Annotated in this window: 47 protein-coding genes (2 of these 47 running past the window's edge); 15 read left to right on the plus strand and 32 right to left on the minus strand. The window is 73.4% G+C overall.

What is annotated here, in order from left to right; all coding sequences use genetic code 11:
• From ACFOW4_RS26010 to ACFOW4_RS26020, 3 genes are all read right to left on the minus strand, one after another.
• Positions 1 to 411 carry the beginning of a DUF58 domain-containing protein gene (locus tag ACFOW4_RS26010; protein WP_377532421.1) on the minus strand. Its footprint begins 585 nt before the window's first position, so 411 of the gene's 996 nt are visible here — the first part of the coding sequence; it begins with the start codon at positions 409 to 411; its stop codon lies beyond the left edge, outside the window.
• A complete protein-coding gene (locus ACFOW4_RS26015) occupies positions 408 to 1454 on the minus strand; it encodes an AAA family ATPase (protein ID WP_377532424.1) in 1047 nt (348 codons plus the stop codon). Before ACFOW4_RS26015 ends, ACFOW4_RS26010 begins: the two co-directional genes overlap by 4 nt.
• Positions 1455 to 1689: 235 nt before the next feature.
• Positions 1690 to 2196 (minus strand): hypothetical protein, encoded by a 507-nt coding sequence (locus ACFOW4_RS26020; protein ID WP_377532427.1) that lies wholly within the window; start codon positions 2194 to 2196, stop codon positions 1690 to 1692.
• Between the two features lie 340 nt (positions 2197 to 2536).
• Here ACFOW4_RS26020 and ACFOW4_RS26025 point away from each other — a divergent pair, with 340 nt between their 5' ends.
• Positions 2537 to 3532 (plus strand): endonuclease/exonuclease/phosphatase family protein, encoded by a 996-nt coding sequence (locus tag ACFOW4_RS26025; RefSeq protein WP_377532430.1) that lies wholly within the window; start codon positions 2537 to 2539, stop codon positions 3530 to 3532.
• A 3-nt stretch (positions 3533 to 3535) separates the two neighbouring features.
• Here ACFOW4_RS26025 and cimA read toward each other — a convergent pair whose 3' ends face one another.
• Positions 3536 to 5119 carry a citramalate synthase gene (cimA, locus tag ACFOW4_RS26030; RefSeq protein ID WP_377532433.1) on the minus strand — a complete coding sequence of 528 codons (1584 nt, stop codon included), beginning with the start codon at positions 5117 to 5119 and terminating at the stop codon, positions 3536 to 3538.
• A 343-nt stretch (positions 5120 to 5462) separates the two neighbouring features.
• Between cimA and ACFOW4_RS26035 the strand changes: the two genes are divergently transcribed.
• From ACFOW4_RS26035 to ACFOW4_RS26050, 4 genes are all read left to right on the plus strand, one after another.
• Positions 5463 to 6023 carry a peroxiredoxin gene (locus ACFOW4_RS26035; RefSeq protein WP_377532435.1) on the plus strand — a complete coding sequence of 187 codons (561 nt, stop codon included), beginning with the start codon at positions 5463 to 5465 and terminating at the stop codon, positions 6021 to 6023.
• 1 nt (position 6024) lies between these two features.
• Positions 6025 to 6555, plus strand: a complete 531-nt coding sequence (locus tag ACFOW4_RS26040) for a carboxymuconolactone decarboxylase family protein (RefSeq protein WP_377532438.1) — start codon at positions 6025 to 6027, stop codon at positions 6553 to 6555.
• Between the two features lie 141 nt (positions 6556 to 6696).
• The gene (locus ACFOW4_RS26045) at positions 6697 to 7155 is read left to right on the plus strand and encodes a PRC-barrel domain-containing protein (protein ID WP_377532441.1); all 459 of its coding nucleotides are present in this window, start codon (positions 6697 to 6699) and stop codon (positions 7153 to 7155) included.
• Between the two features lie 73 nt (positions 7156 to 7228).
• Positions 7229 to 7954, plus strand: coding sequence for a tyrosine-protein phosphatase (locus ACFOW4_RS26050; protein WP_377532741.1), 726 nt, complete (start codon positions 7229 to 7231; stop codon positions 7952 to 7954).
• Between the two features lie 51 nt (positions 7955 to 8005).
• On the opposite strand, the gene ACFOW4_RS26055 is transcribed toward ACFOW4_RS26050, so the two are convergent.
• Entirely contained in the window at positions 8006 to 9103 is a 1098-nt protein-coding gene (locus tag ACFOW4_RS26055) for a branched-chain amino acid aminotransferase (protein WP_377532444.1), read from the minus strand.
• A gap of 166 nt (positions 9104 to 9269) precedes the next feature.
• Positions 9270 to 10301 carry a 3-isopropylmalate dehydrogenase gene (locus tag ACFOW4_RS26060; RefSeq protein WP_377532446.1) on the minus strand — a complete coding sequence of 344 codons (1032 nt, stop codon included), beginning with the start codon at positions 10299 to 10301 and terminating at the stop codon, positions 9270 to 9272.
• A gap of 222 nt (positions 10302 to 10523) precedes the next feature.
• Here ACFOW4_RS26060 and ACFOW4_RS26065 point away from each other — a divergent pair, with 222 nt between their 5' ends.
• On the plus strand, positions 10524 to 11369 hold the full coding sequence (locus ACFOW4_RS26065) for an FAD:protein FMN transferase (protein WP_377532449.1): 846 nt from the start codon (positions 10524 to 10526) through the stop codon (positions 11367 to 11369).
• A 377-nt stretch (positions 11370 to 11746) separates the two neighbouring features.
• The gene (locus tag ACFOW4_RS26070; protein WP_377532452.1) at positions 11747 to 12103 is read left to right on the plus strand and encodes a hypothetical protein; all 357 of its coding nucleotides are present in this window, start codon (positions 11747 to 11749) and stop codon (positions 12101 to 12103) included.
• An 86-nt stretch (positions 12104 to 12189) separates the two neighbouring features.
• Here the strand turns inward: ACFOW4_RS26070 and serA are convergent, their stop codons facing one another.
• The 5 genes from serA to ACFOW4_RS26095 all read right to left on the minus strand — a co-directional run bounded on the left by serA (position 12190) and on the right by ACFOW4_RS26095 (position 20295).
• The gene (gene serA, locus ACFOW4_RS26075; RefSeq protein ID WP_377532454.1) at positions 12190 to 13788 is read right to left on the minus strand and encodes a phosphoglycerate dehydrogenase; all 1599 of its coding nucleotides are present in this window, start codon (positions 13786 to 13788) and stop codon (positions 12190 to 12192) included.
• 363 nt (positions 13789 to 14151) lie between these two features.
• The gene (ilvC, locus tag ACFOW4_RS26080) at positions 14152 to 15210 is read right to left on the minus strand and encodes a ketol-acid reductoisomerase (protein ID WP_377532743.1); all 1059 of its coding nucleotides are present in this window, start codon (positions 15208 to 15210) and stop codon (positions 14152 to 14154) included.
• 47 nt (positions 15211 to 15257) lie between these two features.
• Positions 15258 to 15773 carry an acetolactate synthase small subunit gene (ilvN, locus tag ACFOW4_RS26085; RefSeq protein ID WP_377532457.1) on the minus strand — a complete coding sequence of 172 codons (516 nt, stop codon included), beginning with the start codon at positions 15771 to 15773 and terminating at the stop codon, positions 15258 to 15260.
• 58 nt (positions 15774 to 15831) lie between these two features.
• Positions 15832 to 17715, minus strand: a complete 1884-nt coding sequence (locus ACFOW4_RS26090; protein WP_377532460.1) for an acetolactate synthase large subunit — start codon at positions 17713 to 17715, stop codon at positions 15832 to 15834.
• Positions 17716 to 17898: 183 nt separating this feature from the next.
• Positions 17899 to 20295 carry a putative bifunctional diguanylate cyclase/phosphodiesterase gene (locus ACFOW4_RS26095; RefSeq protein ID WP_377532462.1) on the minus strand — a complete coding sequence of 799 codons (2397 nt, stop codon included), beginning with the start codon at positions 20293 to 20295 and terminating at the stop codon, positions 17899 to 17901.
• A 111-nt stretch (positions 20296 to 20406) separates the two neighbouring features.
• Between ACFOW4_RS26095 and ilvD the strand changes: the two genes are divergently transcribed.
• Complete coding sequence (gene ilvD / locus ACFOW4_RS26100) at positions 20407 to 22254, plus strand: dihydroxy-acid dehydratase (protein WP_377532465.1); 1848 nt, start codon at positions 20407 to 20409, stop codon at positions 22252 to 22254.
• A 140-nt stretch (positions 22255 to 22394) separates the two neighbouring features.
• Here the strand turns inward: ilvD and ACFOW4_RS26105 are convergent, their stop codons facing one another.
• The 5 genes from ACFOW4_RS26105 to ACFOW4_RS26125 all read right to left on the minus strand — a co-directional run bounded on the left by ACFOW4_RS26105 (position 22395) and on the right by ACFOW4_RS26125 (position 29535).
• The gene (locus tag ACFOW4_RS26105; protein WP_377532468.1) at positions 22395 to 24053 is read right to left on the minus strand and encodes a SulP family inorganic anion transporter; all 1659 of its coding nucleotides are present in this window, start codon (positions 24051 to 24053) and stop codon (positions 22395 to 22397) included.
• Positions 24050 to 24388: an ArsR/SmtB family transcription factor gene (locus ACFOW4_RS26110; RefSeq protein ID WP_377532745.1), complete on the minus strand. Its 339-nt coding sequence runs from the start codon at positions 24386 to 24388 to the stop codon at positions 24050 to 24052. The genes ACFOW4_RS26105 and ACFOW4_RS26110 overlap by 4 nt, the downstream gene beginning before the upstream one ends.
• 119 nt (positions 24389 to 24507) lie before the next feature.
• A complete protein-coding gene (locus ACFOW4_RS26115; RefSeq protein ID WP_377532470.1) occupies positions 24508 to 26979 on the minus strand; it encodes a glycoside hydrolase family 2 protein in 2472 nt (823 codons plus the stop codon).
• Complete coding sequence (locus tag ACFOW4_RS26120; protein WP_377532472.1) at positions 26976 to 27161, minus strand: hypothetical protein; 186 nt, start codon at positions 27159 to 27161, stop codon at positions 26976 to 26978. Before ACFOW4_RS26120 ends, ACFOW4_RS26115 begins: the two co-directional genes overlap by 4 nt.
• 1 nt (position 27162) lies before the next feature.
• Positions 27163 to 29535, minus strand: a complete 2373-nt coding sequence (locus ACFOW4_RS26125) for an EAL domain-containing protein (protein WP_377532474.1) — start codon at positions 29533 to 29535, stop codon at positions 27163 to 27165.
• A gap of 217 nt (positions 29536 to 29752) precedes the next feature.
• Here ACFOW4_RS26125 and ACFOW4_RS26130 point away from each other — a divergent pair, with 217 nt between their 5' ends.
• Entirely contained in the window at positions 29753 to 30130 is a 378-nt protein-coding gene (locus ACFOW4_RS26130) for a PH domain-containing protein (RefSeq protein WP_377532476.1), read from the plus strand.
• A gap of 9 nt (positions 30131 to 30139) precedes the next feature.
• Here the strand turns inward: ACFOW4_RS26130 and ACFOW4_RS26135 are convergent, their stop codons facing one another.
• Positions 30140 to 31066, minus strand: a complete 927-nt coding sequence (locus ACFOW4_RS26135; protein ID WP_377532479.1) for a 2-hydroxyacid dehydrogenase — start codon at positions 31064 to 31066, stop codon at positions 30140 to 30142.
• A 175-nt stretch (positions 31067 to 31241) separates the two neighbouring features.
• Between ACFOW4_RS26135 and ACFOW4_RS26140 the strand changes: the two genes are divergently transcribed.
• The 3 genes from ACFOW4_RS26140 to ACFOW4_RS26150 all read left to right on the plus strand — a co-directional run bounded on the left by ACFOW4_RS26140 (position 31242) and on the right by ACFOW4_RS26150 (position 35989).
• On the plus strand, positions 31242 to 33062 hold the full coding sequence (locus ACFOW4_RS26140; RefSeq protein ID WP_377532481.1) for a SpoIIE family protein phosphatase: 1821 nt from the start codon (positions 31242 to 31244) through the stop codon (positions 33060 to 33062).
• 68 nt (positions 33063 to 33130) lie between these two features.
• Positions 33131 to 34306 carry a PQQ-dependent sugar dehydrogenase gene (locus ACFOW4_RS26145; RefSeq protein WP_377532484.1) on the plus strand — a complete coding sequence of 392 codons (1176 nt, stop codon included), beginning with the start codon at positions 33131 to 33133 and terminating at the stop codon, positions 34304 to 34306.
• Positions 34307 to 34369: 63 nt separating this feature from the next.
• On the plus strand, positions 34370 to 35989 hold the full coding sequence (locus ACFOW4_RS26150; RefSeq protein ID WP_377532486.1) for a metallophosphoesterase: 1620 nt from the start codon (positions 34370 to 34372) through the stop codon (positions 35987 to 35989).
• Positions 35990 to 35993: 4 nt separating this feature from the next.
• Here the strand turns inward: ACFOW4_RS26150 and ACFOW4_RS26155 are convergent, their stop codons facing one another.
• The 6 genes from ACFOW4_RS26155 to ligA all read right to left on the minus strand — a co-directional run bounded on the left by ACFOW4_RS26155 (position 35994) and on the right by ligA (position 46881).
• Positions 35994 to 38351: a pyruvate dehydrogenase gene (locus ACFOW4_RS26155; RefSeq protein WP_377532489.1), complete on the minus strand. Its 2358-nt coding sequence runs from the start codon at positions 38349 to 38351 to the stop codon at positions 35994 to 35996.
• Positions 38352 to 38512: 161 nt separating this feature from the next.
• The gene (gene gatB / locus ACFOW4_RS26160; protein ID WP_377532492.1) at positions 38513 to 40012 is read right to left on the minus strand and encodes an Asp-tRNA(Asn)/Glu-tRNA(Gln) amidotransferase subunit GatB; all 1500 of its coding nucleotides are present in this window, start codon (positions 40010 to 40012) and stop codon (positions 38513 to 38515) included.
• A gap of 13 nt (positions 40013 to 40025) precedes the next feature.
• A complete protein-coding gene (gatA, locus tag ACFOW4_RS26165; protein WP_377532495.1) occupies positions 40026 to 41501 on the minus strand; it encodes an Asp-tRNA(Asn)/Glu-tRNA(Gln) amidotransferase subunit GatA in 1476 nt (491 codons plus the stop codon).
• Positions 41498 to 41803: an Asp-tRNA(Asn)/Glu-tRNA(Gln) amidotransferase subunit GatC gene (gatC, locus tag ACFOW4_RS26170; protein WP_377532498.1), complete on the minus strand. Its 306-nt coding sequence runs from the start codon at positions 41801 to 41803 to the stop codon at positions 41498 to 41500. Before gatC ends, gatA begins: the two co-directional genes overlap by 4 nt.
• 145 nt (positions 41804 to 41948) lie before the next feature.
• Complete coding sequence (locus ACFOW4_RS26175) at positions 41949 to 44597, minus strand: putative bifunctional diguanylate cyclase/phosphodiesterase (protein WP_377532501.1); 2649 nt, start codon at positions 44595 to 44597, stop codon at positions 41949 to 41951.
• Positions 44598 to 44745: 148 nt separating this feature from the next.
• Entirely contained in the window at positions 44746 to 46881 is a 2136-nt protein-coding gene (ligA, locus tag ACFOW4_RS26180; RefSeq protein WP_377532504.1) for an NAD-dependent DNA ligase LigA, read from the minus strand.
• A 461-nt stretch (positions 46882 to 47342) separates the two neighbouring features.
• Between ligA and ACFOW4_RS26185 the strand changes: the two genes are divergently transcribed.
• The gene (locus ACFOW4_RS26185) at positions 47343 to 47882 is read left to right on the plus strand and encodes a type II toxin-antitoxin system PemK/MazF family toxin (protein WP_377532506.1); all 540 of its coding nucleotides are present in this window, start codon (positions 47343 to 47345) and stop codon (positions 47880 to 47882) included.
• A 284-nt stretch (positions 47883 to 48166) separates the two neighbouring features.
• Here the strand turns inward: ACFOW4_RS26185 and ACFOW4_RS26190 are convergent, their stop codons facing one another.
• The 7 genes from ACFOW4_RS26190 to ACFOW4_RS26220 all read right to left on the minus strand — a co-directional run bounded on the left by ACFOW4_RS26190 (position 48167) and on the right by ACFOW4_RS26220 (position 54717).
• Entirely contained in the window at positions 48167 to 49177 is a 1011-nt protein-coding gene (locus tag ACFOW4_RS26190; RefSeq protein WP_377532509.1) for an ADP-ribosylglycohydrolase family protein, read from the minus strand.
• A 30-nt stretch (positions 49178 to 49207) separates the two neighbouring features.
• A complete protein-coding gene (locus ACFOW4_RS26195; RefSeq protein WP_377532512.1) occupies positions 49208 to 49573 on the minus strand; it encodes a VOC family protein in 366 nt (121 codons plus the stop codon).
• 36 nt (positions 49574 to 49609) lie between these two features.
• Positions 49610 to 50614, minus strand: coding sequence for a methionine synthase (locus tag ACFOW4_RS26200; RefSeq protein ID WP_377532515.1), 1005 nt, complete (start codon positions 50612 to 50614; stop codon positions 49610 to 49612).
• A gap of 71 nt (positions 50615 to 50685) precedes the next feature.
• The gene (mnmA, locus tag ACFOW4_RS26205) at positions 50686 to 51759 is read right to left on the minus strand and encodes a tRNA 2-thiouridine(34) synthase MnmA (protein WP_377532518.1); all 1074 of its coding nucleotides are present in this window, start codon (positions 51757 to 51759) and stop codon (positions 50686 to 50688) included.
• A 117-nt stretch (positions 51760 to 51876) separates the two neighbouring features.
• Positions 51877 to 53052 (minus strand): cysteine desulfurase family protein, encoded by a 1176-nt coding sequence (locus ACFOW4_RS26210; RefSeq protein ID WP_377532521.1) that lies wholly within the window; start codon positions 53050 to 53052, stop codon positions 51877 to 51879.
• 172 nt (positions 53053 to 53224) lie between these two features.
• On the minus strand, positions 53225 to 53890 hold the full coding sequence (locus ACFOW4_RS26215) for a class F sortase (RefSeq protein ID WP_377532524.1): 666 nt from the start codon (positions 53888 to 53890) through the stop codon (positions 53225 to 53227).
• Positions 53887 to 54717 carry a DUF4397 domain-containing protein gene (locus ACFOW4_RS26220; RefSeq protein WP_377532526.1) on the minus strand — a complete coding sequence of 277 codons (831 nt, stop codon included), beginning with the start codon at positions 54715 to 54717 and terminating at the stop codon, positions 53887 to 53889. Before ACFOW4_RS26220 ends, ACFOW4_RS26215 begins: the two co-directional genes overlap by 4 nt.
• Before the next feature lie 228 nt (positions 54718 to 54945).
• On the opposite strand from ACFOW4_RS26220, the gene ACFOW4_RS26225 reads away from it, so the two are divergent.
• The gene (locus tag ACFOW4_RS26225; RefSeq protein WP_377532529.1) at positions 54946 to 55548 is read left to right on the plus strand and encodes an RNA polymerase sigma factor; all 603 of its coding nucleotides are present in this window, start codon (positions 54946 to 54948) and stop codon (positions 55546 to 55548) included.
• Positions 55502 to 56302 carry an anti-sigma factor gene (locus tag ACFOW4_RS26230; RefSeq protein ID WP_377532747.1) on the plus strand — a complete coding sequence of 267 codons (801 nt, stop codon included), beginning with the start codon at positions 55502 to 55504 and terminating at the stop codon, positions 56300 to 56302. Before ACFOW4_RS26225 ends, ACFOW4_RS26230 begins: the two co-directional genes overlap by 47 nt.
• 106 nt (positions 56303 to 56408) lie before the next feature.
• On the opposite strand, the gene ACFOW4_RS26235 is transcribed toward ACFOW4_RS26230, so the two are convergent.
• Both ACFOW4_RS26235 and ACFOW4_RS26240 read right to left on the minus strand, forming a co-directional pair.
• The gene (locus ACFOW4_RS26235) at positions 56409 to 57368 is read right to left on the minus strand and encodes an electron transfer flavoprotein subunit alpha/FixB family protein (protein ID WP_377532532.1); all 960 of its coding nucleotides are present in this window, start codon (positions 57366 to 57368) and stop codon (positions 56409 to 56411) included.
• Between the two features lie 15 nt (positions 57369 to 57383).
• Positions 57384 to 57671 carry the 3' portion of an electron transfer flavoprotein subunit beta/FixA family protein gene (locus tag ACFOW4_RS26240; RefSeq protein ID WP_377532534.1) on the minus strand. 492 nt of this gene lie beyond the right edge of the window, so the window shows 288 of its 780 coding nt (coding positions 493–780); the start codon falls outside the window, past its right edge — the gene reads right to left on this strand; the stop codon is at positions 57384 to 57386.

The following is a 57671-nucleotide window of genomic DNA, read 5'->3' on the forward strand; positions in this document are numbered from 1 at the left end:
CACCTGGGCACCGAGGCGGTTGCCGACTCCCGCGGTCAGGAAGCCGACCGCCGCGACCGCGGCCACCGCCAGCTCCCGCTTGTCCAGTTCGGCGGTGCCGAACTCCATGCTGGGGGTGGCGTCGATGAGCAACCAGGTGGTCAGCTCCCGGTCGGCGTCGACCTGCCGGACGTGCGGCACGGTGGTGCGGGCGGTCACGGCCCAGTCCATGCGACGCACCTCGTCCTCGCCCGGCCGGTACTCGCGGCTGCCGGCCGGCTCGCTGCCCGGCCCGGGCAGCAGTCCGCGGTACTGGCCGTGCAGCAGCCCGTCCAGGCGCCGGGTGACGGTCAGCTCGAGGCGGCGCAGTCGCTGGTTCGGGGCCAGCTCGGTGAGGCCGGGGTCGGCCGTCGCGGCGCTCGGGCGCCTCATGCCGCCGCCAGGTCGGCGTGCTGCGCCTGACCGGTGGCGAGCCGGGGCGGTGGCACGGCGTCGACCAGTCGGCGGACCACGGCCTCGGCCGAGACGCCGTCGGCGACCGCGTCGAAGGAGAGCACCAGCCGGTGGGCGAGGACGTCCACGGCCAGTTCGCGGACATCCTCGGGCAGCACGTACTCGCGTCCCCGCAGCAACGCCTGGGCTCGGGCCGCCGCGACCAGGCCGAGGGTGGCTCGTGGGCTGGCTCCGTACGCGAGCAACGGCGCGATGTCCGGCAGGCCGAAGCGGCCCGGGTCCCGGGTGGCGAGGATGAGCCGCACCACGTACTCGGCGAGCGCGTGGTGCACGAAGACGCGTTCGGCGCGGGCCTGGAGGTCCAGCAGCCGCTGGGCGTCGAGCACCTGGCGGGCCCGCGGCCGGTCGCTGCTCATCCGGTAGAGGATGGTCAGCTCGTCGGCGTCGCTGGGGTAGTCCACGACGACCTTCATGAGGAACCGGTCGCGCTGCGCCTCCGGGAGCTGGTAGACCCCCTCGGACTCGATCGGGTTCTGGGTGGCCAGCACCAGGAACGGCGCCGGGACCGGCCAGCTGCGCCCGCCGATGGAGACCTGCCGCTCGGCCATCGCCTCCAGCAGCGCCGACTGGACCTTGGCCGGGGCCCGGTTGATCTCGTCGGCGAGCACCAGGTTGGCCATGATCGGGCCGAGTTCGATGTCGAAGGTCTCCTTCGACGCCCGGTAGATGCGGGTACCCACGATGTCCGAGGGGACCAGGTCCGGGGTGAACTGGATCCGGGAGAAGGTGCCACCGACCACGGTGGCGAGGGTCTGCGCGGCCAGCGTCTTGGCCACGCCGGGCACCCCCTCCAGGAGGCAGTGCCCGTTGGCGATCAGAGCGGTGAGCAGGCGTTCGACGAGCCGATCCTGCCCGACGATCACGCGTTTGACCTCGAAGAGGGTCTGTTCCAGCTCGACGCCGGTCGGTTCGGGATCGACCGGGCTGGGCATGCTGGCCAGGGTGTCCGAGATGTCCGTCACGGTGCTTGCTTCCCGTGGCGACGGCCCGGCAAACGTCGGATTATCGGCGCCGAAGCGTCCCTTGTGCCCCCTGATCGGGAGGAACTGCCCTGCCGGGGGACAACGGCCCCGGGACCGGTACGACCCTCGCGGCGGGCGGCAGACCGGGTACGGAGAAGGCCACCGCGGGGTGGCCTTTCCCGTCGAGACGGGCACCGGCCCCCACGGTCCGCGTGAGGGCCGGCGACCGCGCGCGTCAGGAGGTGTGGACGACCAGGTGGAAGCCCAGGTCGGCCGGGGCGCCGGCCGAGTTGCGGGTCTGCACGAACACCGCGTTGGGCGTGCTGAGTCGGCGCGCGACCGAGATCTCGCCGGGCGCCGGGATGCAGCAGGCGTCGGCGCGCCCGATGGTGGCCACGTAGACACCCCCGGTCACGTTGTACGCGTACTGCACCTCGTACTGACCCACGCCGTACTTGATGACCGTGCCGACACCACGCGACCTGGTGCCGTTGGCGTTGACGACGGTGATCGCGGTGCTGGCGGCGAGGGTGGTGGCGTTCGCCTTCAGCGCGGCCCGCGCCTTGCGCGCCGATTCCGCCGTCACCGGCGGCTGGCTGTCGGTACGCCGGGCCGCGGGCTGGACGGTTTCCTGCGGCGCCTTCGCCGACGGCTGGGCGACGGCGATGCCGCCCCCGGCCAGGGTGAGCGCCAGAGCAGCGAACGTGGCCGCTGCCGCCTTACGTCGGAAAGATGTGGTCATGACAGGTCCCCCTTGTGTGACCGTACGAATTCGGCCGACCCGCAAGGGCGGGACGGACGACTGCCGTTGGCTGTTCCGCGACGAGACTCGGGCCGGAGGAAACAATCTCACGCGAACCGTGATCGTTGATTTACCAACCGATCTACATCCGGCTTGAGCTGGGATTACTACTCAGAGTTGCGTCGCTTGAACCAGGTGGAACGTAGCACCATAAAAAGCCGAGCGTCAATAGTCGATCACGTTTTAATGGGCTGCCAATCAGCCGTCAGGCAATTGTGAGAAGTGAGTCCACAACCATTCACGAAATTGCGCGACGCCGGCTTCCGCTACCCTGACCGCCATGATCGTCGACAGGTCGCCGTTCCCCGCCACGCACCGCGCGCGCCGGATCGGCACCGGGCTCTGCTGGCTGGCCGTCGCACCGGCGGCCGCCTGGGCTGTCGTCCGGCTGGCCGGCCTGGACCGGGGGCCACTGGTGCAGGCGCTCGCCTTCACCCCGTACGTCGCGGGTGGGAGTCTGCTGGCCCTGGTGCTCGCCCTCGCCCTGCGGCGCTGGCGCCCGGCGGCGGTCGCGGCGGTGGCCGCCGTGGCGCTGCTCGGCGCGGTCGCGCCCCGGGCCCTGCCCGCCGCGCAGCCGGCCACCACCGGGCCGACCGTGCGGCTGCTCACCGCCAACCTGCTGGCCGGCGGCGCCGACGCCGGGACGCTTGTCGAGCTGGTCCGGCGGCACCGGGTGGACGTGCTCACCGTGCAGGAGTTCACCCCCGCCGCGCAGGCCGACCTCGACCGGCTGGGACTGGACCGGCTGCTGCCGCACCGGCAGCTCAACGCGCAGGACGGCACGCCCGGCTCCGGGCTCTACTCGCGGTGGCCGATCAGCGACGCCGGTATCCGGCACAACCTGGGTGGCTGGGGATTCAGCCAGGCCTACGGCACGGTGAGCGTGCCCGGCGCGCCACCGGTACGCGTCGAGTCGGCCCATCCGTCGGCGCCGTACGCGCTGGACCAGGTCGGCTTCTGGCGCACCGACCTGGCCGCGCAGCCGCCGGCCACCCCGCACGACGGCCTGCGCATCCTCGCCGGCGACTTCAACGCGACCCTCGACCACGGCCCGCTGCGGGCCCTGGTGCGCACCGGCTACGTGGACGCCGCCGACGCCACCGGGCGGGGGCTGGTCGGCACGTGGGGGCCCTACGACGGCGACCTGATCCCCCCGGTCACCATCGACCACGTCCTGGTCGACCGCCGCATCGCGGTTCGGGAGCTGACCGTGCACGGCCTCCCCCGCACCGACCACCGTCCCGTCCTGGCCACCCTGCGTCTCCCGGCCGGCTGACCGTCAGACGTGCGCGCGGTCGAGCCCGTAGGTGAGGGCGTCCACGAGCGCGTGCCAGCTCGCCTCGACCACGTTGGGGTGCACGCCCACCGTGGTCCAGTCCCGGCCGGCGGTGTCGGTGGTCTCCAGCAGCACCCGGGTGATCGCGCCGGTGCCGTGGCTGCCCTCCAGGATGCGGACCTTGTAGTCGGCCAGCTCGAAGTCGCGCAGCTCCGGGTAGTGCCGGGCCAGCCCGACCCGCAGCGCCTCGTCGAGGGCGTTGACCGGGCCGTTGCCCTCGGCGGTGGCGATCACCCGCTCGCCGCGTACCCGGATCTTGACGGTCGCCTCGGAGACCACCGCGCCGTCCTCGCGGTGCTCGACCAGCACGCGGTACGACTCCAGCGCGAACGGCCGGGCCGGCCCGCCCTCGGGCAACTCGGATCGGACCAGCAGCTCGAAGGAGGCGTCCGCGGCCTCGAAGGACCAGCCGCCGGCCTCCAACTCCTTGACCCGGTTGGTGACCCGGCTCAGCGTCTCCGGCTGGCCGGCCAGGTCCAGCCCGAGCTCGCGGCTCTTGAGCTCGATGCTGGCCCGGCCGGCCATCTCGGTCACCAGGATCCGCATGTCGTTGCCCACCACCGACGGGTCCACGTGGTTGTAGAGCAACGGGTCGACCTTGATCGCACTCGCGTGCAGCCCCGCCTTGTGGGCGAAGGCGGCGGCCCCGGCGTACGCCTGGTGGGTGTCGGGGGCGATGTTGGCGATCTCGGCGATGGCGTGCGAGACCCGCACCATCTGCGCCAGGCAGCCCTCCGGTAGGACGGGCATGCCGAGCTTGAGCTGGAGGTTGGCGACGACCGCGAAGAGGTCGGCGTTGCCGGGGCGCTCGCCGTACCCGTTGGCGGTGCCCTGCACGTGCCGGACGCCCGCCTCGACGGCGGCGATCGTGTTGGCCACCGCGCAGGCGGTGTCGTTCTGCGCGTGCATGCCGAGCAGGTCGGCACCGATCCCGAGCCGCTCGGTCAGGTCGGTGATCACGGCGGTCACCCGCGACGGCAGCATGCCGCCGTTGGTGTCGCAGAGCACCATCCGCTCGGCACCGGCGGCCAGCGCGGTCCGCACCACGGCCGCCGCGTACGCGGGGTCGTGCCGGTAGCCGTCGAAGAAGTGTTCGCCGTCGACGAAGACCCGGCGCCCCTCGCGGACCAGGTGCGCGACCGTGTCGTGGATCATCGCGAGGTTCTCCGCGCCGGTGGTCCGCAGGGCCCGCTCGACGTGCCGCAGGTCGGCCTTGGCAACCAGCGCCACTGCCGGGGTCTGCGCGTCCAGCAGGCCGCGCACCTGCGGGTCGTCGGCGACCGCGACACCGGCCTTGCGGGTGGCGCCGAAGGCGACCAGCAGTGCGTGGCGCAGGGTCAGCTCGGTGCGGGCGCGACGGAAGAACTCGGTGTCCTTGGGCACCGCGCCCGGCCAGCCGCCCTCGATGAAGCCGACCCCGAACTCGTCGAGCAGCCGGGCCACCGCCAGCTTGTCGACCACCGAGTAGGTGAGCCCCTCGCGCTGGGCGCCGTCGCGCAGGGTCGTGTCGAAGACCTGGAACGTCATCAGGATCCTTTCTCGGAGCAGCAACAAAAAGACCCCCCGCGGTATGCGGGAGGTCTGCGCGCTCGGCGGAGGGGAGGGCCGGCGCGCTAGGTCGCGATAATCAGGGCGGTGCTGGTCACGGTCGCCACTCTGCCACCCCGCACCGGTTTTGGGAGGAACAATCCACATGCCGAGACAGTGACGGAGTGTCGCCGTACCTCAGCCGCCGTCCGAACCGGACCACGACCCACCGTTGGTGATCGACTTCACAAGACAGCGTGCCGCTGAGCGGCGAAAACAGCCCTGCGGGCAGTATCTGGAACCGATCCAGTTTCCGGCCTCGTGCCGCTCCCAAGGAGGACCCGTGCTCACTGTCGGTGACCGCTTCCCCGAGTACGAACTCACCGCCTGCGTGTCCCTCGACGCCGACAAGGCGTTCGAGACGATCAACCACAAGTCCCACGAGGGCAAGTGGCGGGTGGTCTTCTTCTGGCCGAAGGACTTCACCTTCATCTGCCCCACGGAGATCGCCGAGTTCGGCCGGCTCAACGGCGAGTTCGCCGACCGGGACGCCCAGGTCCTCGGCGCGTCGGTGGACAACGAGTTCGTCCACTACGCGTGGCGCAAGGACCACCCCGACCTGCGCGAGCTGCCGTTCCCGATGCTCAGCGACATCAAGCGTGAGCTGGCCGCCGCCTGCGGCGTGCTCGGCGAGGACGGCGTGGCGCAGCGGGCGACGTTCATCGTCGACCCGAACAACGAGATCCAGTTCGCCATGGTCACCGCCGGCTCCGTGGGCCGCAACGTCTCCGAGGTCCTGCGGGTGCTCGACGCGCTGCAGACCGACGAGCTGTGCCCGTGCAACTGGAACAAGGGCGGCGAGACCCTGGACGCCAACGCGCTCCTCGCCGGTGCCGGGGCCTGACATGGGTCTCGACGCGATCAAGGCGGCCCTGCCCGAGTACGCCAAGGACATCAAGCTCAACCTCGGCTCCACCGTCGGCACCTCGACGCTGACCCCGGTGCAGGCCTGGGGCACCGCGCTGGCCTGCGCGGTGTCGGCCCGCAACCCGATGGTCCTGCGCGAGATCGCCGCCGACGCCGCCGAGCAGCTCACGCCGGAGGCGGTCGAGGCCGCCAAGGGCGCGGCGGCCATCATGGCGATGAACAACGTCTACTACCGGGCCAAGCACCTCATCGGCGACGAGCAGTACGCCTCGATGCCGGCCCGGCTGCGGATGCAGATCATCGCCCGGCCCGGCGTGGACAAGGGCGACTTCGAGCTGTGGTGCCTCGCCGTCTCGGCCATCACCGGCTGCGGGGTGTGCCTTGAGTCGCACGAGAAGACGCTGCGCGGCAGCGGCTTCACCCGGGAGCAGGTGCACGAGGCGCTGCGGATCGCCGCCGTGGTGCACGCCGCGGCGGTCACCCTCGACGCCGAGGCCGCACTGGCCTGAGCGGTGCCGTCAAGGGCCGGCCGGTCGCACCGGCCGGCCCTTTCCGTGGGTACGGACAGGTGTAGCGATCTCGACACCGGGTAGGACATGGGGCTGACAGGGCACCAACCCCCGATCAGTCGAGTAGAGGAGTGAAACGCCATGGAGCGGCTCGACCCTCGAACGACCCACGGGACGCCGGACCCGTTCGTGCACGGTGGACAGGGCGCCTTCCCGGGTGACACGCCCGGCGGCACCTTCGACCCGTGGCGCTACCGGGACGAGGCCGGGGTTACCGGCGTCGACCTGGTGGGCTACAAGGTGGAGGCGAACGACGGCGGCATCGGCAAGGTGGACCAGGCCAGCCATGAGGTGAACTCCAGTTACCTCGTGGTCGACACCGGTCCGTGGATCTTCGGCAAGAAGGTCATGATCCCTGCCGGGACCGTCAACCACGTCGACCACGACGAGCGGAAGGTCTACGTCGACCGGAGCAAGGACCAGATCAAGGCCGCGCCCGAGTACGACGAGACCGCCGACACCGACCCGGCCTACCGGGACAAGCTCGGTGGCTACTACGGCGAGACGTACTCGGCCATTCCCCCGGGTACCGCCAGGTAACGGTGGATCCTGTTGACGGCCGGTGGGGCTTTGCCCCACCGGCCGTTACCGTGTGAGCGTGGACGCCACCGAGATGAAGCGCAGGATCCCCTTCTCCGCGATGTTCAACTTCCGTGATGTCGGGGGCTACCAGGGCCACGGTGGGCGCACCGTGCGTTGGGGCCGCCTCTACCGCTCCGACTCGTTGCACCGCATCGACGAGACCGACCGGGAGGCGTTCGCCGCCCTCGGCGTCCGGACCGTCATCGACCTGCGCCGACCGTACGAGGTGGACCGGGACGGTCGGGTGCCGCCGTACGAGGGGCTGACCTACCGGCACATCCACCCGGAGCACGCGGAGTGGGGCGAGCGGCCGTACCAGGCGGGTGACAGCCTTCCCCGCTACCTCGCCGACCGGTACGCCGACCTGGCCCAGACCGGCACCGCAGGCCTGGCCGAGGCGGTCGGGCTGATCGCCGACTCGGCCAACGCCCCGGTCGTGGTGCACTGCGTGGCCGGCAAGGACCGCACCGGCATCGTGTGCGCGCTGACCCTGGCGGTGCTCGGCGTGGACGACGACGACATCGCCGCCGACTACGCGCTGAGCACCGAGGCGTCGGCGCGGTTCAGCGCCTGGCTGGCGGCCGCCATGCCGGACGTCGAGGAGCCACCGAGTCCGTTCCTGTCCTCGCCGGCCGAGGCGATGTCGCTGTTCCTCGCCGAGTTGCGTGCGGGCTACGGCTCGGTCGAGGGCTACCTGCGGCACGCCGGCGTCACCGACGCGCAGCTCGCCGCACTCCCCGAGCACCTGCTCGACTGACCGGCCGGCGTCGCGCCCGTCCGGCGACGGGCGCGACGGTCGTGCGGACGGTCAGAGGACCTGGCGCACCCAGCCGTGCGGGTCGGCGGCCCTGCCGCGCTGGATGTCCACCAGTTGCTGGCGCAGCGCCATGGTGACCCGGCCGGGCTCGCCTCCGCCGATCAGGAACTCGCCGTCGGGGAAGCGGACCCCGCCGATCGGCGTGATCACCGCGGCGGTGCCGCAGGCGAAGACCTCGCGCAGGCGGCCGCTGGCGGCGTCGGCCTGCCAGTCGGCGAAGGTGACCGGCCGCTCCTCGACCCCGTGCCCCGCCTCGGCGGCCAGCGTGAGGACCGCGTCGCGGGTGATGCCGGGCAGGATGGTGCCGGTCAGCGGCGGGGTGACCACGGTGTCGTCGTCGTAGACGAAGAAGACGTTCATGCCACCGAGCTCGTCGACGAAGCGGCGCTCCACCGCGTCCAGGAAGACCACCTGGTCGCAGCCGGCCTCGATCGCCTCGGCCTGCGCCGCCAGCGAGGCGGCGTAGTTGCCGCCGCACTTGGCCGCGCCGGTGCCGCCCGGCGCCGCGCGGGTGTAGTCCGGGGAGACCCAGACGGTGACCGGCTTGACGCCGCCGCTGAAGTACGCCCCGACCGGCGAGGCGATCACCATGTAGAGGTACTCGTTGGCCGGCCGGACGCCGAGGAAGACCTCGCTGGCGAACATGAACGGCCGCAGGTAGAGGCTGCCGTCGGGACCCGTGGGGATCCACTCCCGGTCCACCTCGATGAGCTTGTGCAGCGAGTCGACGAACACCTCCGGCGGCAGCGCCGGCATCGCCATCCGCTGGGCCGAGGCGACGAAACGGGACGCGTTGGCGTCCGGGCGGAACATGGTCACGCCCCCGTCGGCGGTCCGGTACGCCTTGAGCCCCTCGAAGATCTCCTGCGCGTAGTGCAGCACCGCGCTGGCCGGATCCATCGGGATCGGTGCGCGCGCCTCGACCCGGGCGTCGTACCAGCCCTTGCCCTCGGCGTAGCGGATGGTGACCATGTGGTCGGTGAAGACCCGACCGAAGCCGGGGTTGGCCAGCAGGGCGGCCCGGTCGGCGGCGGATACCGGCGCGGGATTCGGACGGATCTCGAAGTCGAGCTTGTCACCACCGCTCATCGCGCTGACCTCCCTGCGGGACAACGGCATGCGGGACCGCACACCGACATGGCTGGTGCCAGAAACTTACCCCGAACGGTCGTTCAGCGGGTAGCTCCGCCTGGACGGATCGAGGACGCCGGATGGCACGCGCCGGACCGGCGCGTCGCCGGTGGACCGGGGGCGGTCAGGCTACGGCGTGCGCGGCGAGCCGGTCGCCGACCTCGGCGGTACGCAGCGGTACGCCCGGCGTCCGGCCGGCGAGCTCGGCGCCGACCGCGGCGGTGACCCGGGCCGCGGCGTCGTGCTGACCGAGCTGCTCCAGCAGCAGCGCCACGGAGAGCACGGCGGCGACCGGGTCGGCGACGCCCTGGCCGGCGATGTCCGGCGCCGAGCCGTGCACCGGCTCGAACATGGAGGGGTACGCCCCCTCGGGGTTGATGCTGCCGCTGGCGGCCAGCCCGATGCCGCCGGTCACCGCGGCGGCGATGTCGGTGAGGATGTCGCCGAAGAGGTTGTCGGTGACCACCACGTCGTAGCGCTGCGGCTGGGTGACCAGGAACATCGCGGCCGCGTCGACGTGCTGGTACTCGGTGGCGACGTCCGGGTGCTCGGCGGCGACCGCGTCGAAGGTACGCGCCCAGAGCGACCCGGCGTGGGTGAGCACGTTGGTCTTGTGCACCAGGGTGACCTTGCGCCGCTCCCGGCGGCCCGCGCGGGCGAACGCGTCACGGATCACCCGCTCCACGCCGTGCCGGGTGTTCAGGCTCTCCTCGGTGGCGATTTCGGCGGGCGTGTCCCGGTGCAGCGAGCCACCGGCGCCGGCGTAGAGCCCCTCGGTGCCCTCACGGACCACCACGAGGTCGACCTCGCCCGGCTTCACGCTGCCCAGCGGGCCGGCGACCCCGGGCCAGAGCCGGGACGGGCGCAGGTTGACGTACTGGTCGAAGGCGAAGCGGAGCTTGAGCAGCAGACCCCGCTCCAGGACGCCCGGGGGCACCGTTGGGTCGCCGACGGCGCCGAGCAGGATCGCGTCGTGCCCGGCCAGCTCGGCCAGCACCGAGTCCGGCAGCACCTCTCCGGTACGGTGCCAGCGGGCCGCGCCGAGGTCGTACTCGGTGGCCTGCACACCGGGCAGCACGGCGTCGAGGACCTTGCGGGCCTGCGTGACCACCTCGGGCCCGATGCCGTCCCCGGCCACCACCGCGATCCGTGCCACGCCCGTGCTCCTCTGCTCGGCTGCCTCCGTCGGGGCAACGGTACGTCGCCGTCCCGGCTCCCGGTACGCGGCTTCCAGAATCTGGGAAACGCGATGCACAGGACCCTCCCAGGTCAGACTCATGGTCCAGTCATCTTCGCTGCCTAGCGTGGGGGCAGCGGGTCACGGGGGCCCGTGTCCGGGGCCGCGACGAGGCGGCGCCAACTGCGAGGGAGTCACGTGATGCGCATCGACGAGCAGCCGCGAACCCGCTGGCCCGACCCGTCGGCCTTCCGGAGCCGCCGCCCGGACCTCCGGCTCGGCACCCGCCGGCACCGCGTCGACGCGACCAGCGCCACCAGCGACGGCCGCATCGCCGTGCAGCACACCGTCCGCACCGCGACCGCCGAGTACACCCTGCTGCTCAACGCGCCCGAGTGGCTCGGCCGGCGCGGGGTCGGCGAGGCGCTGCGCGACACCGTCGCCGAGCTGCGCGCCATCGACCTCACCTACGGCCCCAACCAGCCGCAGAGCCTCGTCTCCAAACTGCGCCGGGGCGAGATCAGCCCCGAGTCGTACCCGCCGCTGGCCGACCTGGTGGACCGCTGCGCGGCGATGCGCGCCGCCACCGACGGCTGGTTCGACGCCTGGGCGGTGCCCGGCGGCTTCGACCCGGGCGGCCTGCTCGGCGGCTGGGCGGTGGAGCGGGCTGCGGCCCGGCTGCGTGCCGCCGGCATCCACGACTACGCGGTGCTCGCCGGAGCCGACCTGGTGGTACGCGGCCGCGCTCCGCACGGCGGACCGTGGCGGGTGGCGGTGCACCATCCCACCGATCGACGTCGGGCGCCGCTGGTGCTGGAGATGACCGCCGGCGCGGTGGGCACCTCCGGGGTGACCGGGCGACGGGGGCACGTGGTGGACCCGCACACCGGCGAGCCGGCCGATCAGCTGGTCGCCGCGACCGTCGTCGGGCCGGACCTTGCGGTCGCCGACGCCTACGCCACCGCGCTCTACGCCGCGGGCCCGACCGGGCTGGCCTGGTTCCGCGCCGGCTCCGACTATCGCGCGCTCTTCGCCCACCGGCGCTGAGCGGGATGTCGTCGCACGAGCCCGCCTCACCGCGGTGCTCCGGCCCGATTCGCACCTCGACCGCCTGCCGGTCTCCTCGGGCCGCGATCGGCCCCCACGGTCTCGGCAACGATCGTGAGGGCCGGTCAGCGACGAGTGCGCGTGGCTCGCGCAATCGAGGGGTGCGGACCGGTCGGGTCGGACGTCGACCGCGCCACCCGAAGACGGGCCGGCGCCGCGAGCTCGGCCAGTGACCGCATCGGTACGCTAGCGAATCGACGCAACTCGACGCAAGAGTCTCCACAGCGGACCGTCGTGGTGCGAGCGTGGCGGGTCGCGGATTGGCCTGCGGCGAGGCAGTTTCGACATGGTGAACGACGGATGGCACGCTGTCCGCCGTGAGTTTCGATCTGAGCGTGTGGGCCCTGGCGGACGGGGCGACGCCCGAGGACGTACGGGCCGCGGTGCAGGGCTGCCGGCAGGGGCAGCACGTCGACCGGTACCCGGATCCCCGGGTCGTCGGCTTCTACCGGGCGATCACCGCCACCTACCCCGACCGGCACCCGGGGCCGGACAGCCCGTGGGCGGTGGCGCCGCTGCACGCGGCGCACGACCACGTGGAGCTGAACCTGCACCCGACCTGTGCGGACCAGGTGCTGCTCGACATCGAGCGGCTCGCCGGCGAGCACGGGCTGATGCTCTTCGACGCCCAGGACGGGTCGGTCTACCCGCCACCGGCACGGCTGCCCGGCTGAGCCGGTCCACGCGGGGCCGGGACACCAGCCCACGTACGGCAAAGGGGCCCGGCGGATCGCCGGGCCCCCCGTGGTGCTGCCTGGGACTACTCGTCGCGCAGGTCCGCCGCGCTGGCCGCGACCGCGCCGATCGAGTCGGCCACCGAGCTGAGCAGGTCGGCGCCGAGCGCCTGGTCGACGGTGAGCGTCATCAGCGTTTCGCCGCCGGCCTCCCGGCGGGCCACCTGCATGGCCGCGATGTTGATGCCGGCCGCGCCGAGCAGGGTGCCCACGGTGCCGACCACGCCCGGCCGGTCGACGTAGCGCAGGAAGAGCAGGATGCCCTCCGCGCCGATCTCCACGTCGAAACCGTCCACCTCGGTCAGCTTGATGACGTCCCGGGCGCCGCTCTGGGTGACCGTGCCGGAGACGCTCACCGTGCGCCCGTCCGGCAGCGCCCCGCGCACCGTGACCAGGGTGGGGTGCTCGGCCGTCTCGGCCAGGGTGGCCAGGGCCACCTCGACGCCGCGCTCGGCGGCCAGGTGCGGCGCGTTGACGTAGGTGACCTGCTCCTCGACCACCGAGCTGAACAGCCCCTTGGTGGCGGCGAGCTTGAGCACCGAGACGTCGTGCGCGACGATCTCGCCGCGTACCTCGACGGTGACGCTGGCGGCGACCCCGCCGGCGACGGCGGTGAAGGCCCGACCTAGCTTCTCGGCCAACGGCAGCAGCGGCCGCACGTCCTCGGCGACCACGCCACCGGCCTGCACGTTCACCGCGTCGGGGACGAACTCGCCCTGCAACGCGAGCTTCACGCTCTTGGCCACCGCCAGGCCCGCCTTGTCCTGCGCCTCGTGCGTGGAGGCGCCCAGGTGTGGGGTGGCCACCACGTTGTCGAAGGCGAACAGCGGCGAGGAGGTGCAGGGCTCCTTGCTGTAGACGTCCACGCCGGCGCCGGCGACCCGGCCTTCGGCGATCGCGTTCGCGAGGGCCTGCTCGTCGACCAGCCCGCCCCGGGCGGCGTTCACGATCCGCACGCCGGGCTTGACGACCGCCAGCTCCTTCTCACCGATCAGGCCCACCGTCTCCGGGGTCTTGGGCAGGTGGATGGAGATGAAGTCGCTCTCGCGCAGCAGCTCCTCCAGGCCGACCAGACGCACACCGAGCTGGGCCGCACGGGCCGGCTGAATGTACGGGTCGTACGCGATGAGCCGGGTGCCGAACGCGGCGATGCGCTGGGCGAAGAGCACGCCGATGCGGCCGAGGCCGACCACGCCGACGGTCTTGCCCTGGATCTCCACGCCGGTGTACTTCGACCGCTTCCACTCCCCCGCCTTCAGCGCCGCGCTGGCGCTGGCGGTGTTGCGGGCGACCGCCAGCAGCAGGGCGACGGCCTGCTCGGCGGCGGAGACGATGTTGGAGGTGGGAGCGTTGACGACCATGACGCCCCGCGCGGTGGCGGCCGGCACCTCGACGTTGTCCAGCCCGACGCCGGCCCGGGCGACCACCTTGAGCCGCGGCGCGGCCGCGATCGCCTCGGCGTCGATCTGGGTGGCGCTGCGCACGATCACCGCGTCGGCCTCGGAGAGAGCGGAGAGCAGGGCCGGCCGATCGGTGCCGTCGACGTGGCGTACGTCGAAGTCGTGGGCGAGCACCTCGATGGCGGCGGGAGCGAGTTCTTCGGCGATCAGTACGACAGGATTCATCGGTCCTCGTAGACGTCGTATGCGGTCGGCCCGGGGCGTCCGGACGCCTCGCTGCGCCCTGCGCTGATCCGTGGCCATGGCCGTGCAGGTGCCGGCTACGCACCTATCAGGGATCGTAGGTGGCCCGATGGCCGGCGTGTCCCGGACGGCGGGGTGAGCGCCCTCACACAGGGTCGTCGCACGCCTGCCATCTGACGTTCACCCGACGCGCCCGGTGGCGTGGCCCGGATACCAGGCTGGCGAAGCGGCTCGATCGCGTCGCGTCGGTCGACCGTCGTCGAGCTGCCGCGGCCCGCGATCCGACGCCGGGGAGAGCGTCGGGTCGCGGGCCGCGTCGCGGTGTCCCGGTGGGGTGGGGCCGCGTCAGGCGGTCTCGGTGATCGGGCGGTCCACCCAGCTCATCATGCCGCGCAGCTTCCGGCCGGTCTCCTCGATCGGGTGCGCCGCACCCTCGGCCCGCCACTTGGTGAAGTTCGGCCGGCCCGCCTCGTCCTCGGCCACCCACTCCCGGGCGAACTCGCCGGACTGGATCTCGCCGAGGATCTTGCGCATCTCCTCCTTGACCCGCGCGTCGATGACCCGGGGACCGCGGGAGAGGTCGCCGTACTCGGCGGTGTCGGAGATGCTGTAGCGCATCTTGGCGATGCCGCCCTCGTACATCAGGTCGACGATGAGCTTCAGCTCGTGCAGGCACTCGAAGTAGGCCACCTCGGGGGCGTAGCCCGCCTCGGTGAGCACCTCGAAGCCGGTCTGCACCAGCGCCGCCGCGCCACCGCAGAGCACCGCCTGCTCGCCGAAGAGGTCGGTCTCGGTCTCCTCGGTGAAGGTCGTCCGGATCACGCCGGCGCGGGTGCCGCCGATGCCCTTGGCGTACGACAGGGCCAGCGCGAGGGCGTTGCCGCTGGCGTCCTGCTCGACGGCGACGAGGCAGGGCACGCCCTTGCCGTCGGCGTACTGGCGGCGGACCAGGTGACCGGGCCCCTTGGGCGCGATCATGGCCACGTCCACCTCGGCCGGCGGCTTGATCAGCCCGTACCGGATGTTGAACCCGTGGCCGAAGAGGAGCGCCTTGCCCGGGGCGAGGTGCGGCTCGATCGACTCGGTGTAGAGGCCGCGCTGGGCGGTGTCCGGAGCGAGCACCATGATCACGTCGGCCTCGGTCGCCGCCTGCGCCGGCGTCACCACCCGCAGGCCCTGCTCCTCGGCCTTGGGGCGGCTCTTCGAGCCCTCCGGCAGGCCGATCACCACGTCGACGCCGGAGTCGCGCAGCGACAGCGCGTGGGCGTGGCCCTGGCTGCCGTAGCCGATCACCGCGACCTTCCTGGCCTGGATCAGGCCCAGGTCGGCGTCGTCCTCGTAGTACACCTCAACGCTCATGAAACTTCCCTTTCGTACGGCGGCCCGGGCGGCCCGTCGTGGAATGTGCGGATGGGTTGGCGGCGGCCCGCTGCGCAGGGCCCAGCGGTGGGTCAGGCGGCCCGCAGCGCGGGGCCGGCGGTGATCGAACGCGAGCCGCGCCCGATCGCGACCAGCCCGGACTGCACCATCTCCTTGATGCCGAAGGGCTCCAGGTCGCGCAGCAGCGCGTCCAGCTTGTCCGGCGTGCCGGTGGCCTCGATGGTCAGCGTGTCCGGTGCCACGTCGACCACCCGGGCGCGGAACAGACTGACCGTCTCCAGCACCTGGGCCCGCTCGGACCGGTCGGCGCGGACCTTGACCAGCAGCAGCTCCCGGGCCACCGAGACCTGCGGGTCCAGCTCAACGATCTTGAGTACGTTCACCAGCTTGTTCAGCTGCTTGGTGACCTGCTCCAGCGGCGAGGACTCGGCGTTGACCACGATGGTGATCCGGGAGACGTCCGGGTTCTCGGTCTCGCCGACGGCGAGGCTGTCGATGTTGAATCCGCGCCGGGAGAACAGGCCGGAGACCCGGGCCAGGACACCCGGCTTGTTCTCCACCAGGACGGACAGCGTGTGCATCGTCACTCTGACTCCTTTGGCATGCCCTCATGGCCCTCGCTGCGCTCGGTGCGTTCGGTCATGACTAGATCTCGTCCTCGTCGAAGGCCGGGCGGACGCCGCGGGCGAACATGATCTCGTCGTTGCTGGTGCCGGCGGCGACCATCGGCCAGACCATGGCGTCCTTGCCGACCACGAAGTCGATCACCACGGGGGCGTCGTTGATCTCCATGGCGGCGGCGATGGTCTTGTCCACGTCGTCGGCGTTCTCGCAGCGCAGCCCGACGCAGCCGAGCGCCTCGGCGAGCTTCAGGAAGTCGGGGATGCGGTGCTTGTGGGTGCCGAGGTCGGTGTTGGAGTAGCGCTCGTTGTAGAAGAGCGTCTGCCACTGCCGGACCATGCCGAGGTTGCCGTTGTTGATCACGGCGATCTTGACCGGGATCCCCTCCAGGGCACAGGTGGCCAGCTCCTGGTTGGTCATCTGGAAGCAGCCGTCGCCGTCCACCGCCCAGACCACCGTGTCCGGCTTGCCGACCTTGGCACCCATCGCCGCCGGGACCGCGTAGCCCATCGTGCCGAGCCCGCCGGAGTTCAGCCAGGTGTACGGCTTCTCGTACGAAATGAACTGGGAGGCCCACATCTGGTGCTGGCCCACCCCGGCCACGAAGATCGCGTCCGGGCCGGCGATCTCGCCCAGCCGCTTGATCACGTACTGCGGGGAGAGCGTGCCGTCGGCCGGCTCCTCGTAGCCCAGCGGGTAGCGCTTGCGCAGGTCGTCGAGCTGGGTCCACCAGTCACCCAGGTCGGTGCCGTGCCCGGCCGCCCTCTCGGCGCTGACCGCGGCGATGAGCTCGTCGATGACGTGCCGGGCGTCGCCGACGATCGGCACGTCCGCGTGCCGGTTCTTGCCGATCTCCGCCGGGTCGATGTCGGCGTGCACCACCGTCGCGTCCGGGGCGAACGAGTCCAGCCTGCCGGTGACCCGGTCGTCGAAGCGGGCGCCCAACGCCACGATCAGGTCCGCCTTCTGCAGGCCGTAGACCGCGGCCACGGTGCCGTGCATGCCGGGCATCCCCAGGTGCTGCCGGTGCGAGTCGGGGAACGCGCCGAGCGCCATCAGCGTGGTCACCACCGGGATGCCGGTCAGCTCGGCCAGCCGGCGCAGCCCGTCGGTGGCGCCGGCCTTCAGCACGCCCCCGCCGACGTACAGCACCGGCCGGCGGGCGTTGGCCATCAGCCGGGCCGCCTCCCGGATCTGCTTGCCGTGCGGGTGCAGGGTGGGCCGGTAGCCGGGCAGGTCCAGGGTCGGCGGCCAGGCGAAGGTGGTCGGCGCCTGGAGCACGTCCTTGGGGATGTCCACCAGCACCGGGCCGGGCCGGCCGGTGCTGGCCAGGTGGAACGCCTCGGCCAGCACCCGCGGAATCTCCTCGGGTGTCTGGACCAGGAAGTTGTGCTTGGTGATCGGCAGGGTGATCCCCTGGATGTCCGCCTCCTGGAAGGCGTCCGTGCCGATCGACGGCCGCGCCACCTGACCGGTGATCGCGACCATCGCCACCGAGTCCATGTACGCGTCGGCGATTGGGGTGACCAGGTTCGTCGCGCCCGGGCCGGAGGTGGCGATGCAGACGCCGACCTTGCCGGTGGCCTGCGCGTACCCGGTCGCGGCGTGTCCGGCGCCCTGCTCGTGACGGACCAGGATGTGCCGGACCGTCGAGTCGTAGAGCGGGTCGTACGCCGGCAGGATCGCGCCGCCCGGGATGCCGAAGACGACGTCCACGCCGAGCGCCTCCAGGGACCGCACCAGCGAGCCGGCGCCGGAGACCTGGGCCGGGGCGGATGGCCGTACCGCCGGGATGGCCGGGGCGACCGCGGTGCGGGCGGCGGCGGGGTCGGCGTCGAGCGCCGGCTCGGCGGTCGTGCGGGCCCGCCGGGCGGAGTGGGCGAGGGTCTCTGGCGTGGGTCTCGTCATGGCGGTTCAGGCCTTCGGCTGGAGTGGCTGGGCTTGTCAAGCGGTACGACGCGGGCGGGGCCCGCCCCGACAGGTTCCGACGGCAATAAAAACGGCCCTCGTGCAGATGCACGGGGCCAGCGCACTCTCGATGAGGGAGAGTGCGCTCAGGTAAGTACTCGCAGCGACCGGGACGACATGGGGCTAAGCCTGACGCATCTCACGCGATGAGTCAACTGATCCCACATGATGGTCAACGGAGGGCGGCGTGTCGCCCGCCGACGCGCCCTCGACGGCGGAACTGACCTGCCCGGACGTGCCGGATCCCCGGCGCGGCGCGGGCAGCGGGGCAGGGAGCGGAGCCGGGACCGGGGCCGGTCGGGCCCCGGGCGAGGTGGCCGCCTCCAGCATCGCCTCCAGGTGCTCGGCCGGCACTCCCCAGCCGAAGAGCGCGCCCTGACCGAACCGGCAACCCGCGGCGACCACGGCGGCCAACTCGGTGGGCGTGGTCACCCCCTCGGCGATCACCTCGAGCCCGAGTTGGTGACCCAGTCGCATGACGATGTCGACCATCGGCGCGAACGCCGGGCCGTCCTGGCCGACCGGCCGCACCGGCTCGTGCTCCGCCACCAGGCTGTGGTCGATCTTGAGGATGTCGATCGGCAGCCGGCGCAGCTGCCCCAGCGAGGAGTAGCCCGCGCCGAAGTCGTCCAGCGCGATCCGCACGCCGGTCAGCCGCAGCGCGGTCAGCCGCCGGATCAGCTCGTCCAGGTCGGTGGCGACCGCGTGCTCGGTGACCTCCAGCACCAGCCGCTGCGGCGGCACGTGGTGGGCGCGCAGCGCCTCGGCGACCTGGACCACGTACTCCGGGGCGTGCAGCTCGCGCGGGGAGACGTTCACCGACACCCAGACGTCGTGCCCGTCGGCCAGCCAGCGGGAGAGCTGGTAGCAGGCCTGGTGCAGCACCCACGCGCCGAGCGTGGCGATCATGCCGCACTCCTCGGCCAGCGGGATGAACTCGTCCGGGCGCACGTTGCCCAGCTCGGGATGGTGCCAGCGCAGCAGCGCCTCGGCTCCCACCGGGCGCACCGAGGGCAGCGAGGCCACCGGCTGGAAGGCCAGCCGCAGCTCGTCGCGCTCGATGGCGCCGCGCATCTCGTGCTCCAGCGTGGTACGCCGGCGCAGCAGCTGGTCGTACGCGACGTCGTAGCGCTCGATCCGGTTCTTGCCCCGCTGCTTGGCGTAGCGCAGCGCCAGGTCGGCGTGGCGCAGCAGCAGCTCCACGTCCGGCTCACCGGCCCACCCGGCGACCCCGATGCTGACCGAGAGGAAGACCGGCCCGTCCGGCTGGTCGTAGGCACGGTTGAGCACCCCGAGCAGCCGCTCGGCCACCCGGTCGGCGTCGGCCGGTCGGCCGGGCATCAGCACCGCGAACTCGTCGCCGCCGAGGCGGGCCGCCACGTCGCCTGGGCGCAGGTTGCCCCGCAGCCGCCGACCCACCTCGGCCAGCACCGCGTCACCCACGTCGTGCCCGCGCATGTCGTTGACGTTCTTGAAGCCGTCCAGGTCGAGGCCGAGCAGCACGCACGGGGCGCCCGCCTCCGCGCTGCGGTGCAGCGCGCGCAGCAGACCACGCCGGTTGGCCAGGCCGGTCAGCACGTCGGTGTGCGCCAACTCCCGGAAGTGCGCCTCCCGTTCGGCCAGCCGGCCGGCGTACTCCCGGACGTCGCGAAGAGTGAGGGACTGCCGGGCCACCAGCGCGAAGCCCTCCACACTGCCGGCCACGATGCCCAACGCCGTGAACCGGCCGTCCTGGAGCAGGTGGTACATCGCCGAGGCGGCCATCGCGAGCATCGGGGCGAGCGCGTACTCGCCGTCGCGGCCGATCAGATCCAGCTCGACCTGCCCGGGACGGTCGGCCCGGTACACGGCGAGCGCGGAGGTCAGCAGGCCGGCCGCGAGCACTGCCGCGCCGGTCAGCGCCCTGGTCGGCCCAGCCTGGCAGAGCCCGGCGGCCAGCCCCAGCCCACCGCCGGTGACCGCCGTGACGCCGGCGCCCAGCGCGACCAGCCGCCGGCGCGGTGCGACGGCCCGGAAGACGACGATGACGGCGAGCCCGGCGCCGAGCGCGGCACTCACCGTGGCCAGCAGGATCGGCGGGCAGGCCATCGGGGTGGCGTCGCCGAGCAGTCGGGTCGGCTCGGAGAAGAGCACCCAACCGACGAACCAGAGCGCCGTACCCATGATCAGACCGTCCAGGGCGAGCCGGGCCGTCCCGGACGCCGTGGCCGCCACCCCGGGCAGCCGGAGCAGGCCGGCGGAGAAGATCACGCCGCTCAGCGCCGTGCCCACCGAGACCACCGTGGCCCAGCCGGTGCGCTGCCCCTGCTCGTTCGCCCAGTGCTCGTGCACGACGAGCGCCGCCAGCACCCCGGTCAGCAGGCTGGCCAGGGCGACCCCGGAGGCCACCGCGAGCAGCACGTGCGCCGGCCGGCGGGATCCGGCGCGCCGCCGGGCGACCACGGTCAGAAGCGCGACGGCCGAGGCGGCGGCGAGCCCGCTCAGCGCCGCGACGGCGACCACGCCCGAGGGGAAGTGCACGCCCTCCAGAGTGCCGGATGGGCGCTCGCCGTGGAGGACCGGGTGTGCATCTGTTGGGACACGGCGTACACGTCGGGCGGGTGTCGCGCCGGCGGTGCCAGACTGGTACGCATGCCTGAGCTGCGGTCGAAGACCTCCACCCACGGTCGGATGATGGCCGGCGCCCGGGCCCTCTGGCGGGCCACCGGGATGACCGACGACGATTTCGGCAAGCCGATCGTCGCCATCGCGAACAGTTTCACCCAGTTCGTGCCCGGTCACGTCCACCTCAAGGACATGGGTGGCCTGGTCGCCGACGCGGTGGCCGAGGCCGGCGGGGTGGGGCGGGAGTTCAACACCATCGCGGTGGACGACGGCATCGCCATGGGCCACGGCGGGATGCTCTACTCGCTGCCCAGCCGCGAGCTCATCGCCGACGCGGTGGAGTACATGGTCAACGCGCACTGCGCGGACGCCCTGGTCTGCATCTCTAACTGCGACAAGATCACCCCGGGAATGCTGCTGGCCGCGCTGCGGCTCAACATCCCCACCGTCTTCGTCTCCGGCGGCCCGATGGAGGCCGGCAAGACGATGGCGATCGAGGGCGTCGTGCACAGCAAGATCGACCTGATCGACGCGATGATCGCCTCCTCGAACGAGGCGGTCACCGACGACCAGCTCGGCGAGATCGAGCGCTCCGCGTGCCCGACCTGCGGCTCCTGCTCCGGCATGTTCACCGCCAACTCGATGAACTGCCTCACCGAGGCGATCGGGCTGGCGCTGCCCGGCAACGGCTCGACGCTGGCCACCCACGCCGCGCGCCGGTCGCTCTTCGTCGAGGCCGGCCGCACCGTCGTGGAGATCGCCAAGCGCTGGTACGACGGGGACGACGCCTCGGTGCTGCCCCGCGCGGTCGCCTCGAAGGCCGCCTTCGAGAACGCCGTGGCCCTGGACGTGGCGATGGGCGGCTCCACCAACACCGTGCTGCACCTGCTGGCCGCCGCGCGCGAGGCGGAGCTGGACTTCGGCGTGGCCGACATCGACGCGATCTCCCGGCGGGTGCCCTGCCTGGCCAAGGTGGCGCCGAACTCGCCGCAGTACCACATGGAGGACGTGCACCGCGCCGGTGGCATCCCGGCGATCCTCGGCGAGCTGGACCGGGCCGGGCAGCTCAACCGGGACGTGCACGCGGTGCACTCGCCGTCGCTGGCGCAGTGGCTGACCGACTGGGACGTCCGGGGCGGTTCGCCGACGCCGACGGCGGTCGAGTTGTTCCACGCCGCGCCGGGTGGGGTGCGTACCACCGAGCCGTTCTCCACCACCAACCGCTGGTCGTCGCTGGACACCGACGCCGCCGGCGGCTGCATCCGGGACCGGGAGCACGCCTACTCCGCCGACGGCGGGCTGGCCATCCTGCACGGCAACCTCGCCCCGGACGGCTGCGTGGTGAAGACCGCCGGAGTGCCCGACGAGTGCCTGACGTTCCGCGGCCCGGCCAAGGTGTACGAGTCCCAGGACGACGCGGTCACCGCGATCCTGGCCAAGGAGATCGTCCCCGGCGACGTCGTGGTGATCCGCTACGAGGGCCCCAAGGGTGGCCCCGGCATGCAGGAGATGCTCTACCCCACGTCGTTCCTCAAGGGCCGGGGGCTGGGCCGCTCGTGCGCGCTGCTCACCGACGGCCGCTTCTCCGGCGGCACCTCCGGGCTTTCCATCGGCCACGTCTCCCCCGAGGCCGCCTCCGGCGGACTGATCGCCCTGGTCCGCTCCGGCGACGAGATCGCCATCGACATCCCGGGCCGCACGATCGAGCTGAACGTGCCGGCCGACGAGTTGGAGGCGCGACGGGTCGCGGAGGAGAAGCGCGACAAGCCGTACACCCCGACCGACCGGCAGCGGCCGGTGTCCGCGGCGCTGCGCGCGTACGCCTCGATGGCCACCTCGGCCAGCGACGGCGCCTACCGCCGGGTGCCTGAGTAGGTTCGACCGTTGGAAGCATGCCAGGTACGAGATATGCCTCGGAGGCATAGATATGACTCACCGGCATATCGCTCGTAGGTGCCCGCCGCACGCCACCGCTACCGGCCGTCAGGCTCGCCGGGTTGGCCACGGTCAGGCGGTCAGTGCGTTGCGGGGACCGCCCCGGCCAGGGCGATGCCGCGGGCGTGCCGGATGGCGGCGGGGGTATCGGGGAAGACCAGTCCCGCGTGACGCAGTTCCTCGGCGATCCCGAGAGTGCTGAGGACCTGGTCGTGACCAGGGGCGATGCCGGAGAGCAGCACGGTGATTCCGCGTCCCCGCAGCCGGCGGATCGCGTCCCCGAGGACGTGCGCCCCGGTGGCGTCGAGCGCCGACACCCGGGACATTCGCAGGATGACCACCCGGACGTCAGCCACCTCCGAGAGTTCCAGCAGGAAGGTGTGCGCGGCGGCGAAGAAGAGCGGCCCGTCCAGCCGGTAGGCGACGATGTGCTCGGCGAGCAGGGCGTGTTCCTCGGCGGTGTGGTCTCCGGGCTCCAGCGGCACCTGTTCCAACCGGGCGCTGCGGGCCACCGCGCGCAGCGCGACGACGACCGCGACGGCCACACCGACCGCCACCGCGGTGACCAGGTCCCAGATCACCGTCACGGCGAAGGTGAGCACGAGGACCAGCGCGTCGCCGCGGGTGGCCCGCGCGAGCGCCCAGAGTGAGCCGGCCTCGACCATCCGGACGGTGGTGGCGATCAGCACGCCGGCCAGCGCGGCGAGCGGGATCCGGCCGACCAGGGGCGCTGCGGCCAGCACGATCGCCGCGAGGGCGACGGCGTGGGTGAGCGCGGCCAGCTTCGAGGACGCCCCGGCGCGGACATTGACCGCCGTCCGTGCGATGGCGGCGGTCGCGGGGATGCCACCGAAGAGCGGGGACGCGAGGTTGGCCAGTCCCTGACCGAACAGTTCCCGGTCCGGGTCGTGCCGCTCGCCGACGGTCATCCCGTCGGCCACGGTGGCCGACAGGAGACTTTCCAGTGCGGCGAGAGCCGCCACCGCGAGCGCCGAGGGAAGCAGCACACCGACCGCGTCGAGGTCGAGGAAGCCCAGCGACGGCTCGGGCAGCCCCTGCGGCAGGGCGCCGATCCGGACCAACTCGACCGGAGTGGCCTCGGCCAGCACCGTCGCCGCGGCCACCCCGAGCAGTGAGAACGGCACCCCGAGACGCCAGCGGGCGCCGATCAACATCAGCGCCGCGACGCTCAGGGCCACCGCGACGGCGGCCGGCCGAGGATGTACGACGAACCGGGTGACCGCGTCGGCCGCCACGGCCCAGACCCGATCGCCCTCGGCGTCGGTCACGCCGAGCGCGGCGGGCACCTGTTGCAGGGCGATCACCACTGCGATACCGGCGGTGAAGCCCTCGATCACCGGGGTGGGTAGGTACCGGACGTACCGGCCGAGACGGGCGAGGGCCAGGGCGACCAGGATCAGCCCGGCCATCGCGCCGACCATCAGCACCCCGGTCGGGCCGAACTGTTGCACCACTGGCACCAGCACCACGGTCATCGCCCCGGTCGGGCCGGACACCTGGAGGTTCGAGCCGCCGAAGACGGCGGCCACGGCACCGGCGATCACGGCGGTCACCAGGCCGGCCTGGGCGCCCAGCCCGGAGGTGACCCCGAACGCCAGGGCCAGTGGCAGCGCCACCACCGCGACGGTCAACCCGGCGAGCAAATCCCGGCGCGGCGAGCGGCGGACGGCGGCCCAGTCCGCGCGGCCGGGCAGCAACCCGCGCACTCGGTGACTCACTGGTCCCGTCCATCGGCGCGCAACTCGTCGAGGAGCGCGTCCCGGTCGGTGAGGACCGCGCCGAGGATGCGCCGCCCGGCGGCCAGCAGGTCGGCCACGTCGGGCGTGCTGAGCGCGTACATCACCAGGGGGCCGTCCCGGTACGAGGTGACCATGCCGGCGCGACGCAACACGGCCAACTGCTGGGAGAGGTTGGACGCCTCGACGTCGATCGCCACCAGCAGGTCACGAACGGGCTTGGGGCCGTCCTGGAGCAGTTCGAGGACCCGGATGCGCACCGGGTGCCCGAGGGTGCGGAACAGTTCCGCCTTCGCCTGGTACAGCGGCACCGACATGAGCACCCCCATTCGCTGAAGACTTTAGCACTTGAAGAAATCTTCAAGACGATTGGTACGGTGCCCCGCGGCGGCCGGCCGACCGGATGCCGGGGTCGGTCGGTCGGCCGCCTCTCGGGTCACTCGGCGGGGAGGTTGCCCAGGTCGTGCCCGATGTCGTTGACGCAGCGCAGCACCGGTCGGCTGGTCAACGCGCGCTCGTCGAGCGGCGCGTCGCCGCGCACGGTGAAGGTGGCCGACTCGCCCGGCAGCAGGGTGACCAGCGCGTCGTCCACCGACGCCGCCGGGTCCAGCCGGTCCGGGAAGAGGGTCAGGTCGCGCACTACCGTGCGGGCGGTGACCCGTACCCGCTGCCCGCCGTCGACCGGCTCGACGACCGCGTCCCAGGCCGCCGCCGGCCACTCCACCTCGCGGTCCTCGGCGAAGAACCACAGCGCCCGCCGGGCGCTCTCCCCCGCCTCGGCGAGCAGCAGTTCCCTCCGGGCCTCGTCCGGCCGTGCCAGCTCCGCCGGCAGCGGCACCGTCACCGTGGCGTACGCGGGCACGTCCAGCTCCACGGTCGTCTTCGCCCGCGGTTCACCGGCGAGGGTCACCCGGGCCAGCGAGGCCGAGGCGCGCCACGGCGTGCCGCCGTCGTTGACCGCCACCAGCACCAGCCCGCCGTCGCGGGGCTGCACGGTCAGCAGGCGGTCGGCGTACGCGTCGCGCAGCGCGTACCACAGCGGTTTGCGGCGGCCGTCGCCGTCGATGGCCGACCAGGAGGTGACCGGCCAGCAGTCGTTGAGCTGCCAGACGATGGTGCCCATGCACACGCCCCGGTGGGCGCGGAAGTGCTCCACCCCGAGCTGGATCGCGCGGGCCTGGTTGAGCTGGGTCAGGAAGTGCCAGTCGTCGAAGTCCGCCGGGGCGGGCAGGTGGGCGTCCAGGCCCCGTTGGAGCTTGGCGTCCCCGCCGGCCGCCTTCTGGTGGTGCGCCATGCCGGGCGAGTCGGGGGCGAGGGGCTCGTCGCTCAGCGCCCGGCGCAGGGTGGCGTACGCGGGCGGGCCCTGGTAGCCGAACTCGGCGACGAAGCGGGGCACGTACTCGCGGTACTTCGTGTAGTCGTCGGTGTTCCACACGTCCCAGATGTGCGTGGTGCCGTGCGCTGGATCGTTCGGGTGGATGTCGTCCGTGCCCGACCAGGGGCTGCCCGGCCAGTACGGACGGGTCGGGTCCAGCTCGCCGACGATCCGGGGCAGCACGTCCAGGTAGTAGCCGCGACCCCAGGTGCGGCCGGCCAGCGGTTCCTGCCAGTCCCAGTCGTGCCAGCCCCAGATGTTCTCGTTGTTGCCGGTCCAGAGCACCAGCGAGGGGTGTGGCGCGAGCCGGGTGACCTGCTCGGCGGCCTCGGCGGCGACCTCGCTGCCGAACGGCTCCTCCTCCGGGTACGCGGCGCAGGCGAAGAGGAAGTCCTGCTGCACCAGCAGACCCCGCTCGTCGGCGAGGTCGTAGAAGTCCTCCGACTCGTACCGGCCGCCACCCCAGATCCGCAGTAGGTTGACGTTCGCCGCGGCGGCCTGGTCGAACCGCTCGGCCAGCCGGTCGCGGGTGATCCGGGTGGGGAAGGTGTCGTCGGGGATCCAGTTGACCCCACGGACGAAGACCGGGACGTCGTTGACCGACAGCGCGAACGGGGTGCCGTGCTCGTCGGGGGTGGTGTCCAGGCGCACCGAGCGGAAGCCGATCCGCCGGGACCAGGTGTCCAGGGTGGCGCCGTCCGGCCCGCGGAGGGTCACCTCCAGCGGGTGCAGGGCCTGCTCGCCGTACCCCCGGGGCCACCACAGCGCCGGCTCGCGGACGTCGAGGGTCAGCACGGCCGTGCGCTGCCCGGCCGGGACGACCACCTCGGCGCTGGCGCCGGCGACGGCGGCCCGGACGGTCAGCGGTACGTCGGCGACCCGCTCGACCTCGACGTGCAGCTCCACCCGTCCGTCCCGCCCGGCCAGGGTGACCAGCGGGCGGACGGTGTCCAGCCGGGCGGTGGACCAGGCGTGCAGGCCGATCTCCTGCCAGATGCCGGCGGTCACCAGGGTCGGCCCCCAGTCCCAGCCGAAGTTGCAGGCCATCTTGCGGATGAACTGGAACGGCTCGGGGTAGGCGTTGGGCCGGTCGCCGAGCCGGTCCCGCTGCGCCTCGGCGTAGCGGTAGGCGGAGTCGAACGTGACCACGAGGTCGTTGTCGCCGTCCCGCAGCAGCGAGGAAACGTCGAACCGGTAGCCGCGGTGCGCGTTCTCGGTCCGCCCGACGCGCACCCCGTTGAGGGTGAGCGTGGCGACGGTGTCCAGACCGGCACAGACCAGGTCGACCCGGTCCTCGTCCCCGGCGGTGCGGGCGAAGGTGGTCCGGTAGCTCCAGTCGGTACGCCCGATCCAGGCCAGCGCCACCTCGTTGTCGTCGAGGTAGGGGTCGGGGATCAGCCCGGCGGCGAGCAGGTCGGTGTGCACGCACCCGGGGACGGTGGCCGGCACGTCCCGGCCGGCGATCCCCTCCGGCACCTGCGCTCCGGCTGCGGCCCGCAGCGTCCAGCCGACGTGGAGTGCCTCTCGGCTCACGACTTCACCGCACCTTCCATGATTCCGCGGACGATCTGACGTCCACCGATGAACAGCATGACCAGCAGGGGGATGGTCGCCACGAAGGCCCCCGCAAGCACCCGACGGTAGATGACGTAGTTGCCACTGGCCAGGTCGGAGATGGCGACCATCGAGGTCGGGAAGTCGGTGCCGCCCAACACGTCAGCGCGACGCCGACGGGAACTCCTCGAAGTACGCCTCCACCCGCTCCGCGGTGGCCGGGCGGGCCAGCCCGAAGCCCTGCCCGTACCGGCAGCGCGCCCGGTGCGCCCCGTCCACCTGGGCCGGTGTCTCCAACTCCTCGGCCACGATCTCCACCCCGAGGCGCTCACCGACGCTGACCACCACGTCGATCAGCGGCGGCTGCCCGTCCGACGTCGCCGCCACCAGCTCCGGGCCCACCTTGAGCAGGTCGATCGGCAGTCGGCGGAGCTGGGCCAGTGAGGCGTGCTCGGCCCGGAAGTCGTCCAGTGCCGTGCGGACGCCCAGCGACCGCAGCCCGGCCAGCCGCGCCACGACGGTCGACAGGTCGGCCGCGACCCGCGGCTCGGCCACCTCCACCACCAGCAGCTCCGCCGGCACCCCGTACGCCGCCAGCACCGCGGCGGTGCGCTGCACGAAGTCCGGCGTGGTCAGCTCCCGGGTGGTGACGTTGACCGCCATCCAGAGCTGCCGGGCGCCCGCCGACCACTCGGCCAACTGCCGACAGGCCCGGTCCACGACCCACCACTCCAGCTCCCCGAGCAGGTCCAGGTCCTCGGCGACCGGCAGCAGTTCGGCGGGGAGCACCGTGCCCAGCACCGGGCTGCGCCAGCGCAGCAGCGCCTCGGTGCCCACCGGCTGCCGGTCGGCCAGGCCCAGCACCGGCTGGTAGACCAGGTCCAGCTCACCTCGGGCCACCGCTCCGGGCAGCTCGCGTTCCAGGTCCAGCCGCCGGACCAACTGCTCCTCCAGGAACGCGTCGTACCACTCGACCCGGTCCCGGCCGAGCTGCACCGCCCGCCGCCGGGCCAGCTCGGCCTGGCGCAGCACGTCCACCGGCCCGGTGCCACCCACCTCGGCGAGCCCGATGCTCGCCTGCACCCGCAGCACCGAACCGGCCAGCTCGTACGGCGTGGTCAGCGCGGCCAGCAGCCGGTTGCCCAACGCGTACGCCAGCAGCGGGCCGGCGGGGGTGACCACCGCGAAGCCGGCGCCGGCCCAACCGGCCACCGTGTCCGCGGGACCGACGACGGCGTGGGCCCGGCGGACCGCCTCGGCCAGCAGGTCGTCCCGCAGGGTCGGACCGACCCCCTCGGCGCCGGTGCCGTGCAGGTCCACCAGGAGCAGCGCGCCGGCCGGCGCCGGCACGTCACCGATCGCGGCGAGCGCGTCCAGGAGCGTCGCCGGCTCGTCCGGACCACCGGCGCCGGCCGGATCGGACCGGTCGCCGGCGTCGACCGCCGGCCAGGCGGGCAGGCCGGCGAGTGACCCACCGGCGGCGGTGCCGAGCCACTGCGGCCGCCCCACCGCCAGCGACCCCGCGCGGCGGTGCCGAACCGGCCGTCCGGTGCCCCGCCGGCTGTGCGCGGCCGGCCGTTCGGGCGTGCCCGCGCGGACCATCTCGCGCAGCACGAGCGGGGGCACCGCCGCCAGGGCCAGGAGCACGGTGGTGCGATCGAATGCCCGGCCCGCGCCCAGGTGCAGGCCCGCCGCGAGCAGCAGCACCGCGGCCGGGAGCACGACCCGGGGCCAGGCGGGCGCGGCCCGGACCGCCGGTTCGCCGGCCAGCGCGGCGGCCGCGCCCAGCGCGGTGAGCAGCATCCCGACCACCAGCGGCGGTACGGCCAGCAGGGCCGCCCGACCGGCCGACGTGGGCGGCAGCGTGGTCAACAGCACGATCCCGAACAGCAGCAGCAGGGCACCGCCCCGGCAGGTCGCCACCCCGGCCCGCCGGTGCGTTCCGGTGAACGCGCAGAGCGCGCCCATGCCCAGCCCGCCGAGGGCGACCACGGCGAGCAGGCGGGCCGGCGCCGGCCCGGCAGCGCGGGGCAGCAGCAGCCAGCCGGCGAGGGACAGCCCCACGGCCGGGCCGCCCGCCGCGCTCAGCCGCCCCAACCGGACCCGGATCGACGGGCGGGGCCGACCGGGTAGCCGGAGCAGCCCGCCGAGCGCCAGAGCCGCCACCAGCAGGGAGCCGGCCAGCGCGGCGGCCCGGTGCCCGGCCGCGAGCAGGGGCAGCAGGGCGGCGCTGACACCGGCCGCCACCACCGCCGCGTCGAGCAGCACGGCCACCGACCGCCGGTCCGCCCGGCCCCGGGCGGACCGCCCGGTGGACGGGGCGGAAGTCGACTGGGCGGGATCGGCGGCGGCCAGCCGGGAGAGCCGTACCCCGGCGAGGGTGGCGCCCGCGCCGCCGGCCAGCGCGACCACCACCGGGGCCGGGACCAGGCCGTCGACGCCGGCGAGGACGAGCAGCGCCACCGCCGTGGACACGGCGGCCTCCGGCGCCACCCGGCGGGGGACGGGCAGGCGGAACGGGTACGCGAGGAGCACGGCGGTCGCCTTCGTGAGGGGGCACGGGGGCGGTGCGACGGTGCGGGACGGCGGACGTTGCGGGTCCGCTGCCCAACTGTGCAGAACGACCGGCGGCCTCTTTGGTTACGCGCCGGCCACCGATCCAGGCAATGACCCGTGTCACTGTACGGCGTGATCGGGCGGAATCGCACCGCCCGCCGCGAGCCGGACCGGCCGGGGGTGGGATCATCGCGGGGTGAGTACGTCCGAGACGGTCCGCTTCCGGTACAACCAGGCCATCCTGGCCGCCGCGGTCATCGCCTTCATCGGCGCCCTGCCGCTGGCCAACGCCCGGGGGTACCTGCTGCCGGTGCTGCTCGTTCCGCTGGCCGTCGGCGTCTGGGCCTGGCGTGCCGGCACCGACGCCGACGCCCGGGAGCTGCGCCTGCGCGCGCTGGTCGGGCAGCGCCGGATCACCTGGGACCAGGTGGCCGAGCTGGCCACCGACGCGCGCGGTCGGGCGGTCGCCCGACTCCACGACGGTCAGCAGGTCGTCCTGCCGGCGGTACGCGGCGACGACCTGCCCCGGTTGGTCTCGGCCACCGGCCAGACACTGCCCGACACGGCCGGCTGATCCGGCCGGTCAGTAGCCGTCGACCACCGCGTTGATCAACGGCTGGCCGGCGGCGAACCGGCGGACCTGGTCGCCCACCAGCCGGTAGGCACGCGGCAGCAGCCCCCGCACCGACCCGGCCACGTGCGGCGTGAGCAGCACGTTCGGCATGGTCCAGAGCGGAGAGTCGGCGGGCAGCGGCTCCGGGTCGGTGACGTCCAGCGCGGCCGAGATCCGGCCGGTGCCCAGCTCGGCGACCAGCGCCTCGGTGACCGCCACCGGGCCCCGGGCCGCGTTGACCAGCAGCGCGCCGTCCGGCATCGCCGCCAGGAACGCCTTGTCGATCAGACCCCGGGTCTGCTCGGTCAGTGGCACCAGCACGACCACCACGTCGGCCTCGGGCAGCAGGCGAGGCAGCTCCTCGACGCCGTGCACACCCTGCTCGGGCCGGGCGGTCCGGGCAACCAGGGTGAAGCTCACCTCGAACGGGGCCAGCCGGTCCCGCACCGCCGTGCCGATCGAGCCCGCGCCGACGATGAGCACCCGCTTGCCGGTCAGCTCGTCGGTCGGGGCAACCCCGTCGTACGCCCACTGCCCGCGCGCCTGGGCACGTACGAAGGTGGGGAACGCCCGCAGCTGAGCCAGGATCGCGGTGACCACCCACTCGGCGGTGGACGGGTCGTGCACCCCGCGGGCGTCGCAGAGCGTCACACCGTCCGGCATCCGGCCGGCCCAGGCGTCGGCGCCGGCGGAGAGCAACTGCACCACCGCCAGGTCGGGCAGCCCGTGCAGCAGCGCGGTGGCGTCCGAGCCGGCCAGGAACGGCGGCACCCAGAACCGCACGTCGGTGACCGGGGAGGGCAGCCGGTCGGGATGCTCGACGGTCTCCACCGTGACGTCCGGCGGCAGCTCGCCGAGCAGGTCGAGGCCGGCCTCGTGCGGGATCCATACCTTCACGTCCGCCGACGATAGCCCCCGGCCGGGCCGGCCGCGCGGGCACGGCGGGCGGACCGCCCGCGCAGGTGTGCGGCCGGGCGAGACTGGGCACACAGCGCGACGACGCGTGCCCGTACGAGGTATAACGAAGGGTCGGAGCGCCGGTCGGCCTCCACCTCCGGCAGACAGGTGCTCGATGACCGACGGCTCCACCCCTACCGCCGCGCGGCGCCCGACCGCCCCTCCCTCGGCGCTCGGCGACCCGGCGCGGTTGCGGGCGCTCGCCGACACCGGTCTGGACGCCGCGCCGGACGAGGCGTTCGACCGTTTCGCCCGGCTGGTCAGCGACCTGCTCGACGTGCCGGTCGCGCTGGTCTCCCTGGTCTCCGCCGACCGGCAGTTCTTTCCGGGCGCGGTCGGGCTGCCCGAGCCGTGGGCCGCCCGCCGACAGACCCCGCTGAGCCACTCGTTCTGCCAGCACGTGGTCGACGTCGAGGTGCCGATGGTGCTGCCCGACGCGCGGCTCTATCCCCGGGTGCGGGGCAATCTGGCCATCGAGGACCTCGGTGTGGTCGCGTACGCCGGGATGCCGCTGACCGACCTCTCCGGTCGGGTCCTCGGCTCACTCTGCGCGATCGACAGCAAGCCGCGCGCCTGGACGGCCGGGCAGCTGCGGACCCTGGCCGACCTGGCCGCCGCCTGCTCCTCGGAGCTGCGGTTGCGGATCGCGTTGGACGGCGCCCAGGAGGCGCGGCTGCGGGCGGTGCACGCGCACGAGCGGCTGGAACTGCTCGCCGGATTGAGCGAGACGCTCGCCGGCACGTTGGACGTCGGCACCGCGCTGCGCCGGCTCGCCGACACCATGGTGCCGCTGCTCGCCGACTGGTGCGTGGTCACCCTGGTCGGGCCGGCCGGCCAGCCGCGCGACGTCGTCGCGGTGCACCGCGACCCGGCCCGGGCGGCGGACGCCGGCCGCTTCGCCGAGCTGACCACCACCGGGCTCAGCCCGGAGTCGATGACCCGGGCGGTGCTGCGCACCGGCCAGCCGCGACTGGGCGTGGCGGCATCGCCGGCCGACGTGCGACGCGGCACGACCGATCCCGAGATGGCCGCGATCGCCGACCGGCTCGGCATCGCCTCCTACCTGAGTGTGCCGGTCCGCGCCGCCGGCGGCACCGTGCTCGGCGCGATCACCCTGGTCAACGGCGCCCAGCGCCAGCAGTTCGACGACCGCGACGTGCGCACCGCGGTGGACATCGGCCGCCGCGCCGGGCAGGCCATCGGCAACAGCTCGATGTACGGCGAGCAGCGGCACGTCGCCGAGGTGCTGCAACACAGCATGCTGCCGCAGCTGCCGGCGGTGCCCGAGCTGGAGCTGACGGCCCGCTACCAGCCGGCGGCCGACCGCGTGGAGGTCGGCGGCGACTGGTACGACGCCTTCGTGCAGCCCGACGGCGACGTGATCGCGGCGATCGGCGACGTGGCCGGGCACGACATCGAGGCGGCGGCGACCATGGGTCAGCTGCGCAACCTGGTGCGGGGCAACGCGTTCGGGCGGCCGGACGCGGTCGGCGAGCTGATGACCCACCTGGACGGCGCCATCCGGGGGCTGCGCCTGCCGATCGCGGCCACCGCGACGCTGGTGCGGATCTGCCCCGCGCAGGGCGGGGTCCGGGAGGTCACCTGGTGCAACGCCGGGCACCCGCCGGCCCTGCTGGTACGCGCCGGCGGCATGGTGCAGGTCCTCGACGGCGCGCCCGAGCCGCTGCTCGGCCTGGTCCGACCGGTCCGGCGCACCAGCCGGACGACGAGCCTGGCGCGCGGCGACACCCTCCTGCTCTACACCGACGGGCTGATCGAACGTCGGGACCGGTCCATCGACGACGGCCTGCGCGAGTTGGTCGACCAGCTGACCGGCACCGACACCCTGCCCCTCGACGAGCTGTGCGACCTGCTGCTGCGGGCGGGCGACCAGCGCGAGGACGACACGGCGCTGCTGGCCGTACGGTCGCACTGAGCCGACCACCCCGAGCCGGGAATGCGGCCGGGCACGCCCGGGGTGTCCGGCCGGCTACCCTGGGCCGGGTGAGCGCCCGTCCCCCGTACCCTCGCATCCACCGCCTGCGGGCGGCCCTCGCGGCGTCGTGCGCGGCGCTGCTGCTGGCCGCCAGCGGTTGCAGTTTCGGCGAGCCGGAGCCGGACCCGGCCGGTGAACCACCGAACCTGCCCACCCCGTCGTCCTCGGCGACCGCGGGTGGCGCCGGCCAGCAGGCGGTGGCGACGGTGCTGGCCAAGGGGTTGCGGGTGCCCTGGGCGATCGCCTTCCTGCCGGACGGGGGCGCGCTGGTCACCGAGCGGGACACCGGCCGGATCCTCCAGGTGGGCCCGGAGTCCGGGCCGGACGGGCTGCGGGTCCGCGTGGTGCAGACCATCACCGACGTGGCCGCGGCGGGCGAGGGCGGCCTGCTCGGCATCGCGGTCTCCCCCGGCTACGACCGGGACCGGACGCTCTTCGTCTACTACACCACCGAGCAGGACAACCGGATCGTCAAGCTGCAACTCGGCGGGCAGCCCACCCCGATCCTCACCGGCATCCCGAAGGCGGGCGTGCACAACGGCGGCGGGCTGGGCTTCGGTCCGGACGGGCAGCTCTACGCCAGCACCGGCGACGCCGGGGAGCGACCCCGGGCCCAGGACGTCAAGAACCTCGGCGGCAAGATCCTGCGGATCACCGCGGACGGCAGGCCGGCCGCCGGCAACCCCTACCCCGGCTCCCCCGTCTGGTCGTCGGGACACCGCAACGTGCAGGGTTTCGCGTGGGACGCCGCCAAGCGGATGTACGCGGTGGAGTTCGGCCAGAACACCTGGGACGAGATCAACCAGATCACCAAGGGCGGCAACTACGGCTGGCCGCAGGTCGAGGGGCGAGCCGGCGACAAGCGGTACACCGACCCGATCGTCCAGTGGCAGACCTCGGACGCGTCCTGCTCCGGGTTGGCCGCCGTGGATCGGCTGCTGGTCACCGGCTGCCTGCGCGGCAAGCGGCTGTGGGTGGTGGAGCTGACCGAGACCGGCACGGTCCTCGGGCAGCCCACGGAGCTGCTGACCAACCGGTACGGTCGGTTGCGGGCGGTGGCCGCCGCACCGGACGGGTCGCTCTGGGTGAGCACCTCCAACCACGACGGGCGGGGCGAGCCGGCGGCCGACGACGACCGGCTCCTGCGGGTGGTCTTCGCGGGCGGTGACGGCGGCCGTAGCTGACCGGGCGCGCCGCCATCCGTCAGGTTTGCCAAGATCCTCCGACGGGCAGGTCAGAATCTCAGCATGGACGGGCAGCGGGACGAGCAGCGCGGCGGCACGGGGGACGAGCACGACCCGGTGACCGGCGTCGGTCGGCGTCGCTGGACGCGGTGGTGGACCGGCAGCGGCGGCCGGCCAGGTCCGCTGCGCCGCGCCGGGGTGATCCTGGCGGTGCTCACCGTGGCCCTGGTCGGGACGGTGCTGGGGGTGCTGGCCGGCGGGCGGGTCAACACCGACATCGGGCCGTTCCGGGCCAGCCTCACGCTCGCCCCGGCCGCCGCCGGCAGCACCACCGTCGACATCCCACCGCTGGGCGCGCTGCTGCTGGACAGCCACGACGGGCCGATCCACCTCACCGTACGGCTGGGCGCGCTGGACCAGGGGCGCACCGAGGCCCTGCTCGACGACCCCGCGAGCATCAGCCGGGCCAGCCAGACCGCCGTCGAGGACGTGCGGGCCGGTGTGATGCGGCTCGGCCTGCGTACCCTCGCCTCCGCCGTGCTGGTCGCGCTGCTGCTGGCCGCGCTGGTCTTCCGGGACGTACGGCGGACGGCCTGGGCCGGGGGTCTGGCGTTGCTGGTCACCGCGGGCAGCCTCGGTGGGGCGGCGGCCACCCTGCGACCGCAGGCGATCGAGGAGCCGCGCTACGAGGGGCTGCTGGTCAACGCGCCGGCCATCGTCGGCGACGCGCGCCGCATCGCCAACGACTACACCAAGTACGCCGAGCAGTTGCAGCGCCTGGTCGGCAACGTCAGCCAGCTCTACACCACCGTGTCGTCGCTGCCGGTCTACGAGCCGGCGCCCGGCACCACCCGGGTGCTGCACATCTCGGATCTGCACCTGAACCCGACGGCCTGGCAGCTGATCCGGACGGTGGTCGAACAGTTCGGCATCGACGTGGTGATCGACACCGGCGACATCACCGACTGGGGCAGCGAGCCGGAGGCGTCGTTCGTGGCCTCGATCGGCCTGCTCAAGAAGCCCTACGTGTTCATCCGGGGCAACCACGACTCGGGCCGGACCGCCGCGGCGGTGGCCCGGCAGCCGAACGCGATCGTGCTGCAGAACTCGACCACCACGGTCGCCGGGCTGACCGTCGCCGGCATCGGTGACCCGCGCTTCACCCCGGACAAGAACACCTCCCCGGCCGGCAGCGGGCTGACCGCGCAGGTGGCCGACCAGGTGATCGGCGTCGGAGAGCAGCTCTCCGCCACGGTGCGCAACTCACCGCGACGGGTGAACATCGCGCTCGTGCACGACCCGGCCTCGGCCGGACCGCTCTCCGGCACCTGCCCGCTCGTCCTGGCCGGGCACACCCACGCCCGGCAGGTCTCCCGGCTGCCCCAGGTGCCCGGGCAGCAGCCCACCGCGCTGATGGTGGAGGGCTCCACCGGCGGCGCCGGCCTGCGCGGCCTGGAGGGTGAGAAGCCCACCCCACTGTCGATGACCGTGCTCTACTTCGACCAGCAGAAGATGCTCCAGGCGTACGACGACATCACCGTGGGCGGCACCGGGCAGTCCCAGGTCAACCTGGAGCGGCACGTGGTGCAGGAGCCGGCGAAGGGCGCGCAGGCGCCGGTCACCCCGACCCCGAGCCGGGGTGGATCGCAGTCACCCACCCCGAGCCCGACCTCGACCCGCTGACCCGTCAGCGCAGCGCGAGGGCGGCCAGGGCGGCGTTGACGATGCTGCCGGGGAGCAGGTCGTGCAGCTCGTACAGCTCGGCCACGCTGCCGGACTGGCCGAACTCGTCCACCCCGAGCGGCACCGCCGAAGCGCCGACGGCCGAGCCGAGCCAGGCCATCGCGTGCGAGGCGGCGTCGTGCACGGTCACCACCGGCACCCGGTCGGCGAACGCGGAGCGCAGCGCACCCGGAACGCTGGGCACCGTGGCGGTGCGGACGCCCTGGCGCAGCGTGCGCTGCCAGGCCCGGTAGAGCCGGTCCAGCGAGGTGACGTCCACGACGTGCGCGGCCACGCCCTCCTCGGCCAGCTCCGCCGCCGCGGCCAGCACCTCCGGCAGCACCGCACCGGAGGCGGCCAACTGCACCACCGGCGCGTCGGCCAGGTGCGGGTACGCCTGGTGCGCGTCGACGAGCCGGTACGCCCCGGCGACCACCTGCCGGCGCAGCACCGCGTCACCGAGCCGGGCCCGGGCCGCCTCGAACGGCGCCTGGTCCAGCGGTCGGGTGCTGAGCCGGAAGTAGTAGGCCCCGTCCTCGGTCGGCGCGGCGGTCGCCGTCGGGGTGGACCCGCCGGCGATCTGGCCGAGCGCGTCGCAGAGCAGCCAGTCGAGGGTGGCCGCGTACGCCGGCTCGATGAAGGTCACCCCGGGCAGCTCCAGGCCGACCGACGCGGTGATGGTGGACTGGTGGGCGCCACCCTCCGGCGCCAAGGTGATGCCGGACGGGGTGCCGGCCACCACGAACCGGGAGCCGGAGTAGGTGCCGTACAGGAAGGCGTCCAGGCCGCGCAGCACGAACGGGTCGTAGACCGTGCCGACCGGCAGCAGCGGCTGCCCGGACAGGTCCCACGACAGGCCGAGCTGACCCAGCAGCAGGAACAGGTTCATCTCGGAGATGCCCAGCTCGATGTGCTGCCCGGCCGGGCTCTCCGTCCAGCGCAGCATCCGATCCTCGGTCCAGGACCGCTGTTCGGTGGGGGCGAACACCCCGGTCTTGTTGATGAACCCGGCCAGGTTGGTCGAGGTGGCCACGTCCGGGGCGGTGGTGACCAGGTAGCGGCCGACCTCCCGGTCCCGGGCCAGGTCCACCAGCACCCGACCGAAGACCTCCTGCGTGGAGATGGGCTTGGCTGCGCGTACTCCGGTGCTCTCCGGAACGGTGACCCCCAGCGCGCGCTCGCGGGGCGCGCGGGACAGCGCCTCCCGGCGGGCGCCTGCCGTGATGCCGGCGGGGGTCGCCGGGTCGAGGCGGTCCCACTCGGTCTCCGGGGTCAGGCCGTGCGCGGCGCGCAGCGCGTCGACCTGTTCGGTGCTGAGCAGCGCCGAGTGGTTGCGCGGATTGCCCGCGATGGGCAAACCCCACCCCTTCACGGTGTACGCGAAGATCACGCTGGGCCGGTCGGTGACCGCGTCGCACTGGGCGTACGCGTCGAGCATCGCGGACAGGTCGTGCCCGCCCAGGTCGGTGACAAACGGACCCAACTCGTCGTCGGCGATGTCGGCGATGAACTCGGCGATGCCGGCCGGCGCGCCGTCCAGGAACTGCTTGCGCAGCGCCGGGCCGGCCAGCCCGAACAGCGACTGGTACTGCTCGTTCGGCATCCGGTCGATCCAGTCGCGCAGCGCCGCACCGCCCGGCCGGGCGTACGCCTCGGCGAGCTTGCGGCCGTACTTGACCTCGACGACGTGCCAGCCGGCTGCCTCGAACTGGCCGCGCCACTGGTTGATCCGGATGCCGGGCACGACCCGGTCCAGCGACTGGCGGTTGAAGTCGACCAGCCACATGACGTTGCCCAGGCCGGTGGTGGCCGGGTCGGCGACCGCCTCCCAGATGTTGCCCTCGTCCAGCTCGGCGTCCCCGATCAGGGCGACGAACCGCGAGTGCGGGCGGGCCCCGAAGTGCGCGTCGACGTAGCGCCGGGTGGCGGCGGCGAAGAGCGGCGCCGCCGCGCCGAGGCCGACCGAGCCGGTGGAGAAGTCCACCTCGTCGGGGTCCTTGGTGCGCGACGGGTACGACTGGAGGCCGCCGCGGGCCCGCAGCCGGGGCAGGTAGGAGCGGTCCAGGTTGCCCAGCAGGTACTGGATGGCGTGGAACACCGGCGAGGCGTGCGGCTTGACCGCGACCCGGTCCTCGGCGTCCAGGTGCGCGAACCAGAGGGCGGTCATCGCGGTGACCAGCGAGGCGCTGGACGCCTGGTGCCCGCCGACCTTCACCCCGTCGCCGGTGGCCCGGTCGTGGTTGGCGGCGTCCACGATCCGGGTGGCGAGCCAGAGCACCCGCCGCTGGATCTCGTCGAGGACGTCGAGGTCGTGCTGGTTCACGGTGGCTCCATCCGGGCGTCGCCGGTGACGCCCTCGCGAGGGGTGCGGGGTGACCGCGGCGGTGATGCGGGGTGGCCGCGGCGGTGGTGCGGGGTGGTGCGGGTGTTAGGAAGGGCCCCTTCCTATGCGCCAGGCGTTAAGAAGGGGCCCTTCCTTGCAGTTCAGCCCTGGACGCCGAGGCGCTCCAGGATCAGCTCGCGGACGGTCTTCGCGTCGGCCTGGCCGCGGGTGGTCTTCATGACCGCGCCGACCAGCGCGCCGGCCGCGGCGACCTTGCCGCTGCGGATCTTGTCGGCGATGCCCGGGTTGGCGGCGATCGCCTCGTCCACCGCGGCGGTGAGTGCGCCGGTGTCGGAGACGACCTCCAGGCCGCGGTTCGTCATGATCTCGGTCGGCGAACCCTCGCCGTCGACCACGCCCTCCAGGACGGTACGGGCCATCTTGTCGTTGAGCTTGCCGGCGTCGACCAGCCCCTGCAGCTCGGCCACCTGCTCCGGGGTGGCGCCGATGTCGGCCAGCTCCACGCCGGTCTCGTTGGCCCGGCGGGACAGCTCACCCAGCCACCACTTGCGGGCCGCGGCCGGGGTGGCGCCGGCGGCGACGGTGGCCTCAATCAGCTCCACCGCGCCGGCGTTCAGCACCGACTGCATGTCCAGGTCGGACAGGCCCCACTGCTCCTGGAGCCGGCGCCGGTGCACCCGGGGCAGCTCCGGCAGGGCGGCCTTCAACTCGGCGACCCAGGCGGGGTCCGGGGCGAGCGGCACCAGGTCCGGCTCGGGGAAGTAGCGGTAGTCGGTCGCGGTCTCCTTGGACCGGCCCGGCCGGGTGTCCCCGCTGTCCTCCTGGAAGTGCCGGGTCTCCTGGGTGATCCGCCCGCCGGCGTCGAGCACCGACGCCTGGCGCAGCATCTCCGAGCGGACCGCCCGCTCCACCGATCGCAGCGAGTTGACGTTCTTGGTCTCGGTGCGGGTGCCCCACTCCTCGCCCGGCAGGTTGAGGGAGGTGTTCACGTCGCAGCGCAGCGAACCCTCCTCCATCCGCACGTCCGAGACGCCGAGGGTGCGGATCACGTCGCGCAGCTCGGTGACGTACGCCCGGGCCACCTCCGGCGCGAGCGCGCCGGTGCCCGGGATGGGCTTGGTGACGATCTCCACCAGCGGGATGCCGGCCCGGTTGTAGTCGACAAGCGACTCGGTCGCGCCGTGGATGCGGCCGGTGGCGCCGCCGACGTGCAGCGTCTTGCCGGTGTCCTCCTCCAGGTGCACCCGCTCGATGCCGATCCGGACCGTCTCGCCACCCACCTCGACGTCCAGGTAGCCGTCGACGCAGAGCGGCTCGTCGTACTGGCTGATCTGGAAGTTCTTCGGCATGTCCGGGTAGAAGTAGTTCTTCCGGGCGAAGCGGCACCACTCGGCGATGGAGCAGTTGAGTGCCAGACCGATCCGGATGGTCGCCTCGATGGCCGCCTTGTTGGCCACCGGCAGCGAACCAGGCAGGCCCAGGCAGACCGGGCAGGTCCGGGTGTTGGGCTCGCCGCCGAAGTCGGTCGGGCAGCCGCAGAACATCTTGGTGTTCGTGCCCAGCTCGACGTGGGTCTCCAGGCCGATCACCGGTTCGTAGCGCGCGACGACCTCGTCGTACGCGGGCAGTGTCGTGGTCATCTGAGCTCCTGACTCACAGCGCCGGTGGGGTGAACGTGCCGACCGCGGACTCCAGCGCGGCGGCGACCCGGTACATCCGGTCGTCGGCCATCGTCGGAGCCATCACCTGCAGGCCGACCGGCAGCCCGTCGGAGAGGCCGCAGGGCACCGAGATGCCCGGCCCGCCGTACAGGTTGGTCGGGATGGTGAACAGGTCGGCCAGGTACATCTGGTACGGGTCGGACATGCGCGCACCGATCGGGAACGCCACGAACGGGGTGGTCGGCGAGATCAGCGCGTCGACCTGCTCGAAGGCGGCGGTGAAGTCCCGGGTGATCAGCGTCCGGACCTTCTGCGCCTGCCCGTAGTAGGCGTCGTAGTAGCCCGACGAGAGGGCGTACGTGCCGATCATGATGCGCCGCTTGACCTCGGGGCCGAAGCCGGCCTCGCGGGTCAGCGACATGACCTCCTCCAGCGACCGGTTGCCGTCGTCGCCGACCCGCAGGCCGAACCGGACGCCGTCGAACCGGGCCAGGTTGGAGGAGCACTCGCTCGGCGCGATCAGGTAGTAGGCCGGCAGCGCGTAGGCGAAGTTCGGGCAGGAGATCTCGACGATCTCCGCGCCCAGCTTGGTCAGCGCGTCGACCGACTCGCGGAACGCCGCCATCACGCCCGGCTCGGCGCCCTCGCCGACGAACTCCTTGACGATGCCCAGCCGCACGCCGGTCAGGTCGCCGGTCGCGCCCAGCTTCGCCGCCGCCACCACGTCCGGCACCGGCTGCGGGATGGAGGTGGAGTCGCGCGGGTCGTGCCCACCGATCACCTGGTGCAGCAGCGCGGCGTCCAGCACCGTACGGGCGCACGGGCCGGGGGTGTCCAGCGACGAGGAGAAGGCGACCAGCCCGTACCGGGAGGTGCCGCCGTAGGTGGGCTTCGCGCCCACGGTGCCGGTGACCGCGCCCGGCTGCCGGATCGAGCCGCCGGTGTCCGAGCCGATCGCCAGCGGCGCCTCGTACGCGGCCAGCGCGGCGGCGCTGCCGCCACCCGAACCGCCGGGGATCCGGTCCAGGTCCCACGGGTTGTGGGTCGGGCCGTACGCGGAGTATTCGGTGGAGGAGCCCATCGCGAACTCGTCCATGTTGGTCTTGCCGAGCATCACCGTGCCGGCGTCGCGCAGCCGCTGCACGATCGTCGCGTCGTACGGCGGGCGCCAGCCCTCGAGGATCTTCGACCCGACCGTGGTCGGCACGCCCTTGGTGGCGAGCACGTCCTTCACGGCGACCGGAACGCCCGCGAGGGGGCCCAGGTCCTCGCCGGCGGCGCGGCGCTCGTCCACCGAGCGGGCCGCGGCGAGCGCGCCCTCGGAGTCGACGTGCAGGAAGGCGTGCACCCGGTCGTCGACCGCTGCGATCCGGTCCAGGTGGGCCCGGGTCACCTCGACGGCGGAGGTCTCGCCACCGGCGACCAGGGCGGCGATCTCCGACGCGGTCATTCTGGTCAGATCGCTCATGAGGCCACATCCTCGCTCAGGATCCGCGGTACGCGGAACCGCTGGTCCTCGACGTCCGGCGCGCCCGAGAGCGCCTCCTCCGGGGTCAGGCACGGCGTCACGACGTCCTCGCGCAGGACGTTGGTCAGCGGCACCGAGTGCGAGGTCGGCGGGATGTCCGCGGCGGCGACCTCACCGACCTGGGCGACCGCCTGGAGGATCACGTCGAGCTGGCCGGCGAACATGTCCAGCTCCTCCTCGGTGACGGCGAGCCGCGACAGGCGCGCCAGGTGCGCGACCTCCTCGCGGGAGATGGCGGCCATCCGTGCCCCCTTCTGATGTCCTGCTGCTCGGGCGGTGTGCCGGTCGCGCGACGGGTGGAGCGTGACGCGCGGTGACCGGAGCGAGTCTATTGCGCCCGCTCCCCCGCGACTGGGGCGGGTGGGGAGGCGGGCGGCGGCGCGTCGCTCACCGGGTGGGGCGGCGGGGGGCGTCCGGATCCGGCCCGGGACCGGGACGGACCGGACGGTACCGGGCCAGCCACGTGACCAGTTCCTCGGCCGGCATCGGGCGGGCGTAGAACCAGCCCTGCGCGGCGTCGCAGCCGGCCGCGTACAACATCCGCCAGGTCCGCTCGTCCTCCACGCCCTCGGCGACCACCCGCAGGCCCAGCGCCCCGGCCAGTTCGATCATCGACCGGACGATGGCCGCGTCGTCGGCGTCGTCCGCCATGCCCAGCACGAAGGAGCGGTCCACCTTCACCTCGGACAGCGGCAGCCGGCGCAGGTGTTGCAGCGACGAGTACCCGGTGCCGAAGTCGTCCAGCGCGATGGCCACCCCGATGCTGTGCAGCCGGGAGATGGTGGCCAGCACCCGACGGGGGTCGGCCATCAGGGCACCCTCGGTGATCTCCAGTTGCAGCCGCTCGGCCGGTACGCCGTAGCGGGCCAGCCGATCGGCGATCTGGTCGGCGATCTCCCCGGTGTGCAGGTCCCGCACGCTCACGTTGAGCGCGGCGCGCAGGCCGAGACCCGCCGCCGACCACTTGGCCAACTGCTCCACCACATCGTCCACCACCCGCCGGGTGAGCAGCCGCATCACCGCGCTCTGCTCGGCGACCCGGATCAGCTCCTCCGGGTCGACCATGCCGCGCCGCGGGTGCCGCCAGCGCAGCAGCGCCTCCACCCCGACCACCTCGCCGGTCGCGATGGCGATCTGCGGCTGGTAGTACATGGTGATCTCACCGGCGTCGGTGGGCGGCTCACCGTCGGCGGCTCGGCTGCGGCCGAGCGACCGGATCGGCCCGTCCCGGGCGTCCGCCCGCTCGTCCGACCCGGCGCCGCGTGTCGCCCCGAACGTCCGGCCGTGCGGTCCGCTCCCGTTCGCCGACCGCGGGCCCGACCCGTTGGGTCGCTCGGTGGCGGTCGCCCCGCGGACACCGCCGACCGTGGCACGGGTGCTCCGGCCGCGGATCGGATCGGCGGCGGTGACGATCCGGTTGATCAGCTCATCGGCCTGCGCCAGCTCGGCATCGCCCCGCCGCCGGCTCCACCAGCGTCCCGAGCCGCCGTGCGACGACCGATCGGCGGCCGACGCGGCCACGGCGTCGGGCCGGTCCCCCGTCGGTGCGGACACCGTGTCGGCAGCAGACGCCGCCGCGCCGGGGGTCGCGGCGGCGGGCAGCGCGGCGCCGTCGCCCCCGAGGACCTGGGACACCGGCCCGACGGGTACGCCCTCCGCCCCGCCCTGGGGGGCCTCCACTCCGCCGAGGATCGGACCGCTGGTCTCCCGGGCCCGGACCCCGCTGCCCGGCTCCCCCTCCAACACCCGGCGCAGATCGGCGAGCAGACCGAGCCGCTCGGCCGAGTTGTGATCGGACTCGGGGGCGTAGACGGCGACCGTGTCGTTGCGGTGCTTGGCGTCGTACATCGCCACGTCGGCGTGGCGCATCAGGGTGGCGAAGTCCTCGCCGTGCTCCGGGAAGACCGCGATGCCGATCGAACCGCCCACATCCAGCGGAAGCCCGTCCAGCGGCACCGGCTCGGCCAGCACCCGGACCACCTCCTCGGCCAGCGCCCGCGCCTCGGCCACGTCGCCCAGGCCGGTCATCACGATGGCGAACTCGTCCCCACCGAGCCGGGCGACCATCTCCTGCCCCGGCATCACCTGGGTCAGCCGGGCGCTCACCTCGACCAGCAGCCGGTCCCCCACGGCGTGCCCCAGGGCGTCGTTGACGTTCTTGAACCGGTCCAGGTCGATCAGGAGCAGCGCCAGGTGCCCCCCGGGCTCGCCCCGGGCCGTCCGGTCGGCGTGTACGTGCACCTGCTCCGCCACCTCGGCCAGCAGGGCCTTGCGGTTGGGCAGACCGGTGAGCGGATCGGAGGCGGCGAGTTGCTGCTGCTCGACGGTCAGCCGCGCCATCCGGTACACCGCGAACAGCGGCACCAGCACCAGCGGGATCAGCACCGCGCTCGCCCGGGCGGCGGCGACCAGCACCGGCGCGAGCAGCAGCAGCGAGCCGGTGGAGAGCAACTCGAAGCCGAGGCCCTGGCGGACGGTGGGCCACCAGCGGTCGCCGAAGCGCAGCCGGACCGCCGCGCTGACCAGCCCGTAGTTGACCACGAACCAGGCCACCACCGCACCGCCCACGGCGGCCACGTCGGTCCAGTGCAGCCGGCCGCCGGCGAAGACGGCGCCCGGCCCGAGCAGCGTGATCCCGTACGCGGCGGCGAGGGCGCAGGCGTACTGGCCGACGTTGAACGCCGTCCGCCACGCCGCGTGCCCCATCCGCCAGCCCGAGACCACCACCGCCACGGCCTGCACCGCCACCGCCGGGCCGAGCCCCCAGCCGAGCAGGATCGCGAAGGTGAAGCAGGTGGACGGGAAGACCGCGGAGGTCTGCCGGCGGCCGGGCGGGACGAACGGGCGGGCGTCGCAGACCACGGCCAGCGCGGCCATCGTCCAGAACGCGGCGGGCATCCGGGGCAGCTCTTCGGGGAGCGTCCGGAGTGGACCGGCCGCGGCCAGCGCGGCGAGCGCCAGGATCCCGGCGACGAAGCCGGCGAACGGCGCCACCCGTCCGGGCGGGACGGAGTTGCGCGGGTCGGCGACCTCCATCACACCTCCCGGCCTACGGTCGGCGTGCCCGTTCACACGCCGTGCACCAATGAAACGCCCTCGGTGCCGGGTTTCCCGGTATGACAGTCACGAATCGGTCGTAGTCGTAATTAAGTTGGTATACGCCGTCGGCCCCCCGCGACGGCCGTCACTCCCCGACCCGGGCGACCTCGCGGGCCGCGTCCGGACCGGCGTCGAGCAGGCGCCGGAAACCGTCCTCGTCGAGCACCGGCACCTTGAGGCTGGCCGCCTTGTCGGCCTTGGAGCCGGGGTTGTCACCCACCACCACGAAGCTCGTCTTCTTGGAGACCGAGCCGCTGACCTTGCCGCCCCTGCTCTGCACCGCCTCGGCAGCCTGGTCGCGGGAGAACCCGGCGAGGGTGCCGGTGACCACCACCGTCAGCCCCTCCAGCGGCCGGGGCCCCTCGTCGACCGCTTCCTCGGCCATCCGTACGCCCGCCTCGGCCCACTTGCGCACCACCTCGCGGTGCCAGTCGACGGCGAACCACTCCCGGATGCTGGCCGCGATGGTCGGGCCCACCCCGTCGACCGAGGACAGCTCCTCCTCGCTGGCCGCGTCGATGGCCTCCATCGAGCGGAAGTGCCGGGCCAGCGCCTGGGCCGCGGTGGGGCCGACGTGCCGGATGGAGAGCGCCACCAGCACCCGCCACAGGTCGCGCTCCCGGGCCACGGCCAGGTTGTCCAGCAGCTTGACCGCGTTGCTGCCGAGACTGCCGTCCTTGTTGACGAAGAAGGGCGACCGGGACAGCTGCTCGGCGTCGAGGGCGAAGAGGTCACCCTCGTCGGCGATGATCTCCGCGTCGAGCAGCGCCGCGGCGCCCTTGTAGCCGAGCACCTCGATGTCGAACGCGCCCCGGCCGGCGAGGTGGAACACCCGCTCACGCAGCTGCGCCGGGCAGCTGCGGGTGTTGGGGCAGCGGATGTCGATGTCGCCCTCCTTGGCCGGAGCGAGCGGGGTGCCGCAGGCCGGGCAGGTGGTCGGCATGACGAACGGTCGGGCGTCGGCGGGACGCAGGTCGACGACCGGACCGAGCACCTCGGGGATCACGTCGCCGGCCTTGCGCAGCACCACCGTGTCGCCGATCAGCACCCCCTTGCGCTCGACCTCGCGGGCGTTGTGCAGGGTCGCCAGCGCCACGGTGGAACCGGCGACCCGCACCGGCTCCAGCACGGCGAACGGGGTGACCCGCCCGGTGCGCCCCACGTTGACGTCGATGTCGAGCAGCTTGGTGGTGACCTCCTCGGGCGGGTACTTGAAGGCGATCGCCCAGCGCGGCGCCCGGCTGGTCGAGCCGAGTCGGCCCTGGATGGAGACCGGGTCGACCTTGACCACCACGCCGTCGATCTCGTGCTCGACGTCGTGCCGGTGCTCGGCGTAGTAGGCGATGTACTCCGCCACGCCGGCCAGGTCGGGCACCACCCGCCAACGGTCACTGGTCGGCAGCCCCCACGCCCGCAGCGCCGCGTACGACTCGGACTGGGCCGCCGGCTGCCACCCACGGCGGGCACCGATGCCGTGCACCACCAGGCGCAACGGGCGGGACGCGGTGACCCGCGGGTCCTTCTGCCGCAGGCTGCCGGCGGCGGCGTTGCGGGGGTTGGCGAACGGGGCCTTGCCCTGCTCCACCAGGCCGGCGTTGAGGTCGGCGAACGCGGCCACCGGGAAGTAGATCTCGCCCCGGACCTCGAGGAACGCGGGCACGTCGGGAAACTCGTCGGACGGCGTCAGCCGGCTCGGGACGTCCCGGATGCTGCGGACGTTGGCGGTGACGTCCTCACCGGTGCGGCCGTCGCCACGGGTGGCGGCCCGGACCAGCCGGCCGCCCTCGTAGGTCAGGTTGATCGCCAGACCGTCGACCTTCAGCTCGCACAGGTAGGGCACCGGCCCGCCTGCGTCGCGCTCGACCCGCTCGGCCCAGGCCGCCAACTCCTCGTCGGCGAAGGCGTTGTCCAGCGAGAGCATCCGCTCGGCGTGGGTGACCGGGGTGAAGTCGGTGGAGAACGTGCCACCCACCCGCTGCGTCGGTGAATCGGGCGTGCGCAGCGCCGGAAACTCCTCCTCCAGCGCCTCCAGCTCGCGCAGTTGCTTGTCGAACTCGGCGTCGGCGATGGTCGGCGCGTCCAGCACGTAGTAGCGGTACTGGTGCTCGGTCAGCTCGCGGCTGAGCGTCGCATGCCGCTCGCGCGCCTGCGGCGTCGGCTCGCCGCCGGCCGCCGCCTCCTGCGCCGGGCTGACCTGCTGACCGATCTGCTCCTCGGACATCCCGCCACCTTCGGACACGCCTGCGACCTCCCTGATCACGCTACTCCGGCACGGTATCGGGCCGGTCGGACAATCCGCCGCCCACCCGACCCGCCGGACCGGGTCGAGACGACCGCACCAGCGAGTGATGGCTCCGGCTCCTGCAAACCGGAGCATCCGGCGGCCGTGGCCACCCGACAACCGCGCAGACGAGTCGATCATCGCGTTGAGGCCTCACGCGGGCGGACCGGGCGCGGACCACCGCCGGGCACCGCCGGTCGCCGGGGCGCAGACCGCCACCGGGTGCACGCGGGCGTCGCCGGCCGCGGGCCGCCACCAGCGCGCGGACGGGCCTCCCGGCCGCAGGCCGCCGCAAGGGCGTGGCCGCCGGAGGGCGGCGCGGCCGGTGGGCGCTGCGGTGGGCGGCGTGCGACGATCGCCGGACGGTGGCGGCCGGTGGGCCGCAGGAGGCGGAGGTACGAATGCCCGACGTCCTGCTCTGGGCGGTTGCGATCCTGCTGGCGGTGGCCGCCGGTTGGGCGTGGAACAGTTGGCGGCACCGGGCCGCCGCGCGCCGCCCCGACACCCGGCCGGATCGGGGCGCTCGGTCCCGCCCGGCGGACCGCCGCGACACCCCACCCCGACCGCGCGCCGGCGAGCGCTCGGCCGGGAAGCCGAGCACGCGCGACCGGGCGACCGGTTCACCGGCGGCGGGTGAGATCTGGTGGGCGGATGTGCCGTACGCCGACGGCACCGGGTCGAAGGTCCGGCCCTGTCTGGTGCTGCGCGCCGACGCCCGAGGCGCCGACGTCCTGAAGATCACCAGCCAGGACAAGAGCGACCGGGACGATCACGTCCGCATCCCCACCCGAGACTGGGACCCGGGCGCCGAGCACGGCAGTTACCTGAGCCTCACCGAGCCGATCCGGATCAGCTCCGCGGCGTTCGCCGATCGCGCTGGCACCTGCGACGGCGGACTGTGGCGCCGGGTCCGCAGCCTGCACCACCTGCCCACCCGCTGACCGCGCCCGGGTTTGATGGACTCGGGTTCCTGCAAGTCGGGGTGTCCCGAAGGCAGTAACACCCCGACTTCAAGGAAACCGAGTCGATCACGCCGGACGCCACGGCGGACCGGCACCGCGCGGGCCCGCCCGATCCGGGCCGGGCACGACGGCAGGCCAGCCACAACGGCAGGCCAGCCAAGCGGGCCGACAGAGGCAGGCCGGCAGAGCGGGCCGGCAGAGCGGGCTCACCAAGGGGGCCGGCGGAGCGAGCCCGCCCAAGCGAGCCCGCCGACGCGGGTCAGTCAGTCCCAGGCCGCGCCGAGCGTGGCGAGCTGGTCGGCGTACTCGATCCGATCGGCCCACCCGGGTGGCCAGGCGGCCATCCCGGCGGCCGCTCCCACGAAGGCGCCGGCCAGCGCGGCGATCGAGTCGGAGTCGCCGGCGGTGGTCGCACCGCGGGCCAGCGCCCCGACCGGGTCGTCGGCGTGCCGTACCGCGCAGAGCAGTGCGGTCGCCAGCGCCTCCTCGGCCACCCAGCCCTCCCCGGTGGCCCGGCACGGGTCACCGCCGTCGTCGGGCTCGCCCAGGGCGTTCGTCAGTCGGTCCAGTACCGCCAGGCACTCGTCCCAGCCCCGGGCGATGAAGTCCTCCGGCGTGTCGACCCCGGCGCGCTGCCAGAGGTCGCCCAGCCACTGCTTCCGGTACACCCGGCGCTGGCCACGCGCCCGCTCAATGAGCAGCGTGGGCAGCTCGGGCAGGGTGGCGCCGCCGCGCAGGGCGAAGACCGCGTACGCGGTGAGCTCGCTGGCCGCCAGCCCGGTCGGGTGGCCGTGGGTCAACCCGGCCTGCAACTGGGCCAGCCCGGCCAGCGTGTCCAGGTCCACGTCGAGCAACCCGACCGGCGTCACCCGCATGTTGGCGCCGCATCCCTTGGACCCGCTCACCGTGGCGTCCTGCCAGCGGAGGCCGCGACCCAGCTCGGCGCAGGCGCGCAGGCAGGTCATCCCCGGGGCACGGTTGTTGTCCGGGCTGATCGCCCAGGCCAGGAAGCGGCGCCGCAGCAGCGGCTCCACCGCCTCCGGGGTGAGTGACGGCGCCTCGTGCAGCGCCCAGCCCACCGCCAGCGCCATCTGGGTGTCGTCGGTCACCAGCGCCGGCTCGCCGGAGAGCTCACGCGGACCGGTCAGGCCGTACCGGTGCTCGATCTCGGCCACGGTCAGGAACTCGGTCGGCTTGCCCAGCGAATCGCCGTAGGCCAGACCGAACAGCGAGCCGGAGGCGCGCAGCGGGGAGTTGTGGATCACGGCGGCCATGATGCCCTGCCGCCGTGATCCACGCCAGGGTCAGTCCCAGCAGAGGCAGAACGGGTGGCCGGCGGGGTCGGCGTAGACCCGGAAGTCGCCCCCTCCGCCCGGCAGCCGGCGCGCGCCGAGCGCGAGCGCCGCCTTCTCGGCGGTCTCGATGTCGTCCACCGTCACGTCGAGGTGGAACTGCTGCGGGCGCTCCGGGTCCGGCCAGGTCGGCGGACGCAGGTTGGGCGCCCGCTGGAACGCGAGGCGCGGCTGGTGCCCGGGCGGCCCGCCCAGCACCACCCAGTCGTCGTCGGAGTTGCCCTCGGCCAAGGGCACGCCCAGCAGCTCGGAGTAGAACGCCGCCAGCGCCCGGGGGTCGGGGCAATCGATCACCGTTGAACGCAGCTGTCCAATCATGACCGCCATTCTGCCCACCGGGTACGACAGGAAACCTCAGTCCTCGGCGAGCCGCCGGCCGGCGTCCCGGCACGCCGCGAGTACCGCCCGGGCGTACTGCGGGGTGGCCCCGGCGAGCCCGCAGGCCGGGGTGATGACGACCTGCTCGGCGAGCTGTCGACGGGGGAAGCCGAGCCGGTCCCAGAGTCGGCGTACCCGGTCGGCCACCTCGACCGAGGTCGGCGCGCGGCCGGCCGGCTCCGGTCGGGTCGGTGCCGCGCCGGCCAGCAGCCCCAGGCCGGCGTCGATCGCCTCGCCGAGCGGGTCCAGGTCGGTGAGCAGGGCCAGGTCGAGGGCGACGGCGGTGGCACCGGTCGAGCGGATCAGCTCGAGCGGCACGTCGGGGGCGCAACAGTGCACCACGGTGGGTACGCCGACCGCCTCGACCACGGTGCGCAGCAGCTCCGCCGCGGCGACCGACTCCACGGCCCGGTACGCGCCCAGCCCGCTCTCGGTGGGCACCCGGCCGGCCAGCACCGTGGGCAGCGACGGCTCGTCCAGTTGCAGCAGCACCGAGGCCCCGGGCACCCGTCCGGCGACGGCCGCGACGTGCGCCCGCAGCCCTTCGGCCAGGGAGCCGGTGAGGTCACGGACGGCGCCGGGGTCGCGCAGCATCTTGCCGCCGATCGGCAGTTCCAGCGCGGCGGCCAGGGTGAGTGGGCCGCCGGCCTGCACCTTGAGCGGCCCGGCGTACCCCTCGGCCTGCTCGGCGAGCTGGTCCAGGTCGCGTTCCATCAGGTCCCGGGCCCGGCGGACGTCGCGCCCGGGGCGCGGGGCGATCCGCCAGCGCGCCGCGTACAGCTCGACCGGCAGCTCGACGAGCAGCCCGGCGGTGCGGCCGATGAGGTCGGCGCCGGGCCCGCGGGCCGGCAGCTCGGGCAGGTGGGGCAGCGCGGGGAGCTCACCGAGGATCACCCGCTGGGCCTCGGTGATGTCGGTGCCGGGCAGCGAACCGATGCCGGTTGCCGCACCGGCCGTCCAGGGCCACGCCTGATCTGTCACGGCCGAAGGGTATCCGGTACGCCGGGCGCCGGGGACGCGACGGCCAGCACGCCGGCGTCGGCGCGCGGGGATCAGCCGGTGATGGTGGCGGAGCCGAGCACCACGTCGCCGGCCGGATCGGGCCGGTACGCCACCACGGCCTGCCCGGCGGCGACGCCGCGCACCGGTCGGCGCAGCTCGGCGTGGAGCGTGTCGCCGTCGAGGGCGACGGTGGCCGGCACCACGTCGCCGTGCGCCCGTAGCTGCACCTCGCACTCGACCGGCGCGTCCGGTCGCGGGCCACCGGTCCAGACCGGACGCTCGGCGCGTACCTGGGAGACCTCCAGCGCCTCGGCCGGGCCGACAGTCACGGTGTTGGTCTTCGGGGTGATGGAGAGCACGTAGCGCGGCCGGCCGTCCGGGGCGGGCCGGTCCAGGTGCAGTCCGCGCCGCTGGCCGACGGTGTACGCGTACGCGCCGGAGTGGCTGCCGACCACCGCGCCGGTGCTTGCGTCCACCACGTCGCCGGGCGCCTCGCCGAGTCGGCCGGCCAGGAAGCCGCGGGTGTCGCCGTCGGCGATGAAGCAGATGTCGTGCGAGTCGGGCTTGTCGGCGACGGCCAGACCACGGGCGGCGGCTTCCTCGCGAACCTGCGCCTTCGTCGAGTCGCCGAGCGGGAAGATCGACCGGTCCAGTTGCTCGCGGGTGAGCACGGCCAGCACGTACGACTGGTCCTTGGCCTCGTCGACGCTGCGCCGCAGCAGCCCGTCCGGGCCGAGCCGGGCGTGGTGGCCGGTGACCACCGCGTCGAAGCCGAGCGCCACGGCCCGGTCCAGCACCGCCGCGAACTTGATCTTCTCGTTGCAGCGCAGGCACGGGTTGGGCGTGCGACCGGCCGCGTACTCGGCGACGAAGTCGTCCACCACGTCGGCGTGGAACCGGTCGGCCATGTCCCAGACGTAGAACGGGATGCCGATCACGTCGGCGGCCCGGCGCGCGTCCCGGGAGTCTTCCAGGGTGCAGCAGCCGCGCGCCCCGGTCCGGTAGGTCTGGGGATTACGGGCCAGCGCCAGGTGCACGCCGGTCACGTCGTGCCCGGCCGCCACGGCGCGCGCCGCCGCCACCGCCGAGTCGACTCCGCCCGACATCGCTGCCAAGACCCTCACCAGCAAACTCCCTTCCCCGCCGCCAGCCTATCCGCCCACCCGGAACCAATGTCGATCATGGAGTTGTGGTGGCGGACAAGGGCCGTCGAACGCCACGTTCCGGGCACGTGGACGCCCTCAGCGCGGGCTGCGGAGGGCGGCGGCGCGGCGGGCGCGGTCCACCGCGCCCGGCAGGGCGGCGATCAGGGCGTCGACGTCCGACGGCGTGCTGGTGTGGCCGAGGGAGAAGCGCAGGGACGAGCGGGCGCGGTCGTCGTCGGCGCCCATGGCCAGCAGCACGTGCGAGGGCTGGGCCACCCCGGCGGAGCAGGCGGAGCCCGTCGAGCAGGCGATGCCCTGGGCGTCGAGCAGGAGCAGCAGCGCGTCGCCCTCGCAGCCGGGGAAGGAGAAGTGCGCGTTGCCCGGCAGCCGGTCGACCGGGTCGCCGTTGTAGATCACCTCGGGCACCGCCCGGCGGACCCGTTCGATGAGGTCGTCGCGGAGGGCGGCCACCCGGGCCGCGTACTCCTGCTGGCCCTTCACCGCCGCCTCGACGGCGACCGCGAAGGCGACGATGCCGGCGGTGTCCAGGGTGCCGGAGCGCACGTCGCGTTCCTGACCGCCGCCGTGCAGCAGCGGCGTGGCCGCCACGTCGCGGGCCAGCAGCAGGGCACCCACCCCGGTCGGCCCGCCCAGCTTGTGCCCGGTCACGGTCAGCGCGGACACCCCGCTGGCCGCGAAGTCCACCGGAACCTGGCCGACCGCCTGGATCGCGTCGGTGTGGAACGGCACGCCGTACTCGGCGGCGACCGCGGCGAGTTCGGCCACCGGCTGCACCGTGCCCACCTCGTTGTTCGCCCACATCGTGGTGACCACGGCCACCCGGTCGGCGTGCGCGGCCAACTCGGTGCGCAGGTCGGCCGGGTCGAGCCGCCCGGCGTCGTCCACCGGCAGCCAGCCCACCTCTGCGCCCTCGTGCCCGGCCAGCCAGTCCACCGCGTCCAGCACCGCGTGGTGCTCGACCACGCTGGAAACCACCCGCGGCCGGTCCGGGCCGGCGCCCCGGCGGGCCCAGAAGATGCCCTTGACCGCGAGGTTGTCGCTCTCGGTGCCGCCGCCGGTGAAGATCACCTCGGACGGTCGGGCGCCCAGCACGGCGGCCACCCGCTCGCGGGACTCCTCGACCCGGCGGCGGGCACGGCGGCCGGCCGCGTGCAGTGCGGACGCGTTGCCGACCTCGCGGGCGGTGGCGACGTACGCCTCCAGTGCCTCGTCGAGCATCGGAGTGGTCGCCGCGTGATCCAGGTAAGCCATCGCCGTCCAGCCTACGGCCGGTTCTTCGGAGACCGGATGCCGGAGGGCACCCGGGATACGACCACCGGCGCCGGAACCGGGGCGGGGAGCATGTTCCTCCTCCCCGCCCCGGCCCGCCGCCCGCTCCGGTGCCGGCAGGTCGGGCGGCCCCGGGCGAGCTGGTTCCCGCCGGTCAGGCGGGCACCGCGGTGACGACGATGTTGTCGCGGTACTTGCGGGCCTTGGCGTCGAACGGCCCACCGCAGGTGATCAGCGTCAACCGCGGCTTGCCGTCCCGGGCGAAGTACCGGTCCAACGGGATCTTGGTCTTGGCGTACTCCTCCCGGGCGACGACCCGGTACTGCCGGGCCTTGCCGTCGCTGCCGGTCGCGGTGAGGGTGTCGCCCTGGTCCAGCTCGCGCAGCCGGTAGAAGGCACCCTTGCCCTGCGTGGCGCTGTCCACGTGACCGGCGACGACCACCGAGCCGGTCTCCGCCTCGAGCCCGGGTCCGTACCGGTACCAGCCGATCTGGTCGACGCTCGGCGGCACCTCGAACTCGTTGGTCTTCTGGTTGATGCCGACCGCGTTGATCGTGGCGGTGACGTCGATCGCCGGGATCGTCAGCCGTACCGGCGGAACGACCTTCGGTCCGGCCGGCAGTTCCCCGGCGGTCACCGGCACCGACGGGCCGTCAGCGGCGCTGGCCGACGGGGCCGGGGTGGCGCTGGCCAGGGTGGCCGCCTCGTCGGCGCCCACGTCCTCGGCCGGCTGGGAGCCGCACGCCACCAGGGTGGCGACGGTGAGCGCGGCAACGCCGGCGGCCATGGCCGCCAGCGCGCCGCGGTTGCGCACCGTCACTTGCGACCGGTCCGCGCGGAGGCCATCCGCACACCGCCGCCGAGCAGCAGCAGGACGCCGGCGCCGGCGAGCACGTACCACCAGGTGTCCACGCCGGTACCGGCCTGGCCACCGTCACCGCTCGGCACGCCGCCCGGGGCGGAGTGCAGGCCGGAGATGGTCTGCGCCACCACGTCGAGGGTCTTGCCCTCGGCCGAGCCGATCGCGTAGACGATCGTCGCGGTGCCCTCCTTGAGGTTCAGGTCCGCCGGGCCGATGGCCACGGTGTCGGTGCCGGCCAGCACCACGTCCGCCTTCACGGTGCCCGCGTCGACGTCGGCCTTGGCCTCGTTCGGGTTGGTCAGGCCCTTGAAGACGGGGGTGCCACCGGCACGGACGTCCACCTCCGGAGCGGCGGCGGTGTGCCGGACGATCAGCCGGGCCTTGCCGGCGCCGACCTTGGAGACGTCGTTGACGAACGGCGTGATCTTCGGCTTGCCGGCCGCGTCCAGGTGCGCGGCGATGCTGATGTTCGCCCCGCCCGGGACCGCGGCGTCGTCGACCTTGAGGATCGCCTTGTCGATCGCCTCACCGGGCTTGGTGAGCGCGATGTCGTACTCGCCCTCCTCCAGGTTCAGCGGGCCGGCCACGTCACCGGGCTTGAAGTTGTCCAGCGTCTTCTTGCCGTTGACGTACACGTCGACCGGGGTGTCCGGGATGCCGTGCACGACGGAGACCTTGGACGTGGCGGCGTAGGCGGGCGAGGCGCTGAGGGCGCCGACGCCGGCGAAGGCGAGCGCGGCGACCGCGCCGCCCGCCGCGACCCGACGGAAGTACGAGAGCTGCATGACTGCCTCCTGGTGATTGGTGCTGATTCGTCAGGCCTGGCTTGCAGAACGGGTTACGCCGGCTCCGCGACGGCCGGATGCGGTCGGAGGCAATTTCTTTTTCCCGGCCGGCAACGCATCCGGCGGAGGCCTCGGGAACGAAGGATCGGTGATGGCAACTACCGGGGAAGTGGGGCGAGGGCTGTGGGAGCTACAGTCGGGCATGCCCCAAGGAAGGCGAGCCGCCCGGTGACGGCCGCTCGACAGGCACCGGACCCCCCGGACGAAGACCTCGCGCTGCGGTTCCGCGCGGGTGACGAGGTGGCGCTCCGGCAGGCGTACGACCGGTACGGGCGAGCCGTGCTACACCTGGCCACCAGCATGCTGGCCAACCGCAGCGACGCCGAGGACGTGACCCAGGCGACGTTCGTCGCCGCCTGGCTGGGCCGGGACACCTTCGACCCGACCAAGGGATCGTTGATCGGCTGGCTGCTCGGCATCGGCCGGCGCAAGGTGATCGACCGGATGCGGGCCTCGGCCCGCCAGACCCGGGTGGTGGAGACGGTCCGGCAGCTCCCGGAGCCGGCGCAGACCGGCCCCGACCCGGACCGGGTGGTGGACCGGCTGGTCGTCGCCGACGAGCTGGCTCGCCTCCCGGACGACCAGCGGCGCATGCTGGAGCTGGCGTTCTACGACGACCTGACACACCAGCAGATAGCCACGGTGACCGGGGTGCCGCTCGGCACGGTCAAGAGTCACATCAGACGCGGCATGGCGAGCTTGAAACGCAGATGGGAGGTGGATGGTGCAGCACCTGGACCACGACCGGCTGGTCTTTCTGGCGCTCGGTGAGAGCCAGGCGGACAACGGCGAGAGCACCCACCTCGACAGCTGCGAACACTGCCGGGTGGAGATGGAGACGCTCCAGCACGTCGCCGGGCTCGGCGCCGAGACGCAGGACCTGCGCGACCTGCCCGACCCGCCGGAGCACGTCTGGCAGGGCATCGTCGCGGAGATCCGGGCGGCGGAGGACCTGCCGTCGCTGACCGAGACCCGCCAGCAGCAGGCCGTCGAGCCGACCAACGGGTCGGCGGGCGAGCCCACGGCGCCGGGCGCGGCCAGCGGAGGGCGGTTGCACCGCTCCCGATCCCGCCGGCGGGCCCGCTGGTCAGGTTGGGCGGCCACCGCGGTGACCGCGGTCGCCGCGGCGGCGATCGGCGTGGTGGGCACGGTCTCCGTGCTGCGCCAGGACGACCCGACGCCTGCCCCGACGCCGGCGGTGGTGGCCAGCGCGCCACTGGCGGCCTTCGGCTCGACACCGAAGACGGCCGAGGGTGACGCGCGGGTGCTCCAGAACGGCCAACTTCATCTGCACGTGGCGAATCTCCCGCGCGTGCCGGGGTACTACGAGGTCTGGCTCATCAACCCGACGAACCTGGAGATGTTCTCGATCGGCACCCTCGGTGGCAACTCGGACGCCCTGCTGCCCCTGCCCCCGAACGTCGACCTGAAGGCATACTCTGTGGTCGACGTCTCCGCCGAGCAGTACGACAACAACACGAAGCACTCCGGCGACAGCCTGCTGAGGGGCACCCTGACGGGCTGATCGGCGGGCCGGCTCAGCTCCCCGGCCCGCCGATCAGCTCCCTTTCCACCCGGAAACGAGAAGTGGCCGCCCGGCACCGGGCGGCCACTTCTCGTCGTACGGCTGGTTACTTGCGCTTGCGAATCTCCTCGGCGGCCTGCGGGACGATCTTGAACAGGTCGCCCACCACCCCGAAGTCGGCCAGCTCGAAGATCGGCGCCTCGCCGTCCTTGTTCACCGCGACGATGGTCTTCGAGGTCTGCATGCCGGCCCGGTGCTGGATCGCGCCGGAGATGCCCAGTGCCACGTAGAGCTGCGGAGAGACCGTCTTACCGGTCTGGCCCACCTGGAACTGGTGCGGGTAGTAGCCGGAGTCGACCGCCGCGCGGGACGCGCCGACCGCACCGCCGAGCAGGTCGGCCAGCTCCTCGACCAGCTTGAAGTTGTCGGCGTTGCCGACACCCCGACCGCCGGAGACGACCACGCCGGCCTCGGTCAGCTCCGGGCGGGAGCCCTTCTGCTCGGCGACTCGCTCGACGACCCGGGCCAGCTTGTCGGCGTCGGTGACGGCGACCGTGAGCTGCTCGACGGCCGGGCTGGCCGGCGCCGGGGTCGGGTTGACCGAGTTCGGCCGGACGGTGACCAGCGGCAGGCCACGGGTGACCTTGGACTTGACGATGGTGGAGCCGGCGAAGGCGACCTGGGTCGCCGTGCCGTCTGCGTCCAGGCCGACCACGTCGGTCAGGATGCCGTTGTCGAGCTTGACGGCGAGCCGGGCGGCGATCTCCTTGCCCTCCTGGGCGGAGGCGAGCAGCACGGCGGCCGGCTGCACCCGCTTGACCAGCTCGGCCAGCACGGTGGCCTTCGGGGCCACCAGGTAGCCGTCGATCTCCTCGCCCTCGGCGGCGTAGATCTTCTCCGCGCCGTACTCGCCCAGCTTGCCGCTCAGCGCCTCGGCGGCGCCGGCGCCGCCGAGCACCACCGCGCTGGGCGTGCCCAGCTCGCGGGCGAAGGTGAGCATCTCCAGGGTGACCTTCTTGACGCCGAATTCCTTGGTGGCTTCGACGACGACGAGAACCTCAGACATGTCCAGACCCCGCTCTCACACGAACTTCTCGGTGGCGAGGAACTCGACCAGCTTGACGCCGCCCTCGCCCTCGTCAGTGATCTTGGCGCCGCCGGAGCGTGGCGGACGCTTGGTGTGCTCGACCACGGCGCTGGTGGCGCCGTCGAAGCCCACCTCACCCGGGGCGACCCCGAGGTCGGCGAGGGAGAGCGTCTGCACCGGCTTCTTCTTGGCGGCCATGATGCCCTTGAAGGAGGGGTAGCGCGGCTCGTTGATGGTGTCCCAGACGGAGACCACGGCCGGGGTCGAGGCGGTGACCACCTC

The organism is Micromonospora sp. GCM10011542 (assembly GCF_042650685.1).
Lineage (GTDB): Bacteria > Actinomycetota > Actinomycetes > Mycobacteriales > Micromonosporaceae > Micromonospora.

Coding starts and splice junctions, on each gene's coding strand:
- ACFOW4_RS26150 (WP_377532486.1), top strand. CDS start 34,370: ATGGACGGGCAGCGGGACGAGCAGCGCGGCGGCACGGGGGACGAGCAC.
- ACFOW4_RS26210 (WP_377532521.1), bottom strand. CDS start 53,052: ATGGCTTACCTGGATCACGCGGCGACCACTCCGATGCTCGACGAGGCA.
- ACFOW4_RS26025 (WP_377532430.1), top strand. CDS start 2,537: ATGATCGTCGACAGGTCGCCGTTCCCCGCCACGCACCGCGCGCGCCGG.
- ACFOW4_RS26175 (WP_377532501.1), bottom strand. CDS start 44,597: ATGGAGGTCGCCGACCCGCGCAACTCCGTCCCGCCCGGACGGGTGGCG.
- ACFOW4_RS26065 (WP_377532449.1), top strand. CDS start 10,524: ATGCGCATCGACGAGCAGCCGCGAACCCGCTGGCCCGACCCGTCGGCC.
- gatC (WP_377532498.1), bottom strand. CDS start 41,803: ATGGCCGCCATCTCCCGCGAGGAGGTCGCGCACCTGGCGCGCCTGTCG.
- ACFOW4_RS26220 (WP_377532526.1), bottom strand. CDS start 54,717: ATGCAGCTCTCGTACTTCCGTCGGGTCGCGGCGGGCGGCGCGGTCGCC.
- ligA (WP_377532504.1), bottom strand. CDS start 46,881: ATGTCCGAGGAGCAGATCGGTCAGCAGGTCAGCCCGGCGCAGGAGGCG.
- gatB (WP_377532492.1), bottom strand. CDS start 40,012: ATGACCACGACACTGCCCGCGTACGACGAGGTCGTCGCGCGCTACGAA.
- ACFOW4_RS26235 (WP_377532532.1), bottom strand. CDS start 57,368: ATGTCTGAGGTTCTCGTCGTCGTCGAAGCCACCAAGGAATTCGGCGTC.
- ACFOW4_RS26090 (WP_377532460.1), bottom strand. CDS start 17,715: ATGACGAGACCCACGCCAGAGACCCTCGCCCACTCCGCCCGGCGGGCC.
- ACFOW4_RS26040 (WP_377532438.1), top strand. CDS start 6,025: ATGGGTCTCGACGCGATCAAGGCGGCCCTGCCCGAGTACGCCAAGGAC.
- ilvD (WP_377532465.1), top strand. CDS start 20,407: ATGCCTGAGCTGCGGTCGAAGACCTCCACCCACGGTCGGATGATGGCC.
- ACFOW4_RS26195 (WP_377532512.1), bottom strand. CDS start 49,573: ATGATTGGACAGCTGCGTTCAACGGTGATCGATTGCCCCGACCCCCGG.
- cimA (WP_377532433.1), bottom strand. CDS start 5,119: ATGACGTTCCAGGTCTTCGACACGACCCTGCGCGACGGCGCCCAGCGC.
- ACFOW4_RS26050 (WP_377532741.1), top strand. CDS start 7,229: ATGAAGCGCAGGATCCCCTTCTCCGCGATGTTCAACTTCCGTGATGTC.
- gatA (WP_377532495.1), bottom strand. CDS start 41,501: ATGAGCGATCTGACCAGAATGACCGCGTCGGAGATCGCCGCCCTGGTC.
- ACFOW4_RS26045 (WP_377532441.1), top strand. CDS start 6,697: ATGGAGCGGCTCGACCCTCGAACGACCCACGGGACGCCGGACCCGTTC.
- ACFOW4_RS26020 (WP_377532427.1), bottom strand. CDS start 2,196: ATGACCACATCTTTCCGACGTAAGGCGGCAGCGGCCACGTTCGCTGCT.
- ACFOW4_RS26185 (WP_377532506.1), top strand. CDS start 47,343: ATGCCCGACGTCCTGCTCTGGGCGGTTGCGATCCTGCTGGCGGTGGCC.
- ACFOW4_RS26140 (WP_377532481.1), top strand. CDS start 31,242: ATGACCGACGGCTCCACCCCTACCGCCGCGCGGCGCCCGACCGCCCCT.
- ACFOW4_RS26110 (WP_377532745.1), bottom strand. CDS start 24,388: ATGTCGGTGCCGCTGTACCAGGCGAAGGCGGAACTGTTCCGCACCCTC.
- serA (WP_377532454.1), bottom strand. CDS start 13,788: ATGAATCCTGTCGTACTGATCGCCGAAGAACTCGCTCCCGCCGCCATC.
- ACFOW4_RS26055 (WP_377532444.1), bottom strand. CDS start 9,103: ATGAGCGGTGGTGACAAGCTCGACTTCGAGATCCGTCCGAATCCCGCG.
- ACFOW4_RS26190 (WP_377532509.1), bottom strand. CDS start 49,177: ATGGCCGCCGTGATCCACAACTCCCCGCTGCGCGCCTCCGGCTCGCTG.